Here is a 54,529-nt window from a genome sequence, read left to right as displayed (position 1 = left end):
CCCCTCACCATCTATCCATACACACACAGACAGAGCCTCAGAGTTCCTATGTTAGAAATCAACAAGCTTTACGAAAAGAGCCCCTAAAAAAAGAACGTACCCCATATAAAATGAGAATACGTTCTTCTTATTCATGCGATCGTTACACCCAACCTCTAAATCTTGAGGCTTCAGCCATTTTGCGTGCGCCGACCATGTATGCGGCTAGTCGCATATTCACTCGACGATTCTGAGATGTTTCGTATACATTGTTGAAAGCTTCGACAAGTTTAGCATAAAGCTTCTCGTTTACTTCTTCTTCTGTCCAGTAGTACCCTTGATTGTTCTGAACCCATTCGAAATAAGAAACCGTTACCCCTCCGGCACTTGCCAGTACGTCCGGCACCAGGAGGATCCCTCTTTCTGACAGGATTCGTGTTGCTTCGAAGGTAGTAGGACCGTTTGCAGCTTCTACCACAATGGATGCTTTAATATCATAGACGTTGTCTTCCGTGATCTGATTTGAAATCGCTGCAGGTACAAGGATGTCACACTCGAGTTCGAGCAGTTCCTTATTTGAAATCGTGTTTTCAAATAATGTCGTTACAGTACCGAAGCTGTCCCTGCGATCCAACAGATAATCAATATCCAAACCGGCCGGATCATGGAGGGCACCATGGGCATCGGAAATCGCGATGACCTTTGCACCGGCATCATTCATGAATTTTGCAAGGAAGCTTCCGGCATTACCGAATCCCTGGATGACGACGCGTGCACCTTTAATATCGATGCCGCGTTTCTTTGCTGCTTGTTCGATACAGATGGTCACACCTTGAGCCGTTGCTTTTTCACGGCCTTGGGAACCACCAAGGACGATCGGTTTTCCTGTAATGAATCCCGGTGAGTCATTTTCACGGAGACGGCTGTATTCATCCATCATCCAAGCCATGATCTGAGAGTTTGTGTACACATCAGGTGCCGGGATATCCTTGGTCGGCCCAACGATCTGACTGATGGCACGTACGTAGCCGCGGCTTAGCTTCTCAAGCTCAGTGAAGGACATCGTACGCGGATCACAGATGATCCCGCCTTTCCCTCCACCATAAGGCAGATCCACAATCCCGCATTTCAAGCTCATCCACATGGACAAAGCCTTGACTTCCTCTTCATCCACTTCAGGATGGAATCGTACCCCACCCTTTGTCGGACCGACTGCGTCGTTATGCTGAGCACGGTAGCCCGTAAATACTTTGATACTGCCATCGTCCATTCGAACCGGGATCCGGACGGTCAACATACGAATCGGCTCTTTCAGAAGTTCATACATTTCTTCCGTATATCCAAGCTTCGATAAAGCATCATTGATGACATGCTGTGTAGAAGTAAACAGATTAAGGTTTTCTCCCATTGTAAACATTCGCCTCTTTATTATGTGATCTGAAACGTTGTTATTGTAACATATTACCGTATCTTAAACCATTGACTTGGGAAAGAAATAATTTTTATTTTCAAGCGTTTTCAAGGCTCTTCAAGAAAAAAACTTCTCAGTCCTCCTGAGCTTTCAAGACAGTACTTTTTTGATTCTTTCGATGGCCCAATCGAGGTCTTCTTGTGAGATGACCAGCGGCGGGGCAAAACGGATGACTGTATCATGTGTTTCTTTACAAAGCAGTCCTTCTTCTTTCAGTTGTTCACAGTATTTGCGGGCCGGTTCTGTCAGTTCCACCCCGATAAATAATCCGCTTCCACGAACTTCCTTAATCATAGGATTATCTATCTCACGAAGTTTACTCATAAAGTATTCTCCCATTTGAAGGGAACGGCCTGCAAGATCTTCATCGATCAATACATCAAGGGACGCAACAGACACCGCACATGCCATCGGATTCCCTCCGAACGTCGAGCCATGGGACCCTGGATTGAATACGCCCAGCACTTCTTCATTAGCAACCACACATGAAATCGGGAATACTCCGCCTCCGAGTGCTTTTCCAAGGATGTACATATCAGGATTGACCTCTTCCCACTCACATGCAAACATTTTTCCGGAACGGGCCAGCCCTGCCTGGATTTCATCAGCAATGAAAAGGACATTATTCTCCTTACATAATTCATACGCCGCTTTCAGGAACCCTTTTGGAGGGAACACGATTCCTGCTTCCCCTTGGATCGGTTCGATAAGGAACGCCGCTGTGTTTGGTGTGATCGCTTCTTTCAACGCATCAAGGTCCCCGTAAGGAATCAGGTTGATTCCCGGAAGCATCGGACCGAAGCCCCGCTTGTATTCCTCTTCTGAAGAAAGGGATACAGCTGTCATCGTCCTTCCGTGGAAGTTTCCGTTACAGGCGATGATTTCAGCGCTGTTCTCAGCAACACCCTTCACATCATACGCCCAGCGTCGAGCTGTCTTGATCGCCGTTTCCACAGCTTCAGCACCTGTATTCATCGGAAGAGCCATGTCTTTACCCGTCAGCTTACAGATCTTCTCATACCACGGTGCCAATTGATCATTATGGAACGCTCGTGACGTCAGTGTCACACGGTCTGCCTGATCTTTCAGCGCCTGGATGATCTTTGGATGACGATGTCCCTGGTTGACCGCTGAATAGGCGCTGAGCATATCCATATACTTATTGCCTTCAGGATCCTTTACCCATACACCTTCCGCTTCTGAAATAACGATCGGAAGTGGAAGATAATTTTTGGCACCATACTTTTCTGTTTGTTCGATGATCGAATGCGTACTTACTGTCATACTGATTCCTCCTTCGATATTTTAGATCTTTATCTTTTTTATAAAAGGATGAAGCCTCTGTTTTCAAAGGCCCCCTCCCGTTTTCACTCTTAACGTGGTACTGATGTTGTTTTTACACCAAGGTGAAGCAGAGTCTCAACTGTCCTGCTCCCTTAAAGAAAGATTTTATTCATCCTCATCTTCAAGTGTGCAAAAAATATTTGCATTTAGAAAACCCTTACATTTATAATAATGCAAAAGATAGTTGCGTTTTTCAAGAGTTTTTTAAAAATTTTTTATCATTCCACTCTTTTTGCGGATCCCGATGAGATGGGGCTCGCTTCCATCCATGTCAGTATGGGAAATCCGTACAAGAAAGAACCATAGATTAACAAGGGGAGAGAAACAGCATGCTGGAATCTGAAAAACGATTGTATATGTATGAAAAAGTCGCTGAACATCTCGAATCAGGTGTCCATGTCATCGATTCTACCGGAAGGACCATCATCTACAATCGCAAGATGCGTGAAATTGAAGGAATGGACATTGAAGACGTCCTGGATAAAAATCTGCTGGATGTTTTTCAATTTCACTCCGAGGAAGAAAGCACCCTTTTAAAGGTTTTAAAAACCAATAAACCTACCCTCAATGTCAAGCAGACCTACTTTAATATGAACGGAATCGAAATCACGACGATGAATGATACCTTCCCAATTTTTCTCGATGAAATGCTGATCGGAGCCATCGAAATTGCCAGGGACATCACCAAACTCGAGAAGGTGATGAGGGATCAGATACATAAAAAGCCCAGCAGTTTCTTCACCTTTGACAGTATCATAGGGCATCACCCCCGGCTCTGTGACGCTGTCGAAACAGGGAAACGGGCGACCCGGACCTCTTCCCCTGTCTTGATCTGCGGAGAAATCGGGACCGGGAAGGAGCTGTTCGCCCAAAGCATCCACAACGACAGCGCCCGTGCCAACCGTCCCTTCATCACCCAGAACTGCTCTTCTTTACGCGATGACATGCTTGAAGAAATTCTTTTTCATGACAAGAGTGAGGGGAAAGACCCTGAACATCACCGTCCCTCTCTCTTCCGACAGGCACAGGGAGGAACTCTCCTCCTTGACGAAATCAACTCATTATCCCCTTCCCTTCAGGAGAAACTGCTAAACTTCTTCTCAAGAGGGACGGACCTTCCATTTGACGTCAGGGTGATGGCAACGGTGAACGAGGATCCCATCGACGCCATTGCAGAAGGGCGGTTATTGAAGGAGCTGTATTATCGGCTGAGCATCGTGTCTATCTTCATTCCTTCTCTCCGTTCGAGAAAAGAAGATCTGACTGAGCTTGTGGATTATTTCATCAACCAGTTCAACCATCGTTTCGCCATGAATATCAAGGGGATATCCGACGAAGTGCAGGAGATTTTCCAACAATATGACTGGCCGGGGAACGTACGGGAGCTCGAGCATGTCATGGAAGGGGCATTCAACCTTGTAGGGTTTGAGGAAGAAATCGGCTACAAGCACCTTCCCTTTGGATTCAGGCAGAGAATCCAACATAGTGTGACAGATGATGAAAGCCAGGATGGAGCGGAATTCCTCTATCAATCAGGTACGGAAATCAAGCCGTTGGAGCTTTTCATAGAGGAAGCCGAAACCTATTATATCCAGAAGGCATTGAAATACCACGACTTCAATATCACCAAGACAGCGAAAGCATTGGGGATGAGCAGACAGAATCTACAGTACCGGATACGGAAATACGGGATCGAGCGGAATTCGTTTTAATTGGTTGGAGACCACTTTCTCTTTTGGGGGAGTGGTATTTTTGTTGGGGGAGAGGTGGAGGTTGGCATTGTTCGACGGCGGCGAAGGTTGTCGTTTATTTTTAGAAGGATTGATATTTTCATAAAAAAAGAGACAACCTGTCAAACAGGCTGCCTCTAAAAGTGTTCATCTCATACTTTCATCAATTTGGAATCCGTAATGAATCGTACACCTTCCGTAGATTCCAGGGAGAATACTCCCCCTCTGCCTTCTTTCACATCCAATATGATCCGGAAATGCTTCCAATACTCATATTGCTGCTCATTCATATAAAAAGGACAGTCGGCTACAGTACCTACCAATACATCACTGTCACCGATGATCAGATCATCTTGACTCAAACACATAGGGGAACTGCCATCACAACATCCACCGGACTGATGAAACAAGAGGGCACCGTGCTTTGCCTTTAACGTTTCAATCAGTTGGAGTGCTTGTTCTGTCGCCTCTAGTCGCTGCTCCATTTTAGAAGAATCCTAACGCTTTAGGACTATAGCTGACTAGTAAATTCTTCGTTTGTTGATAGTGTGACAGCATCATTTTATGGTTTTCACGACCAATACCGGACATTTTGTAGCCTCCGAATGCTGCATGTGCCGGATATTGGTGGTAGCAGTTGGTCCATACGCGTCCTGCCTGAACCTCTCTGCCGAAACGGTAAGCTGTGTTCATGTCACGCGTCCATACACCCGCACCCAGTCCATAAAGAGTGTCATTGGCGATTTCAAGGGCTTCTTCTTTCGTCTTGAACGTCGTCACGGAAACAACCGGTCCAAAGATTTCTTCCTGGAAAATGCGCATTTTATTATCGCCTTTGAATACAGTCGGCTTCACGTAGAATCCTGCTTCATGATCGCCTTCGAGTTTATTCTGCTCTCCACCGATCAATACTTCTGCCCCTTCTTCTTTACCAATTTCAATATAAGAAAGGATTTTATCCAATTGCTCCTGAGAAGCCTGGGCACCAAGCATCGTGTCCGTATCCAGCGGATTCCCCTGCTTGATTTGTTTCACCCGCTCGATCGCGCGCTCCATGAACTTATCGTAGATGGATTCCTGGATCAGGGCTCTTGAAGGACAGGTACACACTTCCCCTTGGTTCAGGGCAAACATGACGAACCCTTCAACTGCTTTATCAAGGAAGTCATCATCCTGATCCATGACATCTTCAAAGAAGATATTAGGTGATTTCCCACCAAGCTCCAATGTGACAGGAATAATATTCTGTGACGCATATTGCATGATCAGGCGGCCGGTTGTCGTTTCACCCGTGAAGGCTACTTTCCCAACACGCTTGCTCTGTGCGAGGGGCTTCCCTGCTTCCACTCCAAATCCTTGTACCACATTCAGCACGCCTTTTGGCAGCAGGTCTTCAATTAGTTCAACCAGTACCATGATGGATGCAGGCGTTTGTTCTGCCGGCTTCAATACAACACAGTTTCCTGCGGCAAGGGCAGGGGCGATCTTCCACACGGCCATGAGGATCGGGAAGTTCCAAGGGATGATCTGGGCCACAACCCCGATCGGCTCATGGAAGTGATAAGAAACCGTATCGTTATCAATTTCCCCAAGTGAACCTTCCTGACCTCTGATGCATCCGGCGAAGTAGCGGAAATGATCGACCGCTAGCGGTAAGTCTGCAGCCATCGTTTCACGGACCGGCTTCCCGTTATCCCACGTTTCAGCTACCGCAAGCATTTCAAGATTCTCTTCCATGCGATCGGCGATTTTGTTCAGGATATTGGCTCTTTCTGCTACAGACGTTTTCCCCCATGCGTCTTTCGCTGCATGTGCCGCGTCCAATGCCTTTTCTACATCCTCTTTGTTTGAACGGGCGATTTTGGTGAATACTTGGCCCGTTACAGGAGATACATTTTCAAAATACTCCCCGCTTGCAGGCGGAACATATTCCCCACCGATAAAGTTCTCATACTTGTCTTTGAATTGGACCAACGAACCTTCTGTATTCGGATTATTATAAAGCATCTAAGTTCCTCCTGATTTTTATGTATTTTTAATTAGTTAAGCGCTTTCATTTTTCATTATATGCCATTTAGGAGGTACGGACAAGTATATTGTATAAATATTCTTTATTTTTAGTTAATTAAAGACAAAATGCTCCATGAATGGACAAAACTTTTCCATAAAAAAAGATGACCCTATAGAAGGATCATCTTTCTTTCAACTACTGTAGACTACCGAGGATAAAATATCATGGTCGGTCATGAGATGACCGTGATTTTTCTTTAATGATTCTGCCAGTTGCTCTGGCATTTTCTCCGAGTTGTAAGCACAGACAACAGTCAGGTTGAGCTCATGGACTACACGGTCGGTTTCGTTCTCGAACCAATCAACGATGGAGCATGGATCTTCCAATGCCCCCCATTCCACATTTGTCCATGATCTAAAGTTAATCCCTTTTTCAATAAAGGGTGTAATTGTCTTCATCAGTTGCTCATATATAGCTGGGGGATGATAACTTCCACTGGATTGATAAAAGTCAAAGTTACTGACAGTGTGGACCTTTTCCAATTGATCGCTCGTTAATCGACTTTTTAGCTCTTTACTAAATACGTTCATGTTTCTCTCGTTTTCAATTAATAAGACGTGTTCTCCCGATTCAATCCCTTCCAGGATGTAGGTAATCGTATTTTCCAGGTACTTCTCTCTATCCTGATAGGCATAAAGCACATGAGTACAGTCATTCGCCTCTAATAGTTCACTTATCTTCTCTTTCAATTCATGCCACCTCCCCATATCTCTTTCTCTTAGAACTTATTCAATACTATATTGGTAAAATCCTCTATTATATAAGGAATTCATTAAATTGTATAGAGTTTGTAATAAAAAAACTGCCCATTGAAGGACAGTTTTGGAAAGGTTATTATTTCTTGATTAGATCTTCACGTTCTGATTGCTCGATCCACTCTTCAAGCTTGTCTTTAAGAGTATTGAAGCCAGCTGGTGTTGTTTCTTCGTTTGCTTGCTTCACACTTCCTTGACCTTGACGGCGAGGTTTTTTCGCTGCTGCCGGCTTTGCTTGTTGAGCAGGAGCTTCTTCTGTAGCACGGATAGAAAGGCTGATTTTACCAGCTGCTTCGTCCACTGATAATACTTTAACCTTTACTTCGTCGCCTACTGAAAGGTGCTCACTAACGTCTTTAACAAATCCGTGAGTGATTTCAGAGATATGAACTAATCCTTGAGTTTCTTCGTCAAGTGCAACGAACGCACCGTATGGTTGAATGCCTGTAACTTTACCTGTTACAACAGTTCCTGTTTCGAATTTTGTAGTCATGGTAACACTCCTAGTATATATATTATTTTTCGTCTTTACACGCAATTGTAGATTATATCATAGAATCGGGAATTCGGCAAAGGGATTTTCTCTGCGCTCCTTCCTTTACATCCTACCATCTGTCTAGAATTGCTTTCTCACTAGTTATGCTTCCCAATTATTCATGTTATTAAAACAGAATGTAACAGGGCTTCCACCGGGTTCAATCCGTTCCGAAGGCTGGTGTTGGACATTTCACGTATCCACCCCTTTCTTCTATAGTATGTCACCTCTCCCCCTTTAAAGAAATCATCCGCCTTAGCAAAAAAAAAAAGCCCAACCCAATCAAATATGGGTCAGACTAAAAGTTCTTGATGGCTGAAGATTTTTTCTTTCTTTGCTTTTGGATAAACGGAACGGCATATAACATGAAGGCTGCGATATGTGCGAATGCAAGATTTGCCACGAAAAGACTCCATAGGGTTACATGTCCCCAGCCTCCGAGCTCGGGTACCGCTACATAATAGATAAACACTGACCATAGAGCTATAACAAATGGGATGTGAAGAACCGCCCATTTACGATGTTCGACCCAAAGAAAAAGTGGAGTTGCCGTTGCGACGAATAGGTATACTAGAAAGACATCCATTTCAATTCCTCCATTTCTGTAGTAAACGCTTTCAATTGTGGCGAAAAAAAGAATAATTTGTGAACGTTTTGTTACAATTAGTATACTACATATTCAGAAAATTTCCAGTCTATTTGCCTTGTTTTTGACTTCTTTTCTAAAAATTAGTTGAAAAGTAATGTTTTTAAGCGTTTTCATCCATAATAAATGGAAATATGGTGCCATCCTTTCTTCATTGAATACCATTACCTGTCCTTTACCCCATTTATTGAAAATTTAAAAATCCGGTGTACAGAGGTACTAAAACATAGTACGATTGAAAAATCTTATTTTTTGAAAGGAGGATCTTACGTATGGCCAAGAAAGATCAATGGACTTCTAAAATAGGCTTCATCCTGGCAGCAGCAGGGTCCGCCATCGGCTTGGGCGCGATTTGGAAATTCCCTTATATGGCCGGTGCGAATGGCGGGGGTGTTTTCTTCTTGCTCTTTATACTTTTTACCGTTTTAATTGGGACCCCCATTCTTCTCGCTGAATTTGTCATCGGCAGGCGTGCAGGGGCGGATGCTGTTACTTCTTATAAAATATTGGCCCCTCATTCCCGTTGGCACTGGATCGGTTATTTAGGAACGGTAGTGTCGTTCATCATCTTATCCTTTTACAGTGTGGTGGGGGGATGGATTCTTTCCTACTTGGCAAGAAGTGTGACAGGCTCTTTGACAGGAAAATCGCAGGAACAATATGGGGCTTTATTTGAAAGCATCATAGCGAATCCAAAAGAAGTGCTGATCGCTCAGTTCGCCTTCATCGTCATCACGATCCTTGTCGTACAGGGCGGGATTCAAAAAGGGATCGAACGTGCCAGTCGCTATATGATGCCTGCACTATTCATTTTATTCATCATTCTGGTGATCAGATCCCTGACATTGGAAGGTGCGATGGAAGGTGTCCGCTTCCTGTTACTACCTGATTGGAGCTATTTGAATGGAGAGACGGTCCTCCTCGCACTGGGACAGGCATTCTTCGCTTTAACGGTCGGACTATCTGTCATGGTGACGTATGCATCGTATCTCTCTAAAGAAGACAGCATGCCAAGGTCCGCCATCAGCGTTTCAAGTCTGAATATCTTTATTTCCCTGCTTGCAGGTCTGGTGATTTTCCCGGCTGTGTATGCACTGGGCTTCAAACCTGATGAAGGACCCGGGATTGCCTTTGTGGTCCTTCCTGCCGTGTTCAATGAGATTGCATTCGGTGGGATATTCTTGACTGTGTTCCTTATCCTGTTACTCTTTGCCACCCTGACATCGGCTTTCTCCATCTTGGAAATCGGGGTCGCTGCCTTGTCCAAGGGGAATCAGAAGAAACGAATGCCGTTCACCTGGCTGATCGGGATCCTCGTATTCATTGCGGGAATTCCAAGTGCCCTGTCATTTGGTGTATTCGATGAATTTCTTATCGGAGGAAAGAACTTTTTCGACTTCGCCGATTATATAACGAGCAACTTCGGACTGCCTGTAGGTGCTCTACTCATTTCCATCTTTGTATCGTACCGAATGAAACGCGAGGACGTCTGGACTGAACTTCAATCCGGTTCATCCATATCCAGGGGCTTATTCAACAGTTGGATCTTCCTCCTGCGCTACATCGTACCAGTAGCGATCATACTCGTTTTCATATCGTGAATCTAAGAGGTCCGTCCCTCACCTTGAGGGACGGACCTCTTATATATGTAACATTTTGTTCACGGGTTACCGGGCTAATTTTTTCCAATTGGTGATAAACTAAAGATATACGGAAGGCATTTATGAGGAGGGATTTTGCTATGTCTCATTTTGGTGAAAATCTGAAACGAATAAGGGAAGAGCGTAAATTGTCTCAACAGGAATTGGCTTTACGGGCCCGATTGGGAACGAAAACGATTGAGAAATATGAATCTGATTTGCAGATTCCCGACACCCAAACCATCCTTAAACTTTCTACTGTTCTTGATATTCCTGCTTCCGAACTCATGGAACGGGAAGTGAAGGGTCATCATACTCCTGCAGGGGTCGACGCTGAGATGGAGCAGCTGATCAAAGAACTTGGCCCCAAGCGGACGAAGCTCATCCTTCGCAAGGCAAAGGAATTCTCAGAAGAGGATTTTCTGAGGGTGATGCAAATGCTATATGAATTGAAGTATGAAACACAAGATTCGTAAAAACTTTTTTTAATAAAGATGTATAAAGGAACAAAAAAGGGGTCATACTGAAAATAAGCTTTCTAAGTATTCCCCCTTTTGTTTTCATTTGTTGGACGATCATGGTATCGTCCTATTTTTTTGCTCATTTTTAAGGATGCCTGGCGTCGACCGGTAATCCGGTGCCAGGCATCCTTTCATGTAAACCCTAACTCATTAACTGTGATTCTCCACAAATCGCTTCATCCGTTTCACAGCCTCCTGCAGCTGCTCCATACTGGATGCATAAGAACAACGGATAAACCCTTCTCCACCTTTACCGAATACATTACCGGGCACAACCGCCACTTTCTCTTCCATCAGGAGTTTTTCTGCAAATTCCCCGGAAGACATTCCCGTCTTTTGAATGGAAGGAAAGGCATAGAACGCTCCTCCCGGGGTATGGCATGTTAATCCCAATTCGTTCAGGGAGTCGACGAAATAGTGACGGCGGTGACGGTAGCTTCTCTTCATTTCCATCACATCGTCCATCCCCTTATCCAGTGCCTCGACTGCTGCATATTGTGCAGGCGTCGACGCACACATCATGGCGTACTGATGGATCTTCAATAAGGATGACGCAATCTCTTCAGGGGCGCATATATAGCCGAGCCTCCAGCCCGTCATGGCGAACCCTTTCGAGAAGCCGTTGATGACGATGGTCCTTTTTCTCATGTCTTCCAGCGAAGCGATTGATACATGGTGATGGTCATAGGCAAGCTCCGCATAAATTTCATCTGAGAAGACAACGAGATCATGCTTCCGGATCACTTTAGCGAGACTCTCTAAATTCCCTCGTTCAAGGACCGTCCCTGTCGGATTGTTCGGGGAACAAAGCAACACAGATTTGGTCTTTGACGTGATGGCTGCTTCGAGTTCTTCAGCTGTGAGCTTGAAGCCATTTTCCGGTTTAGTTTCGACAGTAACCGGCACTCCGCCAGCCAACTGAACGAGGGGAACGTACGACACGAAGCCCGGTTCCACGATGATCACTTCATCCCCCTGATCGATGATGGCCCTCATGCTGATATCAAGTGCCTGTGAGGCCCCGACCGTCACGATGATTTCCGTTTTCGGATCATAGTCAACCGAGTATCCCTCTTTCATATACCGGGCAATCTTTTCCCTCAACTCGAGAAGTCCTGCATTAGCAGTATAAGAGGTATATCCCTGTTCCAAGGATAGAATCGCCGCTTCCCTCACCGTCCAGGAGGTGATGAAATCCGGTTCCCCAACGCCTAAGGAAATGACCCCTTCCATATTGGCGGCCAGATCGAAGAATTTCCTGATTCCCGAAGGCTTTAAATTCTTAACGGATTGAGCTATGTACGATGTCTTGGTTGTCATGGGGACACCACGATTCTTCTATCTTCTCCATGATCACCGAAAATCGTTCCATCATGCTTATATTTCTTCAATTGAAAATGGGTGGTCGTTGATAAGACAGAATCCAGGGTGGAGAGCTTTTCAGACACGAATGTCGCCACTTCATGCATGGACCGACCTTCCACCGTCACAGACAAATCATACGCCCCTGACATCAGATAAACACTTTTCACTTCTTTATATCGGTAAATCCGGTGAGCCACTTCATCAAAGCCCACTCCTCTTTTCGGAGCGACTTTCACATCAATCATGGCCGTCACCCCTTCATGACCCTCCACTTTCGACCAGTCCACAATCGAGCTGTATCTGACAAGAATATTCGCTTTTTCAAGTTTTTCAACCGCTTCCTCAATTTCCTTTGCCGGCACTTGAAGCATCTTTCCTAAATCTTCTGTGGAAATCCTTGCATCCTTCTGTAAAATCCTTACTAAATCAAGCTCCATTTCTCTCAGTTGCATTCCGCTTCCTCCTCATCGCCACTAAATGGTTTCATTATATCAGAAGTCTCGAATATGAAAAGTGTCAACCTATTTTCCCCCTTAAAGGGATGGGATATGTCAGAAGGTTCGAATCAAGGTGTGAAATGCGGAATCGGGGGTAAAATAACTATAATCAAACCAGAAAGGAGTGAGGAAAATGCAGGAAAACGATTTCTCCAGAGTGGTGGAGGTGAACGGTACCAATGTTTACTTTGAATATCATGAACATCCCACTGCCTCAGAGACCTTCGTCCTTCTTCACGGATTCCTGTCATCCACCTTCAGCTTCAGACGGCTTACACCTCTTTTAAAGGAACATTATAATGTCATTTCCATCGACCTCCCTCCCTTTGGAAACAGTGGGAAGCACAACAGCTTCATCTATTCATACGACAATCTTGCCAATACGGTCATCGCTTTGTTGGACCACCTGAGGGTAAGCAGCATCCATTTGACGGGTCATTCCATGGGTGGGCAGATCGCCTTGAATGTCATGAAAAAAGCCCCGGACTTAGTGAAAAGAGGCATCCTGCTCTGCAGTTCAGGATATCTTAAGCGGATGAATTGGCCCGTCACGATGCTGAGCCGCATCCCTTTTTTCCACCTTTATGTGAAACTGTGGCTTACTCGCTCAGGGGTCCGCAATAACCTTGAAAACGTCGTGCATGACTCTACCATGATTGATGATGAAATGATGTTTGGATATTTGAGACCTTTCCTGGAGGATGATATTTTCAAAGCACTGACAAGGATGATCCGGGACCGGGAAGGAGATCTATCGGTGAGTGATCTGCGAACGATCCAAACCCCCTGCCTCCTCGTTTGGGGAGAACATGACAGGGTGGTGCCTTTATCAACGGGAGAGAGGCTGAATCAGGATATCCCTAACAGCAAACTCGTAGTCCTGAAAGAGACGGGGCATCTTGTACCAGAAGAAAAACCAAGGGAAGTATTGGAGAATATTCATTCATTTGTTTCCGCCTCCACGGAAGAAGTACCGGATGAGGCCAGGACTGAGCCTCTATTTCAAAAAGGACTTTCCCAGACGCTTCTAACTGAAACGTAGGGAGAAGTCCCTTTTTCTTTCCCTTTGAGAAGGGACTCCATCACGCTTCACTTCCTGTTCTGAAAGATAAACGATAAACATATCATTTTCATCTTTTTCGTTTCCATCATATGATAATACTTACACATACATAATCGAAAGGGGAATAATCAATGAGTAGATTTGAAGAAGTCATCAACCGGAAAGGATCCTCCTCCGTTAAGTGGGATCTCACAAAAACCGTGTTTGGGAGAGACGATGTCCTGCCTATGTGGGTGGCAGATATGGACTTCCTTCCGCCTGAGGCCGTATTGGAAGCCCTCGGGAACAGACTGAAGCACGGGATCTTCGGTTACACGTTTGTAGGAGATGAGACTGCGGCCAGCATTAAAGAGTGGGTTCAAAAACGTCACGGCTGGGATATCGAAACAACCTGGCTGCAATACAGTCCCGGTGTCGTTCCCGCTATATCAACGATCATCCAGGCACTCACGGTTCCCGGAGACAAGGTGCTTGTCCAATCTCCCGTCTATACTCCCTTTTTCAGCCTGGTGGAGGATAATGACAGGGAAATTGTCAATGCCCGACTGCAATATCACGAAGGAAGATATTCCATCGATTTTCACGCTTTTGAAGAATCCCTCAAAACAGGTGTGAAGCTATTCCTTCTGTGCAATCCTCATAATCCGAGCGGACGGGTGTGGAAGAAAGAAGAGCTAGTCAAAATGGCTGAATTATGTCACAAGTACAACGTCTTGATTGTGTCGGATGAAATCCATTCAGATCTGGTTTATAAACATCATACGCATATCCCCCTCGCCTCTCTCGATGAAACATTCCGAGATATGACGATTACATGCATTGCCCCGAGTAAAACCTTTAACCTTGCCGGGTTACAGGCTTCAGCCATGATCACTCCCAATGCTGAAATCAGGGATAAGATCGCAGGCATCCATAAAAAACAGGGCTTCTTTACTCTTAATACACTCGGTATCATCGGAATGGAAACAGCCTATCGCCACGGCGAACAATGGTTAGATGAAATCCTGGATTACCTGCTGGAAAATGTAAACGTTACGAAGGAATTCATTGAAGAACATCTGCCCGAACTGCAAGTTGTGGAAGCAGAGGGGACGTACCTTCTCTGGATCGATTGTACGAAGTTGAACCTATCCGATGATGAATTGAAGAATCGATTATTAGATAAAGGGAAACTTGCATTGGAACCGGGTACGAAATATGGATCTGGCGGAGAAGGCTTTGTCCGCATGAACATTGCATGTCCACGGGAGACGCTGATGGACGGGCTGGAAAGACTAAGGACTGCATTAAGCTGAATTAAAAATGTACCAGGTACGGATCATTCCGATTCTACCTGGTACATTTTTTTAACGGCTATTTCTTATCGCTTTTGATCTCGCCACAGGCAATGCGCTTACCGGAATCCCCCGAAGGTTGTGTCATTCCGTCGTCTTTGTTTTCATCAATGATGAGCGAGGTCCCTTCTTTTGTAAAAAGAGAGGTCTTCCCCTTAGATAACGTAACCATCGGAGCCATGAGCTTCACCTTCACCGTTCCGTCTTCCCCCACGATGAGGTTGGGCAGATCTCCGCCGTGGGCCCCTTCAGGATGAAGCAGTCCGTGCTTCGTGTCGTCAGGATTGAAGTGATTACCTGACGATACGAAATCCGGCCGCTTGCATACTCCTTTTTCATGTATATGGATTCCGTGCTCACCCGGTGGAAGTCCTTCGAGATCCAATGCGATTTCCACTCCGTCAGATTGCTCCTGAAGGGTGGCATTCCCCAGTGAATCACCGTTCTCATTTTTCATTTCCACTTCCAGCTTTTTCGGGTTTTCAATGGCACATCCGCTTACAAGGAGTGTGATCATGACCATATATAATAGGGATAATTTTTTCATATCGCTCTTCCTCCATCTCTGCATACTCTTTCACCATTGTTGACTCCCGTGGTGAAAATTATTCCTACTTCCTTGAAGTGCTGCTGTATGAAGGATATCCATCAGAACGAAAAAAAACACGCTCTGGAGGCGTGTTCCGGTTGCTTTATTCTGTTCTCTTCTGAATCCTTGCTTCTTCTTCCATTTTCTTTGTTTTCAATTCTTCGCGTTTTGAAGCTTTCTGGATGATCCGGAAAGTGAGCAGGGCAGCGATCATGAAAATGGCCATCGTAATGCCGGCTGGGATATATTCTGTCTTATCTTCGGGGAAATAGAGAAATAAATTTAAAATAAATGAAGAAAGCATGGTACGCTCCTTTCGAAAACAAACTCTTTGTCCATTATAACAACTCTCCCAAGGACAAACCAACTTCAAATTGTCACCTTTTTAACGATTTATTGAACGTCCACGCGACAATTTCCGAGGAAATACCCCTTCTTTCCCTATATAAAAAAACCGCAAACCCACAAAATGGTGTTCACGGCTCTTCAGATTTATTTTACAACCTTGATGTTTTCAATGATGACGTCTTCTTTAGGAAGATCGTTCGCTCCCACTTCTACGTTAGCGATCTTATCCACGATGTCCATGCCGTCCACCACTTGTCCGAATACAGTGTGCTTCTGGTCAAGCCAAGGCGTTCCACCGTTCTCCATGTAGGCATCGACGATTTGATCCGGGAATCCCGCAGATTTCATTTGATCTTCCAGCTGAGGGTCGATGTCACTTTTTTGTACGATGAAGAATTGGCTGCCATTCGTATCAGGGCCGGCATTCGCCATCGAAAGGGCACCGCGCAGATTGAATAATTCCGGTGAAAATTCATCTTCGAATGATTCTCCGTAAATGCTTTCCCCACCCGTTCCGTTTCCATTCGGGTCTCCGCCCTGAATCATGAAGTCTTTAATGACCCGGTGGAATTTCAAACCATCGTAATAACCGTCTTTACTATGTTTGATAAAGTTCTCCACGGTTTTAGGCGCCTGTTCCGGGAATAACTTGATCTTGATGGTTCCCATGGATGTTTTCATTTCAACTAATTTTTCGTTTTCAGCAACTTCTGTTGTCAGCTGAGGATAGGTCATATCTTCATCTCCTTTGGTTTCTTCTGTTGTTTTCTGCTTCTCGGATGCTTTTGGCTTTTCTTCAGTGGTATCTCCCTTTTCTGTTTGTCCACATGAGGCAAGAACTAAACCTAGTAAACAGAGGGTAACGATCATTAAACGCTTCATATATGTACCTCCACATGTTACCTTTATAGTAGTTATTTCTCAGTTTCATTCTGCTTACATTATAATAGAGATTGATGTATTAGAGGAGGTTTTTTATGAAAAACATACAAATTGGTGATTATGTCACAGCTTTTTATAAAACGGGAAAATATGTAGGGGAGGTCACAGGAGAACGACCAGGTGCCTTTGTCGTGAAGATCCAGGCTGTCTTAAAGCATCCGAGGCAAGGCGACCTGCACAATCCACAGGCTGTAGATGTACCCTTGTTTCATGAACGAAAAGCCCTTGCCCACGGCGAGCGTGCCAATATGCCGGAGAAAATGGTCAAGCCATATGACGGGGACATCCCCGATTACAACGAAACACTTGTCTCCTCATACTTAACATTAAAGCAGGAGCTTGAAGCAGACGCTTCCCCCCACGCACAAAAGAGTCTTGAAACATTGCAATCGATTCAAAAGGAATACGAACTGATGTATAATCTCACATTTTAATGAACGACGAGGGACGGACCTTCAAATGAAGGTCCGTCCCTCGTCTTGTCATGCAAGCTGGTTGTAGAATTTGGAGAGGTCGATTCGGTCTCCGATGGTGGTGGGTTCGGCTTTATCGAGGTATTTTTTATCTTTTTCGACCAGGTTATAGATGTGCTGGGTGGTGAGGGCATCATCCAACGCTTTATGGTGCTTTCCGACACCTTCCCTTCCATATTCCTGGACGGCCTTCCATAGTCCCGTCTGGTTCTGATCACCGAAGAAGCGTTTATATTCCATGGACAGATCGACGAATTGAGCTTGGAAAGGAAATGGAACGCCTGTCTGGGCGCAATTATCGCGCAGTACCTTCATATCCATGTTTCCCCACGTCACTACTTTCGCGACTCCCTTATCATTTAACCCGTTGAAATAATCAATCAGACATTGGAACGATATCCCTGCATCCACTTCACTCTGGCTGATGGATAAAAATCGTTTGCAGCGGTTGGTCAGTTTGGGAAATGCAGTCGGTTTCACATAAGAGGAAAACGTACCTGACACCTTTCCATACTCCACCACCACTACCCCTGCTTCGATGATTTCAGGGAAGAAACCTTTGGGGACCCTATGTCGTTCCGGCATAGAAAACTCAAAATCTATAAACACAAGCTGTTCCGCTTTCGCCACTTAAACTCCCTCCTCAAAATGTAGATAAGACCCCAATTTATCTATAATAAAGAATGTTTTCAGGATAATCCTATTTTTTTTGCTCCGAACGGAGAACTGTGCGACAAGCTCTTCATTTCTCCATACTTCTTATTCTTACATTATATCATGCTAAGCCCGGAAATTATGACTAATTCCCGGTTTTCCATGTGAATAAATGTTATTCAGTGGACTATGATCCAAATCTTTAATAAAATGAATATTTAGGTATACGAAATAAAAAACCAAATAGAAGGTGTTAATCATTTCACAAAAAAGAAAGAATCTAACCATCATGCTCATGGCCAATTTTCTGGTGGCGGCCAGCGCAACAATGGTGCTGCCTTTTTTATCCCTTTACATTGAAACCTTTGGCACTTACAGTCACGAATATGTACAGCGCTGGTCAGGTTTTGTCTTTGGAGTTACATTTTTAACGGCGTTCTTCATATCTCCCTTATGGGGTCGGATCGGGGATCGTTTTGGGTATAAACCGATCCTCCTCATCACGGGATACGGGATTGCAACGTCCATCTTCTTAATGGGATTCATGCATTCCGTCGGGGGACTGTTCATCCTGCGGGGGATCATGGGTGCGGTGACAGGGTTCATCCCTACATCGATGGCCCTCATTTCCTCCCAGACACCTAAGGAAGAAGCGGGAAGGACACTTGGCACCCTTCAGATGGGAACCGTATCAGGCGGTTTATTCGGGCCGGTGATTGGAGGACTGTTAGCAGACAATGTGGGCTTTTCCTACACGTTCATCTTCACTTCCATCGCCATTGCCACTGCTGCGACCGTCGTCCTATTCGGCATCGATGAACAAAGAAGCAGGGAACAACGGGATCAACGAAACAAATACTCGAGTAAAGAAGTCCTGCAGCATATCTTCAATCATAAATTACTCGTGACGGTCCTTATCCTATCCTGCCTGATTCAAGTGGCGAACTTCAGCATACAGCCGCTTCTCGCCTTGTATGTTGATGAACTCACTTCATCTAGTAATCTGGCATTTTTAGCGGGAATCGCCTTTTCCGCTACAGGATTCGGGAATTTGATTGCAACCAGACGGTGGGGAAAGCTTGGCGACGATATCGGGTACGAAAAGGTTTTATCCATCCTTCTCGTTCTCGCATCTATCTTCATCGTTCCACAGGCCCTGGCTGTCGAGCTATGGCAGCTTGTCCTTTTCCGGTTTCTGTTCGGAATTGCAATCGGCGGCATGATTCCATGCGTCACAGCATACATCCGTCAGGAAGCGCCTTTGAGTATGCAGGGGGAAGTCCTTGGGTATAACCAAAGCTTCCGGTTCCTTGGTAATGTAATCGGACCTGCCTTTGGAGGAGTCGTTTCCGGATATATTGGCATTTCTTCCGTTTTTTATGTAACAGGTGCTTTATTCTTGGGGGCATTTGGATTATTATGGTGGAGTATACATCATTCTGAAACCCCAAGTCATGTGAAAGATTACTAGAAAAGTAGAGTGAAATATGAGAGTTTTTGCAGGTTATATAACGGTGATTAGTTTTATGCTCATCTTCTTCACCACGTTATTTTTTGCGACGGGTGAATGGAACAAGGTACAAAGCTTTCAACAGGAGTTGGAGCATGCCGTGAGTACCGATTCCATCGACCTGAATCGTACAAGCTTACTTCTTGATGGGGACGGTAAGGTCTTTTCAGAAGTGAACCGCCCTTACCGTCTATATGTGCCGGACGAGAAGATCCCCCCATTCCTAAAGGATATTCTGGTCGCATCTGAAGATCAGCATTTTTACGAACACGTCGGTTTCGATGCTGGCGCAATCCTCCGGGCCGTCGTGAAGAATCTGGTGTTCACCCATATCCAACAGGGCGGGAGCACCATTACCCAGCAGCTCGCCCGAAACCTTTATCTGGGTCAGGAGAAAACCTATAATCGTAAACTGACAGAGTTGTTTTATGCCCATGAAATTGAACAATCCTTATCAAAGGATGAAATACTTGAGTTATATATGAACGTCATTTACTTCAGTAATGGAGTATACGGGATTGAAACAGCCTCCCAATACTATTTTCAAAAAAGCGTTACCGACCTTAACCAGGCGGAGATGGCGTTCATCGCTTCGATCCCGAATAATCCGGGTAAATATGATCCCCTTGACCATTTCGATCAAACGAAGGTTCGTCAGGAGCGTCTGCTCGATATTCTTGTAAACACGTCAAAGTTATCGAAGGATGAAGCGGAGAAATTAAAAAAAATGCCGATCACCCTGAATGTCCGCAAGAAGACCGACCTCTATCCCGACTATGCCTTTTATGTAGAAAACGAGCTGAAGGAACTGATCGCTCTAAACGAAGGATATAAGCTGGAACTGGAGAACGCCGCTTCTGAAGAGGAAAGGAATCGGATCGCCGGGAAGCTCGAGGAACGATTCCAAGACGTGATTTCGTCAGGTGTCAGGATTCAAACGGCGTTGCAGCCCGCTCTTCAACAAAAAAGTGTTCGGGCTTTGAATGATCAGCTGAATGAAGACTTACAGGGAGCCACCGTCACCATCGACAACAAGTCCAGAATGATTGTCGCCCTCTCCGGGGGCAGGGACTACCAGAAATATAATTTCAATCATGCGTTTCAAGCCTTCCGGCAGCCCGGTTCGGTTATCAAACCGCTGCTCGTGTACGGTCCATATATAGAGACATTCAAGGCAGGGATCAATGACAAAGTCAATGCCAATCAATACTGTGTCGGCGAGTATTGTCCGATCAACTATGGAGGAATCCAGCCAGGTACGGTGACATTGAAACAATCCCTGGCACAATCCTATAACGGCTCGGCGCTTCGTCTAATGGAAAAAGTCGGCATAGATAAAGCCTTCCAATCCATCTCCACTTTTTCCTTTGAAAGGGTGATCAAAGAAGATAAAACCTTCGCCTCTTCCGTTGGCGGCTTCACTTATGGAATGAGTCCCCTGGAATTGACGGATGCCTATACCTCTTTTATTGACGGCAGTTATCAGGAGAGTCATGCCATCATTTCCGTCAGGGACAGTCACGGAAAGATTCTTTATCAATGGAAAAAGGACCCGAAGAAAGTCTGGTCGGCAGACACCACTGCCAAAGTAAGAAAAATGCTCAATGAAGGGGCGACAGCCGGAACCGGAAGAGCCGCGTATGTATCCAAGCCATATGTAGGGATCAAAACCGGCACGACCAATAACTATCATGATTACTGGGTGATGGGTTTGACCGACACCCTTACGACAGGCGTTTGGGTCGGCCATGATATCCCACGTGATATGAGTGAAATCGAACGCCAGCGTCCAAGCCATAAAGTCTGGCAGGAAATCATGGAATGACTTTATAGTAAAAAAGCGTCTGCAGCATGTGCTGAAGACGCTTTTTCTATTATAATTTCACCTTCGACATAATCGGCAGGCTGGCCATCACTCCGTTATAGAGCTTCAAAAAAACAAAGAAGATCGTCAAAAATAACGAAGACCATGAGAATACCTGCAAACTCACCACTCCGAAGATCCCCCATTTTGAGAGGGACGGACTTATTTTATACACAAAGTAGATAAAATAAGCGAGTGAGCTTAGGGCAAAAATGATGAAAAGCCCTATAAAAGACTTAAGGCTCACCACAGACACCAAGCCCCCGATGAAGTAAATCATCGAGCCTGTACGGACAAGATTATACAACTGCCCATCTGAATCCGTGGCAAAAAACAGCATGGAGACCCCGTTAATGGTCTCAGCAATCAGTTTTAAAGCCGCGAACACCATAAAAAAGGCGACCATTAACAAGATCAAAATGGCAAGCTTAAGCTGTATATCGGATAAAAACTCCCTCATGCCCGGGTAGACACCGATTTTTTTAAATACGTCCACGAAGACTCCCACTCCATAAACGGAAAACGTGAGACTAAACAATAGTATCGAAAAAAGGGGTAAATAACTTGTTAAGTATGTATTTTTCACTTAAAACTCTCCCATAACGATTCTTCATCCACTCTCATCATAATCGTTTATGGATAGCTTGAAAAGGGTATAGAAACAGAAGGGACAATGACTATATACCTATCTACCCCTGTCGGACATTAAACAAAAAAACGCCCCTTCTGTTATGGAAGAAAGGGCCGTTTCATTGAAGGGAATGAGAATGGGGTACCACTCTGATATATTCCCTGGATCCAAATGGTTGTCTCCCGCGTACGGGTTCTTTCGTTATTTCCTCTTCCACTTCTTCCGATTCACCATATTGAACCGGTTTGACATTCATACTCGTCGGGTCTTCTGTCTCAATGAACCCCCGATTAAATCGATCCTCGGTTTCCACCATCCACGCAAAGCCAAAAAAAGCAAAAAATATGGTCGTAACCGCTACTGTTTTCTTTTTCATAACTTCACCACCTTATGGATAGGATTCTCCAATTTGACCGAAACTATTCTGGAAGTGTCGGAATTCGAGGAGAAAATCCAACAAATTTTCCACGTGCATTTCCACGTATCTTCATATTTAATACTTCTTGAAAGTTGTGATATGTATGGGATGCTGAGTAATGCAAGCATTTATTTTTTACGTTATAATGCTTTTTAGGGTTCAGCTTCGGTCGAGTAAGGAAGAATGTTGCCGAATGATGTATAGGGTTGACATAAGACCATGTTGAGAATAAACGATTATGATAAGAGGGGGGTTTTAAATGACTTTATTACATTGGGCAATTGTATCGCCTTTTTTATTTGCGATACTTATTCCATTTCTATATAAAGCATTTCGGAATGTACATACCGGCTGGTTCGTACTATTATTGCCGGCAGCTTTATTCACGTACTTTTTTCAATTCATCTCCATCACGAGAAATGGGGATACCGTCAAGGAAACCTTGGAGTGGATGCCTTCCTTCGGAATCAACTTCACCGCTTACGTAGATGGCCTTGGATTGCTGTTCGCCATGCTCATCACGGGGATCGGTTCACTGGTTGTCCTTTACTCCATTTATTACTTAGACAAGAAGAAAGAGCAATTACATAATTTTTATGTGTACTTAATGATGTTCATGGGAGCGATGTTGGGCGTTGTCCTTTCCGACAACCTGATCGTCCTTTATATGTTCTGGGAATTCACTTCCATTTCATCATTCTTATTGATCGGGTACTGGTATCACCGGGAACGTTCCAGATATGGAGCACAAAAATCCATGCTCATCACGGTATTCGGGGGACTCAGCATGCTTGGAGGATTCCTGCTCTTATATCTCATGGGCGGGACTTTCAGCATCAGGGAATTGGTCGGACAAGCTGATCAGCTTATGACACAGGCATTTTTCCTTCCTGCCCTGCTTCTAGTACTATTGGGAGCTTTCACGAAATCAGCTCAGTTCCCATTCCACATCTGGCTGCCCGATGCCATGGAAGCACCTACACCGGTCAGTGCCTATCTGCACTCTGCCACGATGGTTAAAGCAGGTATTTATCTTGTCGCCCGCTTAAGCCCGGTATTCGCAGAATCAAGCGTTTGGCTGTGGCTCGTTGGCGGCGTCGGGATTTTCACTTTATTCTGGGGTTCTTTCAACGCCGTGAAACAAACGGACCTGAAAGGAATCCTCGCCTTTTCCACCGTCAGTCAACTGGGTCTCATCATGTCCCTGTTGGGAGTGGGAGCGGCGGCTCTTCACTACACAGAGCTTGATGATAACATTTATATGGTGGCAACACTTGCCGCCGTATTCCATTTGATCAACCACGCGACCTTCAAAGGAAGTTTATTCATGGTCGTCGGGATCATTGATCATGAAACGGGTACCCGGGATATCCGAAAACTTGGCGGGCTGATGAACTTCATGCCCATCACGTTCACCATCGCCATCATCGGAGCATTCTCCATGGCCGGACTCCCTCCGTTCAACGGATTCCTTTCCAAGGAGATGTTCTTTACCGGGATGGTCAGGGTCCTTGAAATGGATATTTTCAACCTGGATACATTCGGCATGATCTTCCCGCTTCTTGCGTGGGTGGGAAGTGTGTTCACGTTTATTTACAGCATGATCCTGGTCTTTAAAACCTTTACCGGGAAGCATCAGCCTGAAAAGCTTGAAAAGAAACCCCATGAAGCCCCACTTGGAATGTTGATCTCACCGATCATCCTGGCTTCACTCGTGGTCATCTTCGGTTTCTTCCCGAATATCCTGTCAGAGCGGATCATCGCACCGGCAGTGGAGGCCATCACGCCAAGCCTGATCCAGGAGGGATATGAGGTCGACACGCATATTTCATTCTGGCATGGATTTACACCTGAGCTATTCATGACATTCGGGGTCATCCTATTCGGTATCCTGTTGTATCTCCTCCTTCCTTCATGGAAAAAGGTGTACAAATGGATCCCCGAGCGCTTTACGCTGAATTCTTTCTATGATGGAGGTCTCATCAAGAGTGAGCGTGGCGCACAAAACTTTACAAGTGGCTATATGACAGGGTTTATCCGTACGTATCTGGTGTACATCTTCTCTTTCTTGATTGCCATATCATTGTTTGCGATGTGGTTCAATGGGGCGTTCGCCATCAATTTGGAAGAAGTTGCTCCAGTCGGAATCTATGAGATTGCCATCGCGCTTCTCCTTGTCATCAGTTCTGTCACGATCCTGTTTGCGAAATCACGACTGACGTCCATCATTTCGCTTGGAGCTGCAGGGTATACCGTTTCACTATTCTTTGTATTATTCCGCGCTCCGGACCTGGCCCTGACACAGCTTGTCATTGAAACCGTGTCGGTGGCCCTGTTCTTACTTTGCTTCTATCACCTGCCTAAATTAAGCAGGCATGAAGAACGCATGCGGTTTAAACTCGGGAATGCACTCATATCGATCGGGGTCGGAGTGGTCGTCGCATTATTTGCCATCTCTTCCTACAGTTCGAAAATGTTTGAGTCCATTTCGAAGTATTATATTGAGAATACCCATGATAAAGCCGGCGGGGAAAACATGGTCAACGTCATCCTCGTAGACTTCCGTGGGTTTGATACGATGTTTGAAATTTGCGTCTTGGCGATTGCGGCACTCGGCATATTCTCCATGATCAAATTGCGCCTTACAAGGAGGGATGAAGGATGAAAACAAAAGTAAAAACGAATGATGTCATCCTGCAGACCGTCACCAATGTGGTCGCATTCATCATCATCCTGTTCTCGCTGCGCCTTTTCTTCTCGGGTCACTACACACCGGGGGGAGGGTTCATCGGGGGTTTGATGACGTCGGGGGCCATTGTATTACTGTTACTCGCTTATGACATCAAGACCGTCGCCACCATCTTACCGGTGGACTACAAGATCATCACGGCGATCGGCCTGTTCTTTTCAGTGGCCACGGGTGCCGGGGCTTTATTATTCGATGTTCCGTTCCTCACCCACGCGTACGATTATTTTCACCTTCCCCTATTAGGGAAGACATCGCTGCACACAGCGGTTCTCTTTGATACAGGCGTGTATCTGGTGGTCATCGGGGTCACCATGACCATCATTCAAACGATTGGGGTGAGCGAATAATGGAAATCATCATGGCCGTCGTCGTCGGAATCCTATTTACAAGCGCCGTGTACTTAATGTTATCCAAGAGCTTACTCCGGATCATCATCGGGACAGCCCTGTTAAGCCACGGTGCCCATTTATTGATCCTTTCCGTGAGTGGTCTTAAAGGGGGAGCTGCCCCTCTTCTCGGGGAACATGCTGAATCGTATGTCGATCCTTTGCCACAGGCATTGATCCTGACGGCAATCGTAATCAGCTTTGGAGTGACAGCTTTCTTCCTCGTTCTCGCTTATCGGGCATATCAGGAGCTTGGCACGGATAATATGGATCAGATGAGAGGTAACGAAGGAAATGACTAACTTATTAATACTACCGATTCTAATCCCGTTATTTACGGCGATTATCTTAATGTTTATCAGCAAATATGTGAAACTGCAACGAGGGATTTCAGCCCTGTCGACACTGGGAACTGTAGCAGCATCCCTCGTTCTGATCAATACGGTTCACCATGACGGAATCCAGACGGTGAACCTTGGAAGCTGGGAGGCTCCTTTTGGGATCACCCTCGTTTCCGACATGCTCTCTGCCTTACTTGTGACTACGACAAGTATCATAGCCTTTATCGTGCTTCTCTACTCGTTTAAGTCGATCGGGGTGGACAGGGAGCGATTCTACTATTATCCTGTCGTTCAGTTTCTATTGGTCGGAGTGAACGGGGCTTTCACGACAGGTGATATCTTCAACCTATTCGTCTTTTTCGAAGTCATGCTCATGAGCTCGTACGTTCTGCTGGTACTCGGCGGAACGAAGGCGCAGCTGCGTGAGGGGATCAAATACATTCTCGTGAATGTCATCTCCTCCGCACTATTCGTCATTACCGTTGCCTACTTGTATTCAGTCGTTGGAACGCTGAATATGGCAGATATTTCGAGGAAAATCGCCGAAGTGGATCAGCCTGGCATCATCACGAGCATCGCTATCCTGTTCCTATTGGTCTTTGGCCTTAAAGGTGCGATCTTTCCTCTTTACTTCTGGCTGCCGGGCTCTTACTATGCGCCACCGACACCGGTGCTCGCTCTGTTCGGAGCCCTGCTTACGAAAGTAGGCGTTTATTCGATTATCCGGACATACACGTTATTTTTCTATCACTATACCGGATTTACCCATGAAATCTTGAGCATACTTGCCATCCTGACCATGGTGCTCGGCTGTATCGGTGCCATAGCCTATTGGGATGTTAAGAAGATCATCATTTATAACATCGTCATTGCTGTCGGTGTGATTCTATTCGGGGTATCGACAATGAATCCTGAAGCACTCGAGGGTGCCGTTTATTACCTGGTTCATGACATGATCATCAAGGCAGCCTTATTCCTTCTGGTCGGCGTCATGATTGCCATCACAGGCACGGCCAATCTGAAGAAAATGGGGGGACTCATCAAGCACTATCCTTGGCTCGGGTGGACATTCCTTGTTGCAGCATTCTCCCTTGCCGGCATTCCGCCTTTAAGCGGTTTTATCGGGAAATTCTTAATCGTACGGGGAAGCTTTGCGGCAGGAGCCTATGTAGGGGCAGGAGTTGTCCTCGCATCCAGTCTGTTGGTGCTCTACTCTGTCATCAAGATCTTCCTGAATGGCATATGGGGAACCCCGAAGGAATATAACGGAGTGTCAAAGGGGGACGCCCGTTACTTATGGATGACGTCTGCTTTACTCGTCGTGCTGGCCGTATGTTACGGACTTGGTGCAGAAGCGGTGCGTCCACTCTTTTCACAAGCAACTGAAGTACTGGTGAATCCGAATCTCTATATAGACGCAGTGTTAAAGGAGTAATGTAGAATGGCTTTTCAAATATTATTAAACTTTTTCCTGGCCTTTGTCTGGATGTTTCTTTCGGTATCCTTTACTTCTCAGTCATTCTTTATTGGCTTTTTACTAGGATTGCTTGTTATCTTTGCATTCAGAAGATTTTTCAACTCACGGTTTTATTTATTACGGGTGGCTGCCGTGATCAGTTTACTCTTCCTCTTCCTGAAGGAACTGATCATGGCAAATATCTCGGTTTTGAAAACGGTTTTGAAACCGAAGTTGGACTTCCAGCCGGGCATCTTCGCTTTACCGACAGAATTAAAGACCGATTGGGAGATCACGCTCTTAGCGAATTTGATTACATTGACACCCGGGACGCTGGTCATGGATGTATCGTACGACAAGAAGATTCTTTATGTTCATGCCATCGATATGCCGGATGTCGATGAAGCCATCAATGAAATAAAGGATTCTTTTGAAAAAGCCATCATGGAGGTGAGCCGCTAATGTTACATCTGATCTTTCAAATCACGTTATTATGCGTCTCCATATCCATGCTCGGCCTCGTTTACCGAGTGGTGAAAGGTCCAACGACCCCTGACCGGGTAGTGGCACTCGATGCCATCGGGATCAACCTGATTGCCATCATTGCCCTCGTCTCGATGATGCTCGATACGTACGCTTTTCTGGAAGTGATCCTGCTTCTCGGGATCCTTGCTTTCATCGGAACCGTCGCCTTTTCAAAGTTCCTGGAGAAAGGGGAGATCATCGAACGTGAGCGAGATCATTAGATTTTTCATTGGATTCTTTTTGGTCATTGGAGGATTTCTCAGCCTGGTCACGGCTTTTGGCGTATTGAGACTTCCTGATGTATATACGAGAAATCATGCTGCTTCTAAAAGTGCGACGCTCGGGGTCATGTCGATCCTGCTCGCCACCTTTCTTTACTTTTATCTGGAGCATGGTCATTTCAATTCAAGGCTGATCCTGGCCATTGTATTCATCTTTGTCACAGCGCCGGTTGCCGGCCACCTCATCTCGCGTGCCGCCTATAATACCGGCGTCAAACTTTGGGATAAAAGTGTACGGGATGACTTAAAGGATAAAGAAGAATATGAGCGTCAGAACAGTCAATAAGGAAGCAAAAAGGCTTGACCCCAATTTATGAAGGGTCAAGCCTTTTTCTATTTCCTAGCGCTGATACAAGTGATCTTCAACGCTTCCATCCTGTTTATGCACAACCAGTGTCCCGGAATGATCCGTCACATAATCTTTCGCTTTCGATAGGAGTTTGTCCTTTGTACTCTCAACCAGGATGGCCCTCTTTCCGTCGGCCTTCTTCAACTGCCAGCCGTCGTCATGGGGCGTGACGTGATATTCAACCTTGTCCGGTTCACTTCCTTCTTCAGACTGGTGGGCACGGTCAGTGGCGATAGCAATCGCCCTTCCTTCTTCATACCCTTCATCCAACAGGGCATTGGCTATCTCAATGGCTTTGTTCCGTACGTCTCTTGGCAGGTTCTTCAGTGAAGCAGGATAATCATTTTTTGTCCAACTCATTTGTATGGCCTCCTAATGTATTGGTTAGTAATTGATTTCCCATTTTTTCACTGAATAAACATAAGGGTGTGTACGGTCAGCGTTTCGGTACCACTGCCATCGTGCAGCGCGATACACAGATCAATTGATCGTCCTCATCTGTAAGCTTGATGTCCCATACCATGGTGGTCCTGCCCTGATGCATGACCGTTCCCGTTGCTGTGACGATCCCTTCACGCTTCGCTTTAATATGATTCGCATTGATTTCTAAGCCGAAGCATATTTCTTTATCCAGATCGATCAATTGTACCGCCCCTACACTCGCAACGGTTTCTGCAAGTGCCACCGAAGCCCCTCCATGAAGGAAGCCAAACGGCTGTCTCGTCTGTTCATTCACCGGCATCGTCGCAATGACCTTCCCCTTTCCCAATTCTACAAATTCAATCCCTAACGCACTGATCAATGTGTTCTCTGTATTCACGTGAATTCCTCCATATCATAGTCTTCTCTACTACCTTTTCGAGAAAGTGCGTGAAAATCCTCTATTTTCCCTGCCCTAACCGTCCTGCGTTTAATCCATGAATAATCCGTTAAACAGTTTCATACATATCCTTAGAGCATTTTTAACGAAAGGGGTTTTCTGTTATGTATCGGTACCACCCTTTTTATCCACCAGTTCAACGCCCCTACTCACCGATCCACTCGAGGGCACACCCCTTTCCCTCCCATCATCGGAACTACCCTCCTGTCGAAACCAAAACATTCATGTCTTCGGCAGGTAAAACGTTGAACTTACTGGGAGATGCCCAGAAGGTGCTTCAGAAAATCAACACATCCAAAGACTTCTCCTCGAAATTCATGAATGCAGCACAGCAATCGAACGTACCTGAAGTACATAAATTACTTCAAACCATTGGTACAAGGGTACAGCCGATTGTATCGTTCAATCCCGATGGCGTCCGCCTCGTCTTTGACGAAAAGCTTGGACAGGTGGATTGCTGCCATTTAATCGTCATTATTCGTTGGATGTGATGGGGAATGAGTGCTGGTGCATAAAAAAAGAAGCGAGGGAGCCCCCGCTTCTTTTTTTTATAAAATGATCGCTGCGATCCAACCGAACAGGATCAATGGAATATTATAGTGTAAAAAGGTTGGGACACATGTATCCCAAATGTGGTTATGTTGTCCATCGGCATTCAGTCCCGCCGTCGGTCCAAGCGTACTGTCTGATGCCGGCGACCCTGCGTCACCAAGGGCACCTGCTGTTCCGACGATCGCAATCGTTGCGAGAGGGCTGAATCCGAGCTCCATGGCAAGTGGGACGAAGATGGCCGCTATGATAGGAATGGTGGCAAAGGAAGAACCGATCCCCATTGTCACCAGAAGCCCGACGACGAGCATGATGAGGGCAGCCAAAGCCTGGTTGCCGCCGATGACATCAGCCGTTGCCTTAACCAATGTTTCTACATCTCCTGTTTCCGTTACCACTGCTGCAAATCCTGATGCGGTGATCATGACAAAGCCGATAAAGGCCATCATTTTCATTCCATCATTCAGCAATCCGTCTGCTTCTTTCCATTTAACCGAGCCTGAAAGATACAGGACGGCAATACCTGCCAGTGCCCCAAAGATCATCGATTCCAACTGAAGCTGAACGTATAAGGCCACTACGATGGAAATGAGAGCGAAAACCATCGCTCTTTTATTGTAAACAACCTTTTCATCGGCAACGACTTCTTCCGCTTCGTTGTAGTCCCTCGGTTTGCGATAACTCACAAACACAGCAATCAGTAATCCGATTACCATTCCTCCTACAGGGAGAAGCATGGCTTTCGGAATATCGCCCAGGTTGATTTCCATTCCACTTGATGCCATGTTCTGAGCGATGATTTCATGGAATTGCAATCCGAAACCTACCGGTAATAGAATATACGGAGCCGTTAATCCAAACGTAATCACCGATGCAATCAAACGTCTATCGATACGCAATTCCGTCATCACCTTCAATAATGGCGGGATGAGAATCGGAATAAAAGCGATGTGAATCGGAATCACATTCTGAGAAAAACAAGCCATGATTAAAATAGAAATGACAATAAGTGCTTTCGAAAGGGCTGTCTTTCTTGAATCTCCTTTTTTCCCGACGACCTTTAACACCCAGTCCACGAGCAGATTCGGAATTCCCGTATAGGAAATCGCGACGGCAAATCCCCCTAGTAGTGCATAACTTAACGCGATGCTCGCCCCACCGCTGATTCCCTCTGTAAAGACGGATATCGTCTCGTCCAATCCCAGTCCGCCTGTCAGTCCCCCGACCAGCGCCCCAGTAATCAGAGCGAATACTACGTTCACCCGCGCAAGGCTCAATACGAGCATGACAAGAACCGCTATCACAACTGCGTTCATAACTGCTTCCTCCTTAAAATCTTGATGTATCGTTTTGTTGCTTTAGTTCGCTAAATTGGTAGAGTAATAAAATCACGATTTCAACTTTACCAAGATAAAGAGAGTTTGTCAACACTTTAGCAGGGTGAAAGATGGAGTGGGAATTTTTTCATAGGTTTGTAGGTGGTGGAGGCGCGTGGAGAAGGGTACGGCAAGGGTTGCAGAGGGGGGATTCCATTGTATGTTAATTGGCTGGATTTTTTCATATTCCGGCTGGATTCGGTTCCGATTCGGCCGGATTTTTCGTCATGTCGGCTGGATTCTAACCGGATTCGGCTGGATTTTTCATATTTTCGGCTGGATTCCCTTCCACCGACGGCCGGATCCAATCTCCTTACGACGCCAATCCCCCTCCATCAAGCGATGAAGTACGTATAGACCCCGGCCTGGTCGGGGTAATTGCGTCATTTTGCAAAGTTATCGCGTCGTTTTTCAATTTATTGCGTCATTTCAAAAGGAATCGCGTCATTTTTTCTTTATTTGCGTCATTTACCAATCATCCCCAAATTTCACTTCTCTCCGAAACACATCTCACCAAATCCTCCATAAAAAAAAGAGCCCCCTTCCAGCGCCCACAATCTCAGGCACTGAAACAAGACTCTTCCATTGTACAAATGACGTTATTTCTCTAATGGGACAAAACGTTCGACCAGTAAGGCAAGGGTTCTTGCCATGACGCCTGTAGCACCTGATGGACCGAGATCATGGCTTCCTTTTGTGGTAGCCGTCCCGGCGATGTCCAGGTGTACCCAAGGCAGACCTTCGGCAAATTCACCAACGAACGCTCCACCCATGATGGCATGGCCGGCGCGTCCAGGTGAGTTGTTCAAGTCGGCAATATCACTTCCGCGGACACGCTTTTTATCATTTTCCGTATAAGGAAGGCGCCAGATAAATTCACCTGATTCCCCTGAAGCTTCCAGCACCTGCTCGAAGAATGCTTCATGATTCGTGAGGGCACCGGTTTTATCCTCACCGAGAGCCACGATGACTCCACCAGTCAAGGTTGCAACGTCCACTAAATAGTTGGCTCCTTGATGCTTTGCATAGGTCATGCCGTCAGCAAGCGCGAGACGCCCCTCTGCGTCCGTGTTCAACACTTCGATGGTCTTACCGCTCATGGAGGTAATCACATCGTCAGGCTTGAATGCAGAGCCGCTCACCATATTGTCCGTGGACGGGATGACGGCAACGACGTTTTGCTCCGGTTTGATTTCACCGATGATTTCCATGGCACCCAGAACAGCAGCTGCGCCACCCATATCGGTTTTCATACCGACGATTCCATCTTTGGGCTTCAGGGAATAGCCGCCTGTGTCAAACGTGATCCCTTTTCCGACTAAACCGATGACATCCTTCCAATCCTCTTTCCCGTTGTACTTAAGGACGATCATCTTGGGAGGTTCCACGGATCCCTGATTCACGGCAAGAAGTGCGCCCATTCCAAGGTGCTCCATTTCTTCCTTGTCGAGGATTTCCACCTCAAAGCTGTATCTTTCTGCCAATTCCAGAGCGTACTCTGCCAATTTTGTAGAAGTTAATAGATTACCAGGTGTATTCACCAGTGTACGGGCTGAGTTTACTCCATTCCCGAAGGCAGAACCAATGTGTAAAGCCGTCTCGACTTCCTTCGAATCTCCTTTTGTAAAAAATTCGATCGCTTCTACATGTACTTCCGGTTCATTTGATTTTTTCTTATAACCGTCGAATTCATATGTAGACATCGTAAAGGCTTCCATGAAGGCATGGGCCACATCCGTTGCCACCATCTCCTCAGAAACAAATGTATCCAGTGCGACTGAAAACGAGGACACTTTCATATTCTTTAAAGTTTTGGACGCAGAGCCCAATGATTCTTTTAAAAGATCAAATGTCAGCTCTTTGTGTTTTCCAAGTCCTACGAATACGATTCTTTTTGCTTCGAGTTTTCCAAACGTATGTATCTTGGATACCTTCTTGTTCTTGGAAGAAATGTCCCCATCCTTCACAAGCTGTGTTAGATAGCCTTCAAACTTATGATCGAGCTCTTTTAGCTCCCCTTCGAATGTTGGCTGATTGTAAATACCTACGACTAGGCATTCTCCATTCGCATTGGTTACTTCATTTTGATTGATTGAAAATTTCATGTTTACCGACACCTCCATTCTCTATTATAGCGAAGATGTCCAATTATTTCGACTTTCTAACAATCTGCTCCTCAAAGTTATACGAGGGGTGGATGGGGTATGGTATAATGAGAACATTATTTTTATTCAAACAATTGAAAGGGTGGCATTTCACAGCATGGAAGTACTGTTTAATTTTCCATTATGGGCGTCTTTATTTTCGATCTTTTTTGCTCAGTTTGTAAAGGTTCCCATTCAGTTTATCGCGACGAGGGAATGGAACTGGTCATTGATCACCTCAACAGGGGGGATGCCGAGTTCCCATTCAGCGGCCGTGACGGCACTATCTACCGGGGTTGCCCTTGAAGTGGGACTCTCTTCTCCTATCTTCGCCGTATCTGCCATGTTTGCCATCATTACGATGTTTGATGCAACGGGTGTCAGAAGGCAGGCAGGAGAACAGGCGATCGTCCTCAATCAATTGATGGTGGACTTCCAAAGATTCATGTCAGAGGCTAAAGGCTGGCAGAACAAGCCTGAACAGGAGAAGCGCAAGGAGCTGAAGGAATTACTGGGACACAAACCGATTGAGGTATTCTTCGGGGGACTGTCAGGAATCATCCTGACCCTTCTGCTTCATTATCTATTCATCGTCTAGGAGTGTGATCATGAAAATCGTATCCATTTGCCCCAGTAATACAGAAATCATCGATTACCTGGGATTGACACCTCTTCTTGCAGGCGTGGATGATTACTCCGACTATCCGTCAGAGGTAAAATCCCTTCCGCAGCTCGGACCGGATCTATCGATTAATATAGATAAGCTGGAGTCATTGAAGCCGGATTTGGTGTTTTCATCCTTAAGCGTCCCAGGCATGGAGAAAAATATAGAAGAACTCGAAAAGAGGAATATCCCACACATCACCCTGAACCCCCAGAGCTTCACTGACATTGCAGATGATCTCCTGACAGTGGGGAAAGCCTGTGGGATCGAGGAGCATGCCATCGAACGCCGCCAGGAATTCCTCGGTACTGTCGAACGCTTAAAGACGATCGGGGAAAAGGTTTCACATCCTCCCTCCCTTTACTGGGAATGGTGGCCGAAACCCGTCTTCACCCCTGGAAGGGTCAATTGGCTGACAGAATTAAGCACAATGGTCGGTGCACGCAACCTTTTTGACGATGTGGACCTGGCAAGTGTTCAAACCGATTGGGAGGACGTATTGAAGCGAAATCCGGATTATATCTGCCTGGCATGGGTCGGCGTCAGGCAAAGCAGGGTCAAGCCTGAGATCGTAAAGAACCGCCCTGATTGGAATACACTCGACGCTGTACAGGAAGACCGGATTTTCGTCCTGGAAGAAGCCCTCTATTGCAGGCCATCCCCCCTTCTGTTAAAAGGGGCCGTGAAACTTGCCCGGTTGCTTCATCCCGATTTATATGATGAAACATAAAAGAACATGCCTGCTCACTTAGTAGCGAGCAGGCATGTTCTTTTTTTCTTATTCCTAAAGACTTCTCATTAACTTATCAGTTCTTATGAACTGAAGCCTCATAAATCGAATCAACAGCCTTCTTCAACGCAGCATCAAACTCTTTATCGGTTTGATCGGCACTCAGGTCGGCAGCCAATGCCCGGGAGAAGCTTGCAATCACTCCGTCATTTTCTTTCAGCTTTGCGTTAGCTTCATCGCGGGAGTAGCCTCCTGAAAGGGCAACGACCCGCACGACGCGTGGATGCTCAACCAATTCTTTATACGCATTCGCTTTCGTCGGGATCGAGAGCTTCAGCATGACGTTTTCCTCTTCAGATAGTTCATTCAAATGCTTCAGGATTTCCTCGCATAGAATGGCTTCAGATTTTTCCTTTTGTTCACTGTGGATGTTGACTTCAGGTTCGATGATCGGGACCAAACCGGCTGCGATGATGCGTTTACCAAAGTCGAACTGCTGATCGACGACTTCTTTGATGCCGCCCGTGTTCGGTTCGTGGATGACTGAGCGCATTTTCGTGCCGAAAATCTTCCGTTCAGTGGCACGGCGAAGGGTCTCATCCAAGTCGGGGATCGGTTTCATGAGTTGGACACCATTCTTCTCTTCCGCTAGACCTTTATCCACTTTCAGGAAAGGGACGATGCCTTTGTCTGCAAGGTAGTCCGCTGTATATTTACCTTCGATCTCCCGGTCCATCGTTTGTTCAAAAAGAATGACCCCGAGGATCCTGTCGGGGCTGAAGGATGGGGAAGTGATGATTCTCGTCCGCATTTCATGGACCTTATCAAACATTTCATCTTCATTGGAATAAGAATCCTCTAGCACTCCATACCCTGCCAATGCCTTCGGTGTACTGCCGCCGCTTTGATCAAGCGCTGCGATGAAACCTTCTCCATTCTTCATTTTGTCGAATTGACTTTTGTTCATATCTTTCACTCCTTTTGGTTTCGTTTCTCCCTTTCTTTTTTCCCCTATTTACACGGTTGTTAAACGGATTGCACCTTAGTTCTTACCTTTAGTCCAGGACCATCAATAAATAAAGCACGCAGTTTGACTGCGTGCCCGTCTCTATTCTTTTTCAGGTGATAAAATTTGCTGCCTGAAAACCTGCATGGATTTGTTCTCATTAAGGTCGGTCAAGTCCTTTTCGGATAGCTCACCCGTACCCATCTGGACCACATAGACTTCCAAAGTCTGTTTGCCCCATTCATTATATACGTCGTCCACCGTTTCATAATAGAGGTCTAATTTATTTCCTTTGATCGCGCTCCCTGTATCAGCAACGACCCCATACCCATAGTGAGGGATAAACAGGATGGTTCCGATTGGATAGACGGAGATATCCGCTGCTATCGTAGAGTACAGATCACGCTTCACTTTCACTCCTGAATATGTAATGCCGTATAGGGGATGACCAGGGTCCTTCCCCGTCGATTCAACGCCGGCCGTATAGCCTGTCGCTACAACCTTATGTTTCGTATATTGATCCCAATCAATGGATTCTTCCAATGTGGCAGGTTTGGCAGATGCACTGGCTGACACTTTTGTCTCATAGCCTGTAAACCTTTTAAGAAACTTGAATGACAAATGCAATGGATTTGTCTTATGCTCTTTGTCTTCGAGACTCTTTTGATCACTGTCACCCTTGTCCATCATCCAGGTTTTAAAGGTTTGTGCCTCTACCCCCGACACCGATTGAAAGGTCGTACCGAGTGCAAGGATAAATAAACTGATCATAACGAATCTCTTCGTCCAAATTTTAAACAGATTCATGTATTCACTCCTCCCACCCTACATACTTCCCATTCGGGAGGAGATATATGCATAAATTGATAAAAAAATCGAATAGTTGTAATATTTGGAAATTATTTTAGTATTCCTTTTAGGGAGAAAAGTCCTTTAAAACCAGGCTATTCTATACTTCAACTAGTATGTTCTATTTTCTAAAATATTTTATTAGAGAATTAATATCTATGAGCAAGTGCCTGGAAACAGAGACCGTTCCTTTCCGCTCTGTGCTTTCATACTTTAAAATCTTGACAATCAAATTAAGAATAGATAAACAGTTCAAAATAGATTTCGTATCAGATAATCACTTTATTAATAACTTTAATCGTCCCAAATAAAAAATCCGTTCAACCTTGGGATTTAAGTTCCCGGTTAAACGGATGTGGTTAGAACATGCGATATCCTTTTGCTCTTAGGATTCTCATGACGATGCCGGACAGGATGGCACCTGCGAGGCCGCTTCCGAGAATCACGAGATCGGCTACAGCCAAGTGGCTGAGTCTGGTCCCAAGTTCTGAAAAAGACTCCCCTGCATTTCGGAAGTAATCTATAAAACGAACTTCGTCCACGATAAAAATAACGACAATCGGATAAATGATGGCCATGATCCATGTCATGCGCAGTAACATATTTAACAAAAATCCTATTCCGAAAAATAGAACAAAAAATAGAAGCATCGATATAATCATTACATGTATAGGCATTTTAGCAATTACACCTCCATAACACTAAAGAATAGTGTACCCCGAGTGAAATGTAAGCGTCAATATTTTCAGGGAAAGATTTGTCACTTATTCACAAAATAAACTTATTTATCTTCCAGACATAAAAAAACAGACCCAACACCGGTTTGCATACTCCACAAGGGAAGCATCCACCTTTTTTAGGTCTGCTCTCATCTTCTATCCTTAAGGGGTTATTTCTGTTTCCCGCTGCCTCCGCAGCACGGACACGTTTCAGAACCACCCAATACTAACTGAAAGTATCCTTTTCCTGAACAATAAAGACAGTATTTCGTTTTAGCATTCGCAGTAGCTCTCATTTTTCCCTCTCCCTTTTCTTTAATTTCTTAATTTTCTGATAATATATCATCTATCCGAAATAAAGAAAAGGGACGTTAAAGGGGATGTACCTTTAAGAAAGCGAATACATTTGTGTTTTTCTTTCATTATCTCTTTCTTTCTTAAAATTTACAGAATTTTATAAAAATAAATGGTATTGTGTGTAGGCGAATTGGTCACCGGGATTGATGCCCTCGATCAGATTCAACTTCTGCATGGAACTCATTCGTTTGATCATCTCATGCACCATCACGGATGTCTTCTCATCTGCCAGAAGTTCCTCAGGTGATTTCCACTGGACATCCCACAACTCAGCTTCTTCTTTTTCAATAGAAGAAATTCCCTCATTCTCCAGCAAGAAGATCATCATGTTGTCGCTGATATCATTCTGGATGACCCCCGACCTTACGCTGATGATCCCTTTAATGGTTGTATGTAATCCCGTTTCTTCCTTCACTTCTCTTATGACTGCTTCATCGACGGTTTCCCCGGCGTTCACAAATCCTGCAGGCAGGGACCACATCCCTTTCAATCCGCTGTATTTCTTTTTGACCACGAGCCATTTCCCATCCTCATCCATGACCAGACCTGCAACGGCCAGCCACACCTTACCCCTTTTCATTGTAAGCACCTCCGTCTATATTCTCCCATAATAAAAAGCAGAGTGGAATCCACTCTGCTTTCATACAAATCCTTAGGGCTTAAAAGAACTTGAATTTACCTTTTTTGAACACTAGTGATGGTCCACCAACCATGTAAAGAGCACGGTTGTCGACAACCTTCTTCATGAAGGAAGCTTTCGTACCGGTGATTTTCTTACCGTAGACGACACCGATCGCATCATCTTCACCAAGTGAACATACTGTACCTTTGATGTCTGGAGTGAATAATTCCAGATCCTCTTTACCGTGCAGTAAAGATGCGATGTTACGGGCACATACTTCCCCTTGCTGCATAGCGATCTGTGCAGTCGGCGGGTATGGACGATCCGTTTCTTCATTGATCATCAGTGAACAGTCACCAATGATGAAGATATTGTCATGTCCAGGTGCGCGAAGATCACGGTTGATTTTCACGCGGGCACGCATATTTTCGATTCCAGCTCTTTCGATGATGGAGTTACCACGAACACCTGCAGCCCATACAATCGTACCAGCTTTGATTTCTTCGACTTCATCTTCCCCTTTGGAGATGAGTACGCTGTCTGCCTTTGCTTCTTTCAATGGAGTTCCGATATGGAATTCCACGCCTTTTTTCTCAAGCTTGGCACGTGCGTATTTCACTAGCTCCGGATCGAATCCAGGAAGGATCATCGGTGCAGCTTCCACACATACGATGCGCACTTTCTTACGGTCGATATCATATTCATGGCAAAGCTCAGGAACACGGTTACCCAGTTCTCCAAGGAATTCGATACCAGTGAACCCTGCTCCACCTACAACGATGGTCAAGCGTTCATCGTTCAATTCTCCTTCGTTCTTATACGTAGCAAATTGCAATTCAATGTGCTCACGGATTTGACGGGCAGAGTTGATGTTCGAAATCATGAATGCATGCTCATGAAGGCCTTGAATTCCGAATGTCTCGGATTCTGCACCAAGAGCCACTACCAGGTAATCGAATTCTACTTCGCCTTCACCCGTGATGACTTTCTTCTCTTCCACTTTGATATCTTCAACAGTCGCTTGCAGGAAGTTCACTTTGCTCGTGTTGACAACATCTTTCACGTCGTAGCGCACACGGTCGTGATGAAGCGTACCTGCGGAAGCTTCGTGTAACCAAGTGGTTTCATAGTGATAATCGTTCTTATTAATTAAAATAATTTCTGCTTCATTTGTTCCGAGTTGCTTTTGAAGACGGGTTACCGTCATTAATCCACCATAACCTGCACCTAATACAACGATTCTTGGCTTTCTCAACTGAATCACATCCACCTTTTTTGATAAATTTGCTTTGGATACTCTTAGAGTCCTCCACATTATGCGTTTTTATCCCGTTCAATCTGATACTATTATCTTTTTCCCTATAAAAAGGAAGCTAAAACAAATCAAACGCGATGTTTTTTTCCTTATTGAAAAAGGAAATAGTGTATAAAAATATGAGAACAAAGTATGTGACATATTTCACGAACTACTCCATAGTTATGCGAAAATTGTCATAAATTCTTAACAATATGTCTACATTACATAATATTCTTTTTGCCTCGCATTTTCAAGATATATATAGGAAATTAAATTCTTAAGAATATTTAAAAAATGCCGGTTTAATCAATCAAAAGTCGTAGTCTCTTTCATAGATAAGTCTGATTTATCTGAACCTGCGTCTTCTATCATTGGGAATAATCAAAAGCTGTGTGATAGAATAAAGGTAAAAGAAGCATATCTAAATGGTTGGAGGGATCAAGTTGAAGGAAGATCAAAAAGTGTATGATATTACGATCATAGGCGGAGGTCCAACGGGGCTGTTTACAGCGTTCTATGGCGGCATGAGAAAAGCATCTGTCAAGATCATCGAAAGTTTACCACAACTCGGGGGGCAGCTTGCTACTCTTTATCCTGAGAAATACATATATGACGTTGCCGGTTTTCCTAAAGTGAAGGCCCAGGACCTCGTCAATAATTTAAAAGAACAAATGGCGAAATTCGAAACGACGATCTGTCTGGAGCAGGCCGTGGAAGGTGTAGAAAAACAGGCTGACGGCATGTTCAAGCTCACCACCGATAAAGAAGTCCATTTTTCCAGAACGATCATCATCACGGCAGGAAACGGTGCCTTCCAGCCACGCCGCCTGGAACTCGAACATGCGTCTGAATTTGAAGGGAAAAACCTTCATTACTTTGTCGATAACCTCGAGCATTTCAGAGGGAAGAAAGTGGTCATTTGCGGCGGCGGGGACTCTGCTGTTGACTGGGCGCTTATGCTTGAGCCCGTCGCAGAAAAGGTTTATCTCGTCCATAGACGTGATAAATTCAGGGCTCATGAGCACAGCGTGGAGAATTTACACAACTCCACGGTTGAACTGAAAACACCATACGTCCCATCCGAGTTGGTCGTCGATGAAGAGAAGATCTATCAGCTCGTACTGGAGGAAACGAAAGGCGACGAAAAGGAAATTATCGACCTTGATGAATTAATTGTAAATTTCGGATTTGTCTCCTCCCTCGGTCCGATCAAAGATTGGGGTCTGGAAATCGAAAAGAACTCAATCGTGGTCAATTCCAGAATGGAAACGAATATCCCGGGCATTTATGCCGCCGGTGATATCAGCACGTATGATGGGAAAGTCAAACTCATTGCAAGTGGATTCGGCGAGGCCCCGACAGCTGTCAACAATGCCAAAGCGTATATGGATCCAAAAGCAAGGGTGCAGCCGATGCACAGTACGTCCATGTTTACGGATTAATACCATTCAAGGCTCAGGATATCGTATCCTGGGCTTTTTTTATTGATAGTAGAGTTTGCGATCACAACTTCCTTCCAACCATTGTGTTCTTCCCTTATCCCCGCCCACTCCCTTGTTTATTTTCATCCTGAATGGGTAGACCAATAGTAGGACAAAAAATTTCAGATAAAGGATGATGTGTAAAATGAATGTGTTAGTTATCGGAGCAAACGGCAACACAGGCCGCCATATAGTGAAAGAACTTTCAAATAGCAGTCAGCATTTCGTGAGAGCCATGATCCGTAAAACAGAACAGGCGAAGGAAATGGAAGACTTGGGGGCAAGACCGATCGTTGCCGACCTTGAACAGGATTTCTCGTATGCCCTTGAAAATGTGAATGCCGTCATTTTTGCAGCCGGCAGTGGTGGATCGACAGGAGACGATAAGACGTTAGCCATCGACCAGGAGGGTGCTAAGAAAGCAGTGGATTATGCGAAGAAGATGGGAATTGAGCGTTTTGTGATGCTCAGCTCCATGGGGGCCGATAATCCTTCAAGCGGACCGGATGAATTGCAATTCTATTTAAAAGCCAAGGGTGCTGCCGATGCCCACTTGAAAGAGAGCGGCTTGAATTATACAATCGTACGCCCAGGATCCCTTTCATTCGATGATGCAACCGGAAAGATCGAAGCTGCGACAAGCATCACGGATAAAAGCGGTGACATTCCCCGTGCAGACGTCGCGAAGGTGCTTGTGGACTCTTTAACCATCGAAGAAACCAACCACAAAGTATTCGAAATCTTAAGTGGTGACACATCTGTAGAAGAAGCACTTAAAAACATACATTAAGCTTAAAAAAGGGACGGACCTCAATTTAGTGAGGTCCGTCCCTTTTTATGTTTAGCAATTCTCCGGCGTACCTTTATTCGTCGCCGTCACGAATGATGATCCGCACCCGCATGACGCGATGGCGTTCGGATTATCGATGGTAAAGCCTCCGCCCATCATGGACTGCTTGTAGTCTATTTTCGTACCGTTCAAGATGGCTGCATCATTTTTTGCTACGACCAGCTTGATTCCGTGCTGCTCTGTCGTTGTATCTCCATCCTGTAGATCATGTTCAAATCCCATACCATAAGAAAGGCCGCTGCAGCCTCCCCCTTTTACCGCTACACGTAACATGGCATCTGTTTCGTCATGTTCCTTCATCATATCTTTAATCTGAAGGGCAGCGGCTTCTGTTAGAATGACAACTTCACTCATTCATTACACCCCCAACCTTTTCATTTCTTACTACTTAGTATACTCCTTTCTATTTTACTACTCAACCGATGGGGCTTTGGTGAATGATTGGAAGAATAATTATACGAATATTCTCATTAAACACAACTTTTTACTCACCATGAATAAAAAATACTGGTTCCCCTCACCTTCATCAAGGTATAATGAGGTAAATAGTCCCGATTATGAGGTGAGATTCATGACGGTTGTGACACCATTTTATGATAAGAAGACCCAGTGTCTATCGTGTAAACACTCATACAGCACCACAAGGATCCGGTCCCGGTTTGTGAAGCTCACCGGATATGACAGTGACTTTTGTCCCCAGTATGAATCAGATGAAGTGAACCCTTTGCTCTATAATGTATCCGTCTGTCCGCAGTGCGGTTTTTCTTATACGGATGATTTTACCGCATACATACCCCCTGTTCTGAAAGCAGAGCTCGAAAAGAAAATCAGTCTGCACTGGCAGCCTCAGGATTATGGGAACGTCAGGTCATATGACGATGCGATCAATACATATAAACTGGCCGCCTACTGCGCTTTGATCAAGAAGGAGAAAAAAGTGACCATAGCAGGGTTATACCTTCGAACTGCCTGGCTCTATCGAAGGGTGGCTGATAAAGAACAGGAAAGACGCTTCATTAATCTGGCTGCCCATGAATACATCGATGCTTATTTAACAGATGGCCCTTCAGGTTCTATGATGTCCGAAACGAAGCTTCTGTATATCATTGCAGAATTGCTGAGGAGGCAGGATAAGATAGAGGAAGCTGTTGCCTATCTTTCCAAAGTCATCGGCAAGCAGCATCTCTCCACCGAGCCGAAAATCATCGAAATGGCCAGGGAGCGCTGGTATGAAATCCGGGAAATCTATAAAGAGATGAAGTCAATGTGATAAAACCAGTGATCCCTCACTGGTTTTTTAGATGTTTTTTCACAAAAAAAATAAGCCGGTCAGGGCCGACTTTTGTTTAGAACATCGGGTTGTCTTCAAGGAATTGATAGATCTCATCCACCAGTTCTTCAGGCGTGTCGCCTGTTACGACCTCCCCGTTGACGAGAGCATAAAAGGACTGGGCGCATTTTCCGCAGTATCCCAGGCATCCGTACTCAATGACATCAAGGTTCGGGTCTCTTTCTAATATCTCAAGCGCCTTTTGCGCACCGCTAGCAAGATTGCTAATACAAAATTCAATAATAGGTTTCAATTCCATCACCTCACTACTCTTTGTTATGCTACCTTTTTTTGACCTTATCGTCAATGATTTGCATTCCATGTAATGGTATAACAGATTGTGAACATTTTCGCTTATTTCTGTTGTGAAAACACCTTTATTTCGATATACTTTTAATGTTAATAGGTTTATTTATGTAGAATTTACTCGAATTATGCTTCACATTGAAAATGCTTACTTTGTCAGGACCCGCTCCGGCGTGACTGTCCTTTAATCCTGTCCCGATCCATAACGGGATATAAATCATATACAAACACACTATTTCAACAATAATGTAGAGTGCAAAAAGGGGAAATTTCCATGAAACAATTAGTTCTGCTTGGCGGAGGATATGGGAACATGCGCGTCCTTCTTCGCTTGTTACCCAACCAATTACCTGAAGATGTATCGATTACCCTGATTGACAGAAATCCTTATCACTGTCTGAAGACAGAATACTATGCGCTTGCTGCCGGTACGATTTCAGATCAGCATGTACGCGTATCATTCCCGGAACATGCCCGGTTATCCTATGTATACGGAGATATCTCAGGCGTGGACATGGAGAATAAGCTCGTTCGTATGAAAGATCAGGATCCCGTTCCTTATGATGATCTTGTCATCGGACTCGGGTGTGAAGATAAATATCATAATGTACCGGGTGCAGATGAACATACGTTCTCGATTCAAACAATTGAAAGGTCACGTAAGACGTATCAGACCCTTTGTAATCTTCCAGCGGGTTCGATCGTCGGGATCGTCGGCGCCGGCTTAAGCGGCATTGAACTTGCCAGTGAGCTTAGGGAAAGCCGTTCTGATCTGAAAATTAAACTATTTGACCGTGGACCACGCATTCTCAACGCCTTCCCTGAACGTCTAAGTTCCTACGTACACGGTTGGTTTGACGAAAATGGCGTAGAAATCGTGAACAATTCCAATATTACAAGAGTGGAACCGAATACACTGCATAACCACGAAGAACAGATTTTCTGTGATGCCATCGTGTGGACTGCAGGAATTCAACCGAGCAAGGTCGTTCGCGATATGGATGTGGAAAAGGATGCAAGCGGTCGCGTCATCTTGACAAAGTATCATAACCTGCCACAGGATGAGAACGTGTATGTGGTCGGTGACTGCGCAAGCCTTCCTCAAGCCCCAAGTGCACAACTTGCTGAAGGGCAGGCAGAACAAATCGTCACCATTTTACTGAAGCGCTGGAATAACGAAGAGCTTCCGGCAGAACTACCAAAGATCAAACTAAAAGGGATCCTTGGTTCACTCGGAAAGAAACATGGTTTCGGACTGGTAAACGAGCGCTCTATTACAGGACGTGTCGCCCGATTGTTGAAATCCGGTGTATTGTGGATGTATAAATATCATAATGGTTGATAGAAGAACCCCTACTTTCCATCAGTAGGGGTTCTTTTTACGTCCTTATTCTCATCCACTCAAATCCACATACAATTCCTTTAATCCCCTAAGCAAGAACATATCCCTCCAATTGGAATCGTCATGATTCCCCACCATGGACATTGTTGGAAAGGCACTGAGCAGTTTCTCAAATGCTATTTTCCCCTCAAGCCTTGCAAGGGGTGCTCCCAGACAGAAATGAATGCCATACCCAAAAGCCATATGGGGATTCGGCTTCCGGGTCACATCGAATGTTTGCGCACCTACAAATTTCCTTTCATCACGGTTGGCTGATGAAATCGAAGCCAGTACCATGTCACCTCTCCTGATGCGTTTTCCCTTGAAGTCAATGTCGTCAGCAGACCACCGTGCTGTAGAAAAATCAACCGGACTATAGAAACGAAGAGACTCTTCAATGGCCGTTTCAATTAAAGAGTGATCCACCCTCAGTTTCTCTAATTGATCCGGATGTTCAAAGAGTGCATACAACCCATTCCCAATCAGGTTGACCGTTGTTTCATGCCCGGCAATGATAAGAAGAACAATCATTGAATATAGTTCATCTTCCGTTAACTGCTCCCCCTCTTCCTCATGTAAGATCAGATTTGAAATCAGATCATCCTTAGGGCTTTCTTTTTTCTCTTCAAACAGAAGCGTCAAATAGTCTATAAATGCCCTCACATCTCCTTGGAAATCATCGTTCATATTGTCTGATGCCGACACAATGGTGTTGGACCAGCGCCTGAACTTTTCCCGGTCTTCTACCGGTACTCCTAGAAGTTCGGAAATAACGATGATTGGTAGTGGGAAGGCAAACTCATCAATCAAGTCTACCGGGCCTTGTTTTACCTTCATTTGGTCAATAAGTTGATCAGCTACCGCCTCAATCCTGGGTGAAAGCTTTTGTATCCTTTTAGGGTTGAAATAAGGCTGTACAAGCTTTCTTAGCCGAGTATGGTCCGGTGGATCCACATCGAGCATCATATGCTGGAACACTCTTGCCTCCAGAGGCAAATCGTTATGTTGGTCCGAATTCGAAAACACCTTTGATTGATTTTTGATAAACGATTGGGTTTTTAATAGTTCTAACACATCGTCATACCCAGAGACGATCCACGTAGTTTGACCACCATCTTCCCAGGCACCAAACACCGGATCCGTATTTCTTAAGTGGGAATAAAATGGGTAGGCTCCCCTTTTAAAGTTGGACTGAAATACAGATTCAAACGAATTCATCATGTTCCCCCTTTAATTAACTGACTAGTCAGTCTTCTCAATCAGTATAAGATAAGGGAGGTGCTGCATCAATTCATTCGCCTCACCCTACACATAAATAAAGCCCATTTCATTAAATGAAATGGGCTTCCTCAGGGCTTAAACCGCTTTATATCCATACTTCTCAAGTTCTGAATAAATCGTCTTCAAACGGGGATTTCCTTCTCCGATAATTTTGCCATCCAACAAGACAACCGGATAAAACATATCTTCTTCCACTACCCTTGAGGCAAACTGTTTCACCGATTCTTCTTCCGGCGGATTGTGGATATCCACATATTTAATGACAAATGGCTGATCGGGATATTTCCTGCTTACAGCAGCCTCCAGCCATTCATACGTTTCTTTCGATGATGGTAAGTTCACGCAGCTTGGACAAAGTATTTCTGCCCCATACACGTAAAGTTCAACCGGCTTACGTTCCATATGATCCTCCCCCTTGTTCCCCTCTTTTGTTTATTTTACAAAAAAAGCAGGAAGGTTGGAACCATTTTCTTTCTGGAAACGGAATGGGAAACATTTCTTGAAAAAGAAATGCCCAATCATTTGCAGGTTGATAGATTTTTTGCGAATATGTCATTATAATAGATAGTAAGGAAAGGAGTAGATAATTATGGCTGAAAACGAAATGATTGCACCCGTTCAGGAAGTATTAGATAAATTACGTCCGTTCCTACTTCGCGATGGTGGAGATTGTGAACTTGTAGACGTTGAAGATGGCATTGTGAAATTGCGCCTTCTTGGTGCTTGCGGAAGCTGCCCAAGTTCAACCATCACATTAAAAGCAGGAATCGAACGCGCATTGGTGGAAGAAGTTCCTGGTATCGTTGAAGTAGAACAAGTATTCTAATCGGGCTATGGCCTTACATCCTGAATCCTTTATTGGATTCAGGATTTTTTTCTTTTACTTCACCTCTGTTTTCGGGTTGTCCCCATTAAGGACGGCCTGTATGTTCTCTACACACAGGGTCATCATGTCATGACGGGTATCTTTGGAAGAGCTTCCGATATGAGGGATGGCAACGACTTGATCGAATTGGAGAAGGGGATGATCCTCGTTAATTGGTTCGGTTTCGAATACATCGAGGCCGGCTCCCGCAATGTCCCCCCTCTTTAACGCCTGCTCGAGGGCCGCTTCATTGACGATGGCTCCACGTGCTGCATTGATGAAGATCGCCGTTTCCTTCATCTTAGTGAATTGATCTTCCTGGAACATCCCCTGTGTTTCCTCGTTCAAGGGAGCCAGGACGACCACGAAATCTGATTGGGCAAGAAGGTCATCGAATGACACATATCGGACTCCAAGTGTCTCTTCAGCTTCGGATTTACGGGAACGGTTATGGTACAGCACTTCCATATTGAATCCTTTCGCCCTTCTCGCTACCGCTTCACCGATACTTCCCATTCCAACGATCCCCATCGTTTTATGATGAATATCCATTCCGGCAAGGAGAAGGGGTGACCAGCTTTTCCACTTTCCTTCTTTTATAAACCGGTCGGCTTCTACGACTCGTCTTGCGGTTGCCATCAGGAGGGCGAAGGTTAAATCCGCCGTTGTTTCCGTCAGTACATCGGGTGTATTGGTGATGGTGACACCCTTTTCTTTTGCCGCTTCGAGATCGATATTATCAAAGCCCACCGCAAGATTTGCCACCACTTGTAAAGAGGAGGCACGCTGTAAGAGTTCCCGGTCTACCTTGTCCGATAGCATGGTGAGTAAAGCAGATGCTTTCTCTGCTTTCTCAAGGAGGATGTCCCTTGGTACCGGGGCATCCTCCCGTTCCCACATCTCCACTTCGAATTCCTTTGTCAATGGCGCAACCGCGGCCTCAGGAAGTTTCCTCGTAATATAGATGAATGGCTTCATAGAAATCCCCTGCCTTCACTTTTCTTTTCTTCAGTTTAGCATAAAAGGGAAGGCACATCCCATCTTGGGAGATTGGATTACAACCACGCTACGAGGGGAATCCCCCATTTTTTTACCGGCACTTCGGACATATGGTAAAAGTCTGCCAGAAACGCTTCGTATTGATGTGAATTTTTCAAATAGCGCTCCAGTTTCTCTTCGACTGTCTTTTTCTTCTGTTCTGATTGTGAAATGTAATACTCCTCGATGCATTCGAAATAATGCAGGGGAAACAATAGCCGGGAATACAACAACCTCCATGAAAAAGGAGAAAGAGGTGTAACCGACTCATACTCTTTCATGAATTCCTGAAGCTCCGGATGAAACGTTTGGCTCCTCATGAAGTATCGTTCCCTCACCCACTCGGCTATGTCCCGGCTGCAATGGTCGAATACCCATTGAAACGGAAAATGTATGCACATTTCGGTCCCCCATGTGGAATCGAGAAACCGTTCATGACAGATCGTTCCGGCGTCCTCCGCCTTCGGGTCTTCATCAAGCTCCGTATCGACCAGGTATTGAATGGCATTTTCCGAAAGCGCACTATAATAAGGATAACTCTCGACAAACCGGCGTTCAAACTCGTCAGCGGGCTGATCCTGAATGACCTGATAATAGGCTTTTTCCAATTGAGCCATCCGCTTTTCCCACAGACTCTTCCACTGTCCCATGCGATTTATTTTTTCCACTTTCTCTTCGAAGGTCCGTCCCCTGAAATGGAACTTGCTTAGCTTTCGGCCGAGCTTATGATAAGGGGGGGACTCTATGCCTTCATTTCGAAGGACGACATAATCCTTATCCTTCTCCACCACGAGGAATTTCCCCTCATTGCTCTGGACAAAGGTCGACACATGCCGGTCCCCGGTGCTTTTCAGGTGTTCTGCTAATTTATATAGTTCCACCAGGGTTTCCTGTTCCATATTCGATACACCCACAATACTATATACTAATCCCCCGACCATATATCGATCCATCATTCCATCGAAGAATGCCCGCTCAGGATGCAACCCAAAATGGTTTATTAATATCTCTTGAGACATACCGACCTCTCCTATCTTTAATGACCGTTCTTTTTCATCATTCATGTGCTGAATGCGCTAACCGGGACTATCATTCCCAAGCATTTATGAATATCCCAATCCATGGATGGGCAAGAATGAGAACAGAAGCTATTATTATGTCTATTTTTCAATTGGGAATCATATGAGTAAAACAAGGCTTCGTCTAATCGAAATAGGGGTTTTATAATCTTTCAAGGAAAAAGGTGAATAAGATGAAGGATAAAGAGTCAATGGATTTATTAGAGAGCACGGCACGTAAATGGCTGCATGAAAGAGGAGTGGAGATAGAAGACATCGCTCAATTAGTCATGTACCTTCAACAGAAGTATCATCCTGATCTTGAATTGGAGGAATGTGTCTATAACGTGGAACGTGTATTGACGAAACGTGAAGTACAGAACGCCATCCTGACAGGCATTCAACTTGATATATTAGCTGAGAAAAAGATGCTGATGGAACCATTGCAGGCGATTGTTGAAGTAGATGAAGGATTATATGGTGTGGATGAAATCCTGGCCTTTTCCATTGTGAATGTATACGGTTCGATCGGGTTCACGAACTACGGATATATCGATAAACAGAAGCCGGGGATCCTGGAGAGATTGAATGATAAATCATCAGGTATGTGCCATACCTTCCTGGATGACATTGTAGGAGCCATTGCAGCGGCCGCTTCAAGCCGATTGGCACACCGGGCGAAGGGCGCAAAATGAAGGTGAATAAGTATTCCAAATCAGACGACAGGGTCGTCTGATTTTTAGTGATGGAAGAAGTGTACAGGGTAATTGATACAATTTTACCTAAATGATTATAGAGTGTAAATCATTAGATCCATTTAACTAACTTAATGATTGCACATCAGCGAATAGTTTTATATAATTACAAATATAGTTGTAATTATATTTATAATGTACCTGTGTCTAATCTAAATTACATACCAAAAAAAAAGGATTTACACTCTTTTGGAGTCTACAGCATCCCACATTTTATAAACGCCCTAAATAAAGATCGAGGTGAGATCTTATTAAGCTCCTGAGTGACAAAGCCCTTATCGATGCCTTACAAAAAGCAAAACAGTTAAAACTCAGTGATGAATTCATCACTCTGATCGAACAAGAAATGAAAAAGAGAAAATTAGTTCATTAAAATATCGTTTGATTATAGAGGTCCTGGTGTTCTTCACAATTAGGCATAATGTCTTCCCATTGGATCTCCAACGAGCATACTATCGCAAACAGCTTGTTCAAAGAGGGATTCGCCTCTCCCTTTTCAATCAACGAAATATAATTAACCGTTAATCCACATTTGCGACTTAATTGTTGTATGGTGATTTCTTTTGCTCTTCTATGTTGCCTTATTTTCTTTCCGACAAGTCCTGTAACTGTAATACTCATTACCTCACTACCCTTTTAAAAATTCTTTAGAAATGACGTGGAATGTTTCGAAAATCAAGCTAAGAAACAATGACTTTCATTCTTAAAGTTGTGTGCATTCGTAAAGAATAGTTAGAAATTGAAAAGGTATCAATGCTAATAGTCCCCTACTACCTTTGATGTTTACCCTAGTTGGATACCTTTACACTTAATTTCGAAAACTTTTTTAAAAATTTCACTAATTTTCATTCTTCGTCTTCATAATCCTTCTGGGTACTCAAATATGCGTCATGGAAAGTTAACGTTAGTTAGAGGAAAAAACACATCATTCATTAGGAGTATAATTTTACCTACTATTTATACTTCACAATATCTATAGAGGTGTATATATTGCCAGTCAAAGGACCGTGACAAAGGTCCCCAAAGTATAAATAGTATTTTGTTTACTTCTTTTCACACTAGTTCTATTTTACTTATACAAACGTGTGTTGTCTATTATGAATATGTTACTAATTTAAGACATTTCTTCTATTTGAGTACTCAGCAGGGTCAATGAAAGGTGTGGAGGCTTCAGTCGGCCTCCACTTTTTTTATTCTATATATCCCATTGATCCAATGTTTCAATTGTATAGGTAGGCTGAATATGCTTTTTGGTCAACGCCTCTTTTGTCGTAACACCTGTATGAACAAGGAGTGTATCGAGTCCTGCATTTATCCCCGCGAGGATATCTGTATCATAGTTATCCCCCACCATCAGCGTATTTTCCTTCGGGACTCCCAAGACAGACAATGCCTGTTCCATGATGATGGACTCGGGCTTACCGATAAAGATCGGTTCGGTCTGGGTGGAGACAGTCACAACAGACGTCAGGGAACCATTCCCCGGAAGCAATCCCCTTTCAGTCGGTATCGCGATATCTCCATTCGTTGAAATGAACGTTGCGCCGTTTCTCACCCCCAGGCAAGCGAGGGATAATTTCTCGTAATTAATCTCCCGGTCAATCCCCACTACCACGAAATCAGGTTTATCATCCCGAAGTGTAATACCGTTCTCTTCAAGTGCTGAGCGTATCCCTTCTTCACCTATGACATAGGCCGTTCCTTCAGGCTTTTCCTTCGCCATGTACTGTGCCGTCGCCATGGATGTCGTAAATACCTGTTCCTTCGTTGCGGGTATATCAAATGACCGCAATTTCTCTGCCACCTGCTCCGGCCTTCTTGAAGAGTTGTTCGTCACGAACAGATAAGGCAAGCCCTTAGCCTGCAGCCGCTTCACAAAGTCCCCCGCTTCATCGATTTTTTCTTTCCCTTTATACATCGTTCCATCCAGGTCGATTAAATACCCTTGATACTTTTTCATCATCTACCTCCATATAGTGTCGTTAGTATGTCCAATTTTTCTATTTCTTCTCTAGTAAGCATGTTACTCTCAAGAAAATAAGACAGCGCTTCTTATAAAGGAAGCGCTGTCAAATACGTTTAGTTTTTGAATGCCGAAACGGGGCCCAGTTCATTTTCAAGGTAGTTTTGGACCTGTAACGGGAACTGGTTCAGTGTATGGAACACGTCTTCCAGAACGGTATGTACCTGCTTGTGATCGATCGTTGTATAATCCTGAACGAGTGATTTACGCTGTTCGACGAGGCGTTTCAGGTCTTCACTCATCTTGTCTGTGATCACTTTTTCATCCAGAAGAATATCAATGATATCCTCATAGCTTCCCGGATCCCTCATGATGAATCCATCAATCATGCTGTTCCCTACGTCCAGGATGGATTCAATGATGACATGTGCAACCCTTTCAAGGGCCAACTTTTCCAGCGTAGTGTCCCACTGTTCTTGACGGCTGAATATGTTTAGCTGCTCATCCATATAGACCAATATTTCTTCAATCTTTTCCCTGTCTACGAAATACATGATGCTCACCTCTCTCTTCAACAATAACCTGACACTTTATTTTAACATAATTCCACCTGCCCCATACAGGTACATCCTGCAATTCCCCTCTCAGTTTGGTATGATGAAATAAGCATAAACAGAGGAGGACATCGTGATGAGTGAACGTTTTTATTTATATGACGATACAGAAAGTACACGAACGCGTTTCGTAAGTTTTATGGGGGAAAATCAACGGTACGACCTGGCCATTACCCAAACGGAACGCTACTACGGTAAATCATTGGTTCTGGATCTGCAGGGCAGCCGCTTTGCCATCATGGGAAGAGATGACCTTGATGAACCGGGATACGTGGAGAGTGTATTTAAATTAACCGAAGAAGAAGCGGATGAATTAAGGGATTTCTTAGGTGAGATCATTCTTTGATCCATATCGTCCCTTGAGAGAATGAACTTCACCTCCCCCTCACATACTAAACGTATGAAAGGTGGGAGATAAAATGAGCAAAGACCGGAAATCCTATGACAAAGAAGACGAAGAATACAGTGACTTCTCCAATGTAGAGACATACCGTAATTTTCTCGTCCCCGAAACACTTCCGGAAGGTCCTTACGGTGCTCCCAGAGGTAAGCATACCCCTGTCGAAAACAAGAGTACACCATGGGAAGAAGGCCAACGGTATTATAGCGCCTTCAACTACGAGAATAAATCCCTGCATCAGGATATACCGCGTCAGGAACCCGGCTCACATCCTGTTCATGCCGACCCGGATGTGAATGAAGAACCGCCATATACTGAAAATAAGTAAAAGAAAGGAACAAACGACCATCATCGTTTGTTCCTTTCACCATTATTTTTTGACTTTCTTCACGAGAAAATAAGCACACCCAAAATTACAGTATTCATATAAGTAATCCTTATGAGTACTCACCTTTGTGTCGAAAGAAGCCTTTTGATTGTGATCATCGAAGAATCCTTTCAATCGGAGCTGCCCGTATCCCCAATCACCAAGGATATAGTCGTATTTGCTTAAGATATCGCTATACCTCTCCTTGAAAGCTTCCTCGTTGAATCCGTCCCTGAATTCCTCGACGATTTCGTAGCACGTGTTCTGCACACAAATCACCTCTGTCCACCCACTTTCGTTTCCTTATTTTAAATTATAACGGATTGTCCATTAATTACTATGAAAAATTGCCATAAGAGATGGTCACCCTACTAAATAGGGGGTGTTTAAGTTGAATAAATTACTTTTAGGTACAACGGTTCTCGGCATCACACTGATCGGGACAGCCTGTAATGGCATCGACACAGCCAATGAGGAAATGTTCCACGACAACGGGAATACCATTAACGTAAGTGACAGGGAAGACCTGTATAACGAAGATGGCTGGACCAAAAAAGGGGCACATCGTGGGGAAGAATTTGGTTACGTCCGCCAGCAGAAGAGCCCTACAGGTGGTCAAAACATTTCCACGAAGGATATGTACAGTATCAATCGCGAGCAGGTAGCAGACAGCATCAGCAAGATGAGTGTCGCCCTTCCTGACGTGAAAGATTGCTCTACCCTCGTCACGGACGAAGAGGTATTAGTCTCATATGTGACCGATAAAAAGGATAAAGACGGACGCTTCGAAGTTGCCGATCAGGTGAAGAAAACAGCCATGTCCGTCATCCCACGTTGGTACCATGTCTATGTGACCGATGACAAAGCGTTGATGCGGAATGTCGAAAACCTGGCTAAAATGGATAGTGACAGTAAAAACGCCAATACAGCCATTGATGATACCATCAACCTAATGCTGAAAGACTCTCCACAAGGAAGAAATGTCGACTCAGGAGAAAATGCCAACGGCGAAATGACATCTGATCAGTACGAAATGCGTGACGACGATACCCATAAAATCAACATGGACCGTCAGAAACGCAATGATTATACTGATGGAAATAAGATGATGGACTAACGAAAAGCGGAGGCGGCTCGTTCAGAGGCGACAAGCATAAGACGAATCAACCGAAAGGCGTTC

Annotated in this window: 64 protein-coding genes; 29 read left to right on the top strand and 35 right to left on the bottom strand. The window is 44.8% G+C overall.

All coding sequences use genetic code 11. The features are described 5' to 3' along the window. Positions 1–142: 142 nt before the first annotated feature. Both BVI01S_RS13970 and BVI01S_RS13965 read right to left on the bottom strand, forming a co-directional pair. Complete coding sequence (locus BVI01S_RS13970) at positions 143–1,387, bottom strand: Glu/Leu/Phe/Val family dehydrogenase (protein ID WP_034763858.1); 1,245 nt, start codon at positions 1,385–1,387, stop codon at positions 143–145. A gap of 153 nt (positions 1,388–1,540) precedes the next feature. After that, the gene (locus BVI01S_RS13965; RefSeq protein WP_061810653.1) at positions 1,541–2,734 is read right to left on the bottom strand and encodes an ornithine--oxo-acid transaminase; all 1,194 of its coding nucleotides are present in this window, start codon (positions 2,732–2,734) and stop codon (positions 1,541–1,543) included. A gap of 389 nt (positions 2,735–3,123) precedes the next feature. On the opposite strand from BVI01S_RS13965, the gene BVI01S_RS13960 reads away from it, so the two are divergent. Then, on the top strand, positions 3,124–4,506 hold the full coding sequence (locus BVI01S_RS13960; RefSeq protein WP_061810651.1) for a sigma-54 interaction domain-containing protein: 1,383 nt from the start codon (positions 3,124–3,126) through the stop codon (positions 4,504–4,506). Between the two features lie 170 nt (positions 4,507–4,676). Here the strand turns inward: BVI01S_RS13960 and BVI01S_RS13955 are convergent, their stop codons facing one another. From BVI01S_RS13955 to BVI01S_RS13935, 5 genes are all read right to left on the bottom strand, one after another. After that, positions 4,677–5,009: a DUF779 domain-containing protein gene (locus tag BVI01S_RS13955; protein ID WP_061810650.1), complete on the bottom strand. Its 333-nt coding sequence runs from the start codon at positions 5,007–5,009 to the stop codon at positions 4,677–4,679. 1 nt (position 5,010) lies between these two features. Then, a complete protein-coding gene (gene adh / locus BVI01S_RS13950) occupies positions 5,011–6,531 on the bottom strand; it encodes an aldehyde dehydrogenase (protein ID WP_034763851.1) in 1,521 nt (506 codons plus the stop codon). A gap of 195 nt (positions 6,532–6,726) precedes the next feature. Next, the gene (locus BVI01S_RS13945; RefSeq protein WP_231480024.1) at positions 6,727–7,284 is read right to left on the bottom strand and encodes an MEDS domain-containing protein; all 558 of its coding nucleotides are present in this window, start codon (positions 7,282–7,284) and stop codon (positions 6,727–6,729) included. Between the two features lie 145 nt (positions 7,285–7,429). Next, positions 7,430–7,864 carry a S1 domain-containing post-transcriptional regulator GSP13 gene (yugI, locus tag BVI01S_RS13940; protein ID WP_491571935.1) on the bottom strand — a complete coding sequence of 145 codons (435 nt, stop codon included), beginning with the start codon at positions 7,862–7,864 and terminating at the stop codon, positions 7,430–7,432. Positions 7,865–8,183: 319 nt separating this feature from the next. Next, positions 8,184–8,471 (bottom strand): spore morphogenesis/germination protein YwcE, encoded by a 288-nt coding sequence (locus BVI01S_RS13935; RefSeq protein WP_034763845.1) that lies wholly within the window; start codon positions 8,469–8,471, stop codon positions 8,184–8,186. A gap of 332 nt (positions 8,472–8,803) precedes the next feature. Between BVI01S_RS13935 and BVI01S_RS13930 the strand changes: the two genes are divergently transcribed. Next, positions 8,804–10,132 carry a sodium-dependent transporter gene (locus BVI01S_RS13930; protein WP_034763843.1) on the top strand — a complete coding sequence of 443 codons (1,329 nt, stop codon included), beginning with the start codon at positions 8,804–8,806 and terminating at the stop codon, positions 10,130–10,132. Positions 10,133–10,272: 140 nt separating this feature from the next. Continuing rightward, positions 10,273–10,647 carry a helix-turn-helix domain-containing protein gene (locus BVI01S_RS13925; protein ID WP_034763841.1) on the top strand — a complete coding sequence of 125 codons (375 nt, stop codon included), beginning with the start codon at positions 10,273–10,275 and terminating at the stop codon, positions 10,645–10,647. 195 nt (positions 10,648–10,842) lie between these two features. On the opposite strand, the gene BVI01S_RS13920 is transcribed toward BVI01S_RS13925, so the two are convergent. Together BVI01S_RS13920 and BVI01S_RS13915 are read right to left on the bottom strand one after the other, a co-directional pair. Next, on the bottom strand, positions 10,843–12,012 hold the full coding sequence (locus BVI01S_RS13920) for an aminotransferase (RefSeq protein WP_061810649.1): 1,170 nt from the start codon (positions 12,010–12,012) through the stop codon (positions 10,843–10,845). Next, a complete protein-coding gene (locus tag BVI01S_RS13915) occupies positions 12,009–12,509 on the bottom strand; it encodes an Lrp/AsnC family transcriptional regulator (protein WP_034763838.1) in 501 nt (166 codons plus the stop codon). The genes BVI01S_RS13920 and BVI01S_RS13915 overlap by 4 nt, the downstream gene beginning before the upstream one ends. Positions 12,510–12,687: 178 nt before the next feature. Between BVI01S_RS13915 and BVI01S_RS13910 the strand changes: the two genes are divergently transcribed. Both BVI01S_RS13910 and BVI01S_RS13905 read left to right on the top strand, forming a co-directional pair. Next, positions 12,688–13,596: an alpha/beta fold hydrolase gene (locus tag BVI01S_RS13910; protein ID WP_034763837.1), complete on the top strand. Its 909-nt coding sequence runs from the start codon at positions 12,688–12,690 to the stop codon at positions 13,594–13,596. Between the two features lie 152 nt (positions 13,597–13,748). Further along, positions 13,749–14,912, top strand: a complete 1,164-nt coding sequence (locus tag BVI01S_RS13905; protein WP_034763835.1) for a MalY/PatB family protein — start codon at positions 13,749–13,751, stop codon at positions 14,910–14,912. 58 nt (positions 14,913–14,970) lie between these two features. Here BVI01S_RS13905 and BVI01S_RS13900 read toward each other — a convergent pair whose 3' ends face one another. From BVI01S_RS13900 to BVI01S_RS13890, 3 genes are all read right to left on the bottom strand, one after another. Further along, positions 14,971–15,498 (bottom strand): superoxide dismutase family protein, encoded by a 528-nt coding sequence (locus BVI01S_RS13900; protein ID WP_061810648.1) that lies wholly within the window; start codon positions 15,496–15,498, stop codon positions 14,971–14,973. Between the two features lie 145 nt (positions 15,499–15,643). Beyond that, on the bottom strand, positions 15,644–15,844 hold the full coding sequence (locus BVI01S_RS13895; RefSeq protein WP_034763833.1) for a hypothetical protein: 201 nt from the start codon (positions 15,842–15,844) through the stop codon (positions 15,644–15,646). 188 nt (positions 15,845–16,032) lie between these two features. Continuing rightward, on the bottom strand, positions 16,033–16,623 hold the full coding sequence (locus BVI01S_RS13890; protein WP_371928770.1) for a peptidylprolyl isomerase: 591 nt from the start codon (positions 16,621–16,623) through the stop codon (positions 16,033–16,035). A 242-nt stretch (positions 16,624–16,865) separates the two neighbouring features. On the opposite strand from BVI01S_RS13890, the gene kapB reads away from it, so the two are divergent. Then, positions 16,866–17,264: a kinase-associated lipoprotein KapB gene (kapB, locus tag BVI01S_RS13885; protein WP_034763828.1), complete on the top strand. Its 399-nt coding sequence runs from the start codon at positions 16,866–16,868 to the stop codon at positions 17,262–17,264. Between the two features lie 48 nt (positions 17,265–17,312). On the opposite strand, the gene kapD is transcribed toward kapB, so the two are convergent. Next, entirely contained in the window at positions 17,313–17,933 is a 621-nt protein-coding gene (gene kapD / locus BVI01S_RS13880) for a 3'-5' exonuclease KapD (protein ID WP_034763825.1), read from the bottom strand. 283 nt (positions 17,934–18,216) lie between these two features. On the opposite strand from kapD, the gene BVI01S_RS13875 reads away from it, so the two are divergent. Both BVI01S_RS13875 and BVI01S_RS13870 read left to right on the top strand, forming a co-directional pair. After that, positions 18,217–19,428 (top strand): MFS transporter, encoded by a 1,212-nt coding sequence (locus tag BVI01S_RS13875; protein ID WP_082197508.1) that lies wholly within the window; start codon positions 18,217–18,219, stop codon positions 19,426–19,428. Between the two features lie 43 nt (positions 19,429–19,471). After that, positions 19,472–21,292, top strand: coding sequence for a transglycosylase domain-containing protein (locus BVI01S_RS13870; protein WP_244886942.1), 1,821 nt, complete (start codon positions 19,472–19,474; stop codon positions 21,290–21,292). Between the two features lie 49 nt (positions 21,293–21,341). On the opposite strand, the gene BVI01S_RS13865 is transcribed toward BVI01S_RS13870, so the two are convergent. Beyond that, the gene (locus BVI01S_RS13865) at positions 21,342–21,917 is read right to left on the bottom strand and encodes a DUF5366 family protein (RefSeq protein ID WP_034763820.1); all 576 of its coding nucleotides are present in this window, start codon (positions 21,915–21,917) and stop codon (positions 21,342–21,344) included. 163 nt (positions 21,918–22,080) lie between these two features. Beyond that, on the bottom strand, positions 22,081–22,338 hold the full coding sequence (locus tag BVI01S_RS13860) for a hypothetical protein (protein WP_034763817.1): 258 nt from the start codon (positions 22,336–22,338) through the stop codon (positions 22,081–22,083). 301 nt (positions 22,339–22,639) lie between these two features. Between BVI01S_RS13860 and BVI01S_RS13855 the strand changes: the two genes are divergently transcribed. The 7 genes from BVI01S_RS13855 to mnhG are packed head-to-tail and all read left to right on the top strand — an operon-like array spanning position 22,640 to position 28,404. Further along, the gene (locus BVI01S_RS13855; RefSeq protein ID WP_061810644.1) at positions 22,640–25,045 is read left to right on the top strand and encodes a Na+/H+ antiporter subunit A; all 2,406 of its coding nucleotides are present in this window, start codon (positions 22,640–22,642) and stop codon (positions 25,043–25,045) included. After that, positions 25,042–25,476 (top strand): Na(+)/H(+) antiporter subunit B, encoded by a 435-nt coding sequence (locus BVI01S_RS13850; RefSeq protein WP_034763813.1) that lies wholly within the window; start codon positions 25,042–25,044, stop codon positions 25,474–25,476. Before BVI01S_RS13855 ends, BVI01S_RS13850 begins: the two co-directional genes overlap by 4 nt. Further along, positions 25,476–25,817 (top strand): Na(+)/H(+) antiporter subunit C, encoded by a 342-nt coding sequence (locus tag BVI01S_RS13845; RefSeq protein WP_034763810.1) that lies wholly within the window; start codon positions 25,476–25,478, stop codon positions 25,815–25,817. The genes BVI01S_RS13850 and BVI01S_RS13845 overlap by 1 nt, the downstream gene beginning before the upstream one ends. Beyond that, positions 25,810–27,291, top strand: coding sequence for a Na+/H+ antiporter subunit D (locus tag BVI01S_RS13840; RefSeq protein WP_034763807.1), 1,482 nt, complete (start codon positions 25,810–25,812; stop codon positions 27,289–27,291). Before BVI01S_RS13845 ends, BVI01S_RS13840 begins: the two co-directional genes overlap by 8 nt. A gap of 6 nt (positions 27,292–27,297) precedes the next feature. Beyond that, positions 27,298–27,774, top strand: coding sequence for a Na+/H+ antiporter subunit E (locus BVI01S_RS13835; protein ID WP_061810643.1), 477 nt, complete (start codon positions 27,298–27,300; stop codon positions 27,772–27,774). After that, positions 27,774–28,058 (top strand): Na(+)/H(+) antiporter subunit F1, encoded by a 285-nt coding sequence (locus tag BVI01S_RS13830; protein WP_061810642.1) that lies wholly within the window; start codon positions 27,774–27,776, stop codon positions 28,056–28,058. Before BVI01S_RS13835 ends, BVI01S_RS13830 begins: the two co-directional genes overlap by 1 nt. Further along, positions 28,042–28,404: a monovalent cation/H(+) antiporter subunit G gene (gene mnhG / locus BVI01S_RS13825; RefSeq protein ID WP_034763800.1), complete on the top strand. Its 363-nt coding sequence runs from the start codon at positions 28,042–28,044 to the stop codon at positions 28,402–28,404. Before BVI01S_RS13830 ends, mnhG begins: the two co-directional genes overlap by 17 nt. Positions 28,405–28,458: 54 nt before the next feature. On the opposite strand, the gene BVI01S_RS13820 is transcribed toward mnhG, so the two are convergent. Then, positions 28,459–28,827 carry a DUF2188 domain-containing protein gene (locus BVI01S_RS13820; RefSeq protein ID WP_061810640.1) on the bottom strand — a complete coding sequence of 123 codons (369 nt, stop codon included), beginning with the start codon at positions 28,825–28,827 and terminating at the stop codon, positions 28,459–28,461. A 76-nt stretch (positions 28,828–28,903) separates the two neighbouring features. After that, positions 28,904–29,287 carry a PaaI family thioesterase gene (locus tag BVI01S_RS13815; protein WP_034763794.1) on the bottom strand — a complete coding sequence of 128 codons (384 nt, stop codon included), beginning with the start codon at positions 29,285–29,287 and terminating at the stop codon, positions 28,904–28,906. Positions 29,288–29,451: 164 nt separating this feature from the next. On the opposite strand from BVI01S_RS13815, the gene BVI01S_RS13810 reads away from it, so the two are divergent. Continuing rightward, a complete protein-coding gene (locus tag BVI01S_RS13810; protein WP_061810638.1) occupies positions 29,452–29,838 on the top strand; it encodes a YuzC family spore coat inner layer protein in 387 nt (128 codons plus the stop codon). Between the two features lie 57 nt (positions 29,839–29,895). On the opposite strand, the gene BVI01S_RS13805 is transcribed toward BVI01S_RS13810, so the two are convergent. Next, on the bottom strand, positions 29,896–31,212 hold the full coding sequence (locus BVI01S_RS13805) for a Na+/H+ antiporter family protein (RefSeq protein ID WP_034763791.1): 1,317 nt from the start codon (positions 31,210–31,212) through the stop codon (positions 29,896–29,898). Positions 31,213–31,387: 175 nt separating this feature from the next. On the opposite strand from BVI01S_RS13805, the gene BVI01S_RS13800 reads away from it, so the two are divergent. Beyond that, positions 31,388–31,618, top strand: a complete 231-nt coding sequence (locus BVI01S_RS13800) for a hypothetical protein (protein WP_156477333.1) — start codon at positions 31,388–31,390, stop codon at positions 31,616–31,618. 253 nt (positions 31,619–31,871) lie between these two features. Here BVI01S_RS13800 and BVI01S_RS13795 read toward each other — a convergent pair whose 3' ends face one another. Beyond that, the gene (locus BVI01S_RS13795) at positions 31,872–33,377 is read right to left on the bottom strand and encodes a leucyl aminopeptidase (protein WP_061810636.1); all 1,506 of its coding nucleotides are present in this window, start codon (positions 33,375–33,377) and stop codon (positions 31,872–31,874) included. Between the two features lie 157 nt (positions 33,378–33,534). On the opposite strand from BVI01S_RS13795, the gene BVI01S_RS13790 reads away from it, so the two are divergent. Both BVI01S_RS13790 and BVI01S_RS13785 read left to right on the top strand, forming a co-directional pair. After that, complete coding sequence (locus BVI01S_RS13790) at positions 33,535–34,014, top strand: divergent PAP2 family protein (RefSeq protein ID WP_034763787.1); 480 nt, start codon at positions 33,535–33,537, stop codon at positions 34,012–34,014. 10 nt (positions 34,015–34,024) lie between these two features. After that, entirely contained in the window at positions 34,025–34,810 is a 786-nt protein-coding gene (locus BVI01S_RS13785; protein ID WP_061810634.1) for an ABC transporter substrate-binding protein, read from the top strand. A 76-nt stretch (positions 34,811–34,886) separates the two neighbouring features. Here BVI01S_RS13785 and BVI01S_RS13780 read toward each other — a convergent pair whose 3' ends face one another. The 6 genes from BVI01S_RS13780 to BVI01S_RS13760 form a co-directional block, all read right to left on the bottom strand. Continuing rightward, positions 34,887–35,777 carry a fructose bisphosphate aldolase gene (locus tag BVI01S_RS13780; protein WP_061810633.1) on the bottom strand — a complete coding sequence of 297 codons (891 nt, stop codon included), beginning with the start codon at positions 35,775–35,777 and terminating at the stop codon, positions 34,887–34,889. Between the two features lie 141 nt (positions 35,778–35,918). Continuing rightward, a complete protein-coding gene (spsC, locus tag BVI01S_RS13775; RefSeq protein WP_034763780.1) occupies positions 35,919–36,623 on the bottom strand; it encodes a stationary phase survival protein SpsC in 705 nt (234 codons plus the stop codon). Between the two features lie 401 nt (positions 36,624–37,024). Further along, complete coding sequence (locus tag BVI01S_RS13770; RefSeq protein ID WP_034763779.1) at positions 37,025–37,342, bottom strand: YuiB family protein; 318 nt, start codon at positions 37,340–37,342, stop codon at positions 37,025–37,027. 212 nt (positions 37,343–37,554) lie between these two features. Beyond that, the gene (locus BVI01S_RS22760; protein WP_159362729.1) at positions 37,555–37,680 is read right to left on the bottom strand and encodes a YuiA family protein; all 126 of its coding nucleotides are present in this window, start codon (positions 37,678–37,680) and stop codon (positions 37,555–37,557) included. 158 nt (positions 37,681–37,838) lie between these two features. After that, entirely contained in the window at positions 37,839–38,321 is a 483-nt protein-coding gene (locus tag BVI01S_RS13765) for an NUDIX hydrolase (protein ID WP_061810631.1), read from the bottom strand. 79 nt (positions 38,322–38,400) lie between these two features. Further along, positions 38,401–39,618: an NAD(P)/FAD-dependent oxidoreductase gene (locus BVI01S_RS13760; protein WP_034763985.1), complete on the bottom strand. Its 1,218-nt coding sequence runs from the start codon at positions 39,616–39,618 to the stop codon at positions 38,401–38,403. Positions 39,619–40,103: 485 nt separating this feature from the next. Here BVI01S_RS13760 and BVI01S_RS13755 point away from each other — a divergent pair, with 485 nt between their 5' ends. Further along, positions 40,104–41,102, top strand: a complete 999-nt coding sequence (locus BVI01S_RS13755) for an NAD(P)/FAD-dependent oxidoreductase (protein ID WP_061810654.1) — start codon at positions 40,104–40,106, stop codon at positions 41,100–41,102. Positions 41,103–41,286: 184 nt separating this feature from the next. Continuing rightward, on the top strand, positions 41,287–41,931 hold the full coding sequence (locus BVI01S_RS13750) for an SDR family oxidoreductase (RefSeq protein ID WP_061810630.1): 645 nt from the start codon (positions 41,287–41,289) through the stop codon (positions 41,929–41,931). Positions 41,932–41,982: 51 nt separating this feature from the next. Here the strand turns inward: BVI01S_RS13750 and BVI01S_RS13745 are convergent, their stop codons facing one another. Next, the gene (locus BVI01S_RS13745) at positions 41,983–42,345 is read right to left on the bottom strand and encodes a HesB/IscA family protein (protein ID WP_034763773.1); all 363 of its coding nucleotides are present in this window, start codon (positions 42,343–42,345) and stop codon (positions 41,983–41,985) included. Positions 42,346–42,562: 217 nt separating this feature from the next. On the opposite strand from BVI01S_RS13745, the gene BVI01S_RS13740 reads away from it, so the two are divergent. Beyond that, positions 42,563–43,261, top strand: coding sequence for a DUF2225 domain-containing protein (locus tag BVI01S_RS13740; RefSeq protein WP_034763770.1), 699 nt, complete (start codon positions 42,563–42,565; stop codon positions 43,259–43,261). A 76-nt stretch (positions 43,262–43,337) separates the two neighbouring features. Here BVI01S_RS13740 and BVI01S_RS13735 read toward each other — a convergent pair whose 3' ends face one another. Further along, a complete protein-coding gene (locus BVI01S_RS13735; RefSeq protein ID WP_034763769.1) occupies positions 43,338–43,580 on the bottom strand; it encodes a YuzB family protein in 243 nt (80 codons plus the stop codon). Positions 43,581–43,901: 321 nt separating this feature from the next. Here BVI01S_RS13735 and BVI01S_RS13730 point away from each other — a divergent pair, with 321 nt between their 5' ends. After that, the gene (locus tag BVI01S_RS13730; protein WP_034763767.1) at positions 43,902–44,969 is read left to right on the top strand and encodes an NAD(P)/FAD-dependent oxidoreductase; all 1,068 of its coding nucleotides are present in this window, start codon (positions 43,902–43,904) and stop codon (positions 44,967–44,969) included. Between the two features lie 51 nt (positions 44,970–45,020). On the opposite strand, the gene BVI01S_RS13725 is transcribed toward BVI01S_RS13730, so the two are convergent. Beyond that, positions 45,021–46,226, bottom strand: coding sequence for a cytochrome P450 family protein (locus tag BVI01S_RS13725; protein ID WP_034763766.1), 1,206 nt, complete (start codon positions 46,224–46,226; stop codon positions 45,021–45,023). Positions 46,227–46,364: 138 nt separating this feature from the next. Further along, a complete protein-coding gene (locus BVI01S_RS13720; protein ID WP_034763764.1) occupies positions 46,365–46,691 on the bottom strand; it encodes a YuzD family protein in 327 nt (108 codons plus the stop codon). A gap of 187 nt (positions 46,692–46,878) precedes the next feature. Here BVI01S_RS13720 and BVI01S_RS13715 point away from each other — a divergent pair, with 187 nt between their 5' ends. Further along, positions 46,879–47,115 (top strand): NifU family protein, encoded by a 237-nt coding sequence (locus BVI01S_RS13715; protein ID WP_034763763.1) that lies wholly within the window; start codon positions 46,879–46,881, stop codon positions 47,113–47,115. Between the two features lie 54 nt (positions 47,116–47,169). Here BVI01S_RS13715 and BVI01S_RS13710 read toward each other — a convergent pair whose 3' ends face one another. After that, positions 47,170–48,132, bottom strand: coding sequence for a 2-hydroxyacid dehydrogenase (locus BVI01S_RS13710; protein WP_061810629.1), 963 nt, complete (start codon positions 48,130–48,132; stop codon positions 47,170–47,172). Positions 48,133–48,209: 77 nt separating this feature from the next. Continuing rightward, positions 48,210–49,211, bottom strand: a complete 1,002-nt coding sequence (gene yutH, locus BVI01S_RS13705) for a spore coat putative kinase YutH (RefSeq protein ID WP_061810627.1) — start codon at positions 49,209–49,211, stop codon at positions 48,210–48,212. A 233-nt stretch (positions 49,212–49,444) separates the two neighbouring features. Between yutH and BVI01S_RS13700 the strand changes: the two genes are divergently transcribed. Continuing rightward, positions 49,445–49,945, top strand: a complete 501-nt coding sequence (locus BVI01S_RS13700; RefSeq protein WP_034763757.1) for a phosphatidylglycerophosphatase A family protein — start codon at positions 49,445–49,447, stop codon at positions 49,943–49,945. A gap of 310 nt (positions 49,946–50,255) precedes the next feature. Further along, the gene (gene sda, locus BVI01S_RS22205) at positions 50,256–50,378 is read left to right on the top strand and encodes a sporulation histidine kinase inhibitor Sda (protein WP_082804743.1); all 123 of its coding nucleotides are present in this window, start codon (positions 50,256–50,258) and stop codon (positions 50,376–50,378) included. On the opposite strand, the gene BVI01S_RS13695 is transcribed toward sda, so the two are convergent. The 3 genes from BVI01S_RS13695 to BVI01S_RS13685 form a co-directional block, all read right to left on the bottom strand. After that, complete coding sequence (locus tag BVI01S_RS13695) at positions 50,375–50,626, bottom strand: helix-turn-helix domain-containing protein (protein ID WP_061810626.1); 252 nt, start codon at positions 50,624–50,626, stop codon at positions 50,375–50,377. The two genes, sda and BVI01S_RS13695, sit on opposite strands and share 4 nt — an antisense overlap. 574 nt (positions 50,627–51,200) lie before the next feature. Next, complete coding sequence (locus BVI01S_RS13690; protein ID WP_061810624.1) at positions 51,201–51,965, bottom strand: TIGR01457 family HAD-type hydrolase; 765 nt, start codon at positions 51,963–51,965, stop codon at positions 51,201–51,203. A gap of 119 nt (positions 51,966–52,084) precedes the next feature. Then, positions 52,085–52,522 carry a DUF86 domain-containing protein gene (locus BVI01S_RS13685; RefSeq protein ID WP_061810623.1) on the bottom strand — a complete coding sequence of 146 codons (438 nt, stop codon included), beginning with the start codon at positions 52,520–52,522 and terminating at the stop codon, positions 52,085–52,087. 136 nt (positions 52,523–52,658) lie between these two features. Here BVI01S_RS13685 and BVI01S_RS13680 point away from each other — a divergent pair, with 136 nt between their 5' ends. Both BVI01S_RS13680 and BVI01S_RS13675 read left to right on the top strand, forming a co-directional pair. Next, positions 52,659–52,928: a DUF3055 domain-containing protein gene (locus BVI01S_RS13680; RefSeq protein ID WP_061810622.1), complete on the top strand. Its 270-nt coding sequence runs from the start codon at positions 52,659–52,661 to the stop codon at positions 52,926–52,928. Between the two features lie 73 nt (positions 52,929–53,001). Further along, entirely contained in the window at positions 53,002–53,310 is a 309-nt protein-coding gene (locus BVI01S_RS13675; protein WP_034763749.1) for a hypothetical protein, read from the top strand. Positions 53,311–53,352: 42 nt separating this feature from the next. Here BVI01S_RS13675 and BVI01S_RS13670 read toward each other — a convergent pair whose 3' ends face one another. After that, positions 53,353–53,628: a YutD family protein gene (locus tag BVI01S_RS13670; protein ID WP_061810621.1), complete on the bottom strand. Its 276-nt coding sequence runs from the start codon at positions 53,626–53,628 to the stop codon at positions 53,353–53,355. A 103-nt stretch (positions 53,629–53,731) separates the two neighbouring features. Between BVI01S_RS13670 and BVI01S_RS13665 the strand changes: the two genes are divergently transcribed. After that, positions 53,732–54,466 carry a YhcN/YlaJ family sporulation lipoprotein gene (locus BVI01S_RS13665; RefSeq protein ID WP_061810620.1) on the top strand — a complete coding sequence of 245 codons (735 nt, stop codon included), beginning with the start codon at positions 53,732–53,734 and terminating at the stop codon, positions 54,464–54,466. Positions 54,467–54,529 lie beyond the last annotated feature (63 nt).

Source organism: Rossellomorea vietnamensis NBRC 101237, assembly GCF_001591825.1.
Lineage (GTDB): Bacteria > Bacillota > Bacilli > Bacillales > Bacillaceae_B > Rossellomorea > Rossellomorea vietnamensis.
Note: the sequence above shows the minus strand (reverse complement) of the source record. Positions and strands in the feature narration are given on the sequence as shown.

What these genes read in the sequence shown, in the direction of transcription:
- BVI01S_RS13970 (WP_034763858.1), bottom strand. Translation starts at nt 1,387, where the DNA reads ATGGGAGAAAACCTTAATCTGTTTACTTCTACACAGCATGTCATCAAT.
- BVI01S_RS13965 (WP_061810653.1), bottom strand. Translation starts at nt 2,734, where the DNA reads ATGACAGTAAGTACGCATTCGATCATCGAACAAACAGAAAAGTATGGT.
- BVI01S_RS13960 (WP_061810651.1), top strand. Translation starts at nt 3,124, where the DNA reads ATGCTGGAATCTGAAAAACGATTGTATATGTATGAAAAAGTCGCTGAA.
- BVI01S_RS13955 (WP_061810650.1), bottom strand. Translation starts at nt 5,009, where the DNA reads ATGGAGCAGCGACTAGAGGCGACAGAACAAGCACTCCAACTGATTGAA.
- adh (WP_034763851.1), bottom strand. Translation starts at nt 6,531, where the DNA reads ATGCTTTATAATAATCCGAATACAGAAGGTTCGTTGGTCCAATTCAAA.
- BVI01S_RS13935 (WP_034763845.1), bottom strand. Translation starts at nt 8,471, where the DNA reads ATGGATGTCTTTCTAGTATACCTATTCGTCGCAACGGCAACTCCACTT.
- BVI01S_RS13930 (WP_034763843.1), top strand. Translation starts at nt 8,804, where the DNA reads ATGGCCAAGAAAGATCAATGGACTTCTAAAATAGGCTTCATCCTGGCA.
- BVI01S_RS13925 (WP_034763841.1), top strand. Translation starts at nt 10,273, where the DNA reads ATGTCTCATTTTGGTGAAAATCTGAAACGAATAAGGGAAGAGCGTAAA.
- BVI01S_RS13920 (WP_061810649.1), bottom strand. Translation starts at nt 12,012, where the DNA reads ATGACAACCAAGACATCGTACATAGCTCAATCCGTTAAGAATTTAAAG.
- BVI01S_RS13915 (WP_034763838.1), bottom strand. Translation starts at nt 12,509, where the DNA reads ATGCAACTGAGAGAAATGGAGCTTGATTTAGTAAGGATTTTACAGAAG.
- BVI01S_RS13910 (WP_034763837.1), top strand. Translation starts at nt 12,688, where the DNA reads ATGCAGGAAAACGATTTCTCCAGAGTGGTGGAGGTGAACGGTACCAAT.
- BVI01S_RS13905 (WP_034763835.1), top strand. Translation starts at nt 13,749, where the DNA reads ATGAGTAGATTTGAAGAAGTCATCAACCGGAAAGGATCCTCCTCCGTT.
- BVI01S_RS13900 (WP_061810648.1), bottom strand. Translation starts at nt 15,498, where the DNA reads ATGAAAAAATTATCCCTATTATATATGGTCATGATCACACTCCTTGTA.
- BVI01S_RS13895 (WP_034763833.1), bottom strand. Translation starts at nt 15,844, where the DNA reads ATGCTTTCTTCATTTATTTTAAATTTATTTCTCTATTTCCCCGAAGAT.
- BVI01S_RS13890 (WP_371928770.1), bottom strand. Translation starts at nt 16,623, where the DNA reads ATGACCTATCCTCAGCTGACAACAGAAGTTGCTGAAAACGAAAAATTA.
- kapB (WP_034763828.1), top strand. Translation starts at nt 16,866, where the DNA reads ATGAAAAACATACAAATTGGTGATTATGTCACAGCTTTTTATAAAACG.
- BVI01S_RS13860 (WP_034763817.1), bottom strand. Translation starts at nt 22,338, where the DNA reads ATGAAAAAGAAAACAGTAGCGGTTACGACCATATTTTTTGCTTTTTTT.
- BVI01S_RS13855 (WP_061810644.1), top strand. Translation starts at nt 22,640, where the DNA reads ATGACTTTATTACATTGGGCAATTGTATCGCCTTTTTTATTTGCGATA.
- BVI01S_RS13850 (WP_034763813.1), top strand. Translation starts at nt 25,042, where the DNA reads ATGAAAACAAAAGTAAAAACGAATGATGTCATCCTGCAGACCGTCACC.
- BVI01S_RS13845 (WP_034763810.1), top strand. Translation starts at nt 25,476, where the DNA reads ATGGAAATCATCATGGCCGTCGTCGTCGGAATCCTATTTACAAGCGCC.
- BVI01S_RS13840 (WP_034763807.1), top strand. Translation starts at nt 25,810, where the DNA reads ATGACTAACTTATTAATACTACCGATTCTAATCCCGTTATTTACGGCG.
- BVI01S_RS13835 (WP_061810643.1), top strand. Translation starts at nt 27,298, where the DNA reads ATGGCTTTTCAAATATTATTAAACTTTTTCCTGGCCTTTGTCTGGATG.
- BVI01S_RS13830 (WP_061810642.1), top strand. Translation starts at nt 27,774, where the DNA reads ATGTTACATCTGATCTTTCAAATCACGTTATTATGCGTCTCCATATCC.
- BVI01S_RS13820 (WP_061810640.1), bottom strand. Translation starts at nt 28,827, where the DNA reads ATGAGTTGGACAAAAAATGATTATCCTGCTTCACTGAAGAACCTGCCA.
- BVI01S_RS13810 (WP_061810638.1), top strand. Translation starts at nt 29,452, where the DNA reads ATGTATCGGTACCACCCTTTTTATCCACCAGTTCAACGCCCCTACTCA.
- BVI01S_RS13805 (WP_034763791.1), bottom strand. Translation starts at nt 31,212, where the DNA reads ATGAACGCAGTTGTGATAGCGGTTCTTGTCATGCTCGTATTGAGCCTT.
- BVI01S_RS13795 (WP_061810636.1), bottom strand. Translation starts at nt 33,377, where the DNA reads ATGAAATTTTCAATCAATCAAAATGAAGTAACCAATGCGAATGGAGAA.
- BVI01S_RS13790 (WP_034763787.1), top strand. Translation starts at nt 33,535, where the DNA reads ATGGAAGTACTGTTTAATTTTCCATTATGGGCGTCTTTATTTTCGATC.
- BVI01S_RS13785 (WP_061810634.1), top strand. Translation starts at nt 34,025, where the DNA reads ATGAAAATCGTATCCATTTGCCCCAGTAATACAGAAATCATCGATTAC.
- BVI01S_RS13780 (WP_061810633.1), bottom strand. Translation starts at nt 35,777, where the DNA reads ATGAACAAAAGTCAATTCGACAAAATGAAGAATGGAGAAGGTTTCATC.
- spsC (WP_034763780.1), bottom strand. Translation starts at nt 36,623, where the DNA reads ATGAATCTGTTTAAAATTTGGACGAAGAGATTCGTTATGATCAGTTTA.
- BVI01S_RS13770 (WP_034763779.1), bottom strand. Translation starts at nt 37,342, where the DNA reads ATGCCTATACATGTAATGATTATATCGATGCTTCTATTTTTTGTTCTA.
- BVI01S_RS22760 (WP_159362729.1), bottom strand. Translation starts at nt 37,680, where the DNA reads ATGAGAGCTACTGCGAATGCTAAAACGAAATACTGTCTTTATTGTTCA.
- BVI01S_RS13765 (WP_061810631.1), bottom strand. Translation starts at nt 38,321, where the DNA reads ATGAAAAGGGGTAAGGTGTGGCTGGCCGTTGCAGGTCTGGTCATGGAT.
- BVI01S_RS13750 (WP_061810630.1), top strand. Translation starts at nt 41,287, where the DNA reads ATGAATGTGTTAGTTATCGGAGCAAACGGCAACACAGGCCGCCATATA.
- BVI01S_RS13745 (WP_034763773.1), bottom strand. Translation starts at nt 42,345, where the DNA reads ATGAGTGAAGTTGTCATTCTAACAGAAGCCGCTGCCCTTCAGATTAAA.
- BVI01S_RS13740 (WP_034763770.1), top strand. Translation starts at nt 42,563, where the DNA reads ATGACGGTTGTGACACCATTTTATGATAAGAAGACCCAGTGTCTATCG.
- BVI01S_RS13735 (WP_034763769.1), bottom strand. Translation starts at nt 43,580, where the DNA reads ATGGAATTGAAACCTATTATTGAATTTTGTATTAGCAATCTTGCTAGC.
- BVI01S_RS13730 (WP_034763767.1), top strand. Translation starts at nt 43,902, where the DNA reads ATGAAACAATTAGTTCTGCTTGGCGGAGGATATGGGAACATGCGCGTC.
- BVI01S_RS13725 (WP_034763766.1), bottom strand. Translation starts at nt 46,226, where the DNA reads ATGAATTCGTTTGAATCTGTATTTCAGTCCAACTTTAAAAGGGGAGCC.
- BVI01S_RS13720 (WP_034763764.1), bottom strand. Translation starts at nt 46,691, where the DNA reads ATGGAACGTAAGCCGGTTGAACTTTACGTGTATGGGGCAGAAATACTT.
- BVI01S_RS13715 (WP_034763763.1), top strand. Translation starts at nt 46,879, where the DNA reads ATGGCTGAAAACGAAATGATTGCACCCGTTCAGGAAGTATTAGATAAA.
- BVI01S_RS13710 (WP_061810629.1), bottom strand. Translation starts at nt 48,132, where the DNA reads ATGAAGCCATTCATCTATATTACGAGGAAACTTCCTGAGGCCGCGGTT.
- yutH (WP_061810627.1), bottom strand. Translation starts at nt 49,211, where the DNA reads ATGTCTCAAGAGATATTAATAAACCATTTTGGGTTGCATCCTGAGCGG.
- BVI01S_RS13700 (WP_034763757.1), top strand. Translation starts at nt 49,445, where the DNA reads ATGAAGGATAAAGAGTCAATGGATTTATTAGAGAGCACGGCACGTAAA.
- BVI01S_RS13695 (WP_061810626.1), bottom strand. Translation starts at nt 50,626, where the DNA reads ATGAGTATTACAGTTACAGGACTTGTCGGAAAGAAAATAAGGCAACAT.
- BVI01S_RS13690 (WP_061810624.1), bottom strand. Translation starts at nt 51,965, where the DNA reads ATGAAAAAGTATCAAGGGTATTTAATCGACCTGGATGGAACGATGTAT.
- BVI01S_RS13685 (WP_061810623.1), bottom strand. Translation starts at nt 52,522, where the DNA reads ATGTATTTCGTAGACAGGGAAAAGATTGAAGAAATATTGGTCTATATG.
- BVI01S_RS13680 (WP_061810622.1), top strand. Translation starts at nt 52,659, where the DNA reads ATGAGTGAACGTTTTTATTTATATGACGATACAGAAAGTACACGAACG.
- BVI01S_RS13675 (WP_034763749.1), top strand. Translation starts at nt 53,002, where the DNA reads ATGAGCAAAGACCGGAAATCCTATGACAAAGAAGACGAAGAATACAGT.